This window comes from Aneurinibacillus tyrosinisolvens (genome assembly GCF_001015055.1).
Lineage (GTDB): Bacteria > Bacillota > Bacilli > Aneurinibacillales > Aneurinibacillaceae > Aneurinibacillus_A > Aneurinibacillus_A tyrosinisolvens.
Genome location: NZ_BBWZ01000004.1, coordinates 115,343 through 173,013, shown reverse-complemented (window position 1 = coordinate 173,013; position 57,671 = coordinate 115,343). Strand labels below are relative to the sequence as shown.

General features: G+C 45.4%; 54 protein-coding genes and 2 pseudogenes (2 of these 56 running past the window's edge). 18 read left to right on the top strand and 38 right to left on the bottom strand.

The annotated features are described in order from the left end of the window. Nucleotides 1-3,099, top strand: partial view of a WIAG-tail domain gene (locus tag MBEAL2_RS28930; protein WP_052947511.1) — the end only. 3,318 nt of this gene lie to the left of the window's left edge; the window shows 3,099 of its 6,417 coding nt (coding positions 3,319-6,417); the start codon falls outside the window, past its left edge; it ends in the stop codon at nucleotides 3,097-3,099. A 53-nt stretch (nucleotides 3,100-3,152) separates the two neighbouring features. On the opposite strand, the gene lpdA is transcribed toward MBEAL2_RS28930, so the two are convergent. The 4 genes from lpdA to pdhA are packed head-to-tail and all read right to left on the bottom strand — an operon-like array spanning nucleotide 3,153 to nucleotide 7,965. Then, nucleotides 3,153-4,565 (bottom strand): dihydrolipoyl dehydrogenase, encoded by a 1,413-nt coding sequence (gene lpdA, locus MBEAL2_RS05705; RefSeq protein WP_047151349.1) that lies wholly within the window; start codon nucleotides 4,563-4,565, stop codon nucleotides 3,153-3,155. Nucleotides 4,566-4,568: 3 nt separating this feature from the next. Beyond that, nucleotides 4,569-5,906, bottom strand: a complete 1,338-nt coding sequence (locus MBEAL2_RS05700; RefSeq protein ID WP_047151348.1) for a dihydrolipoamide acetyltransferase family protein — start codon at nucleotides 5,904-5,906, stop codon at nucleotides 4,569-4,571. Between the two features lie 28 nt (nucleotides 5,907-5,934). Beyond that, nucleotides 5,935-6,915 carry an alpha-ketoacid dehydrogenase subunit beta gene (locus tag MBEAL2_RS05695; RefSeq protein WP_047151347.1) on the bottom strand — a complete coding sequence of 327 codons (981 nt, stop codon included), beginning with the start codon at nucleotides 6,913-6,915 and terminating at the stop codon, nucleotides 5,935-5,937. A 3-nt stretch (nucleotides 6,916-6,918) separates the two neighbouring features. Continuing rightward, entirely contained in the window at nucleotides 6,919-7,965 is a 1,047-nt protein-coding gene (gene pdhA, locus MBEAL2_RS05690) for a pyruvate dehydrogenase (acetyl-transferring) E1 component subunit alpha (RefSeq protein ID WP_082129777.1), read from the bottom strand. Between the two features lie 195 nt (nucleotides 7,966-8,160). On the opposite strand from pdhA, the gene MBEAL2_RS05685 reads away from it, so the two are divergent. Both MBEAL2_RS05685 and MBEAL2_RS05680 read left to right on the top strand, forming a co-directional pair. Beyond that, on the top strand, nucleotides 8,161-8,874 hold the full coding sequence (locus MBEAL2_RS05685) for an alpha/beta hydrolase (RefSeq protein WP_047151346.1): 714 nt from the start codon (nucleotides 8,161-8,163) through the stop codon (nucleotides 8,872-8,874). A gap of 9 nt (nucleotides 8,875-8,883) precedes the next feature. Continuing rightward, nucleotides 8,884-9,480 carry a TVP38/TMEM64 family protein gene (locus tag MBEAL2_RS05680; protein WP_047151345.1) on the top strand — a complete coding sequence of 199 codons (597 nt, stop codon included), beginning with the start codon at nucleotides 8,884-8,886 and terminating at the stop codon, nucleotides 9,478-9,480. Nucleotides 9,481-9,627: 147 nt separating this feature from the next. On the opposite strand, the gene MBEAL2_RS05675 is transcribed toward MBEAL2_RS05680, so the two are convergent. Then, a complete protein-coding gene (locus MBEAL2_RS05675; RefSeq protein ID WP_047151344.1) occupies nucleotides 9,628-10,506 on the bottom strand; it encodes a diacylglycerol/lipid kinase family protein in 879 nt (292 codons plus the stop codon). Between the two features lie 137 nt (nucleotides 10,507-10,643). After that, nucleotides 10,644-11,156 carry a signal peptidase I gene (gene lepB / locus MBEAL2_RS05670; protein ID WP_047151343.1) on the bottom strand — a complete coding sequence of 171 codons (513 nt, stop codon included), beginning with the start codon at nucleotides 11,154-11,156 and terminating at the stop codon, nucleotides 10,644-10,646. Between the two features lie 185 nt (nucleotides 11,157-11,341). On the opposite strand from lepB, the gene MBEAL2_RS05665 reads away from it, so the two are divergent. From MBEAL2_RS05665 to MBEAL2_RS05655, 3 genes are all read left to right on the top strand, one after another. Next, complete coding sequence (locus tag MBEAL2_RS05665) at nucleotides 11,342-12,388, top strand: YkvI family membrane protein (RefSeq protein WP_052947510.1); 1,047 nt, start codon at nucleotides 11,342-11,344, stop codon at nucleotides 12,386-12,388. Nucleotides 12,389-12,442: 54 nt separating this feature from the next. Then, nucleotides 12,443-14,092 (top strand): M20/M25/M40 family metallo-hydrolase, encoded by a 1,650-nt coding sequence (locus tag MBEAL2_RS05660; protein WP_047151342.1) that lies wholly within the window; start codon nucleotides 12,443-12,445, stop codon nucleotides 14,090-14,092. A 170-nt stretch (nucleotides 14,093-14,262) separates the two neighbouring features. After that, complete coding sequence (locus MBEAL2_RS05655) at nucleotides 14,263-15,027, top strand: sulfite exporter TauE/SafE family protein (RefSeq protein ID WP_047151341.1); 765 nt, start codon at nucleotides 14,263-14,265, stop codon at nucleotides 15,025-15,027. Between the two features lie 8 nt (nucleotides 15,028-15,035). Here MBEAL2_RS05655 and MBEAL2_RS05650 read toward each other — a convergent pair whose 3' ends face one another. Then, the gene (locus tag MBEAL2_RS05650) at nucleotides 15,036-16,247 is read right to left on the bottom strand and encodes a M14 family zinc carboxypeptidase (protein WP_047151340.1); all 1,212 of its coding nucleotides are present in this window, start codon (nucleotides 16,245-16,247) and stop codon (nucleotides 15,036-15,038) included. Nucleotides 16,248-16,462: 215 nt separating this feature from the next. On the opposite strand from MBEAL2_RS05650, the gene MBEAL2_RS05645 reads away from it, so the two are divergent. From MBEAL2_RS05645 to hemY, 4 genes are all read left to right on the top strand, one after another. Beyond that, the gene (locus MBEAL2_RS05645; RefSeq protein ID WP_047151447.1) at nucleotides 16,463-17,218 is read left to right on the top strand and encodes a M15 family metallopeptidase; all 756 of its coding nucleotides are present in this window, start codon (nucleotides 16,463-16,465) and stop codon (nucleotides 17,216-17,218) included. A gap of 82 nt (nucleotides 17,219-17,300) precedes the next feature. Next, nucleotides 17,301-18,341, top strand: a complete 1,041-nt coding sequence (gene hemE, locus MBEAL2_RS05640; RefSeq protein ID WP_047151339.1) for a uroporphyrinogen decarboxylase — start codon at nucleotides 17,301-17,303, stop codon at nucleotides 18,339-18,341. A gap of 16 nt (nucleotides 18,342-18,357) precedes the next feature. Beyond that, nucleotides 18,358-19,293 (top strand): ferrochelatase, encoded by a 936-nt coding sequence (gene hemH, locus MBEAL2_RS05635; RefSeq protein ID WP_047151338.1) that lies wholly within the window; start codon nucleotides 18,358-18,360, stop codon nucleotides 19,291-19,293. Nucleotides 19,294-19,299: 6 nt separating this feature from the next. Next, complete coding sequence (gene hemY / locus MBEAL2_RS05630) at nucleotides 19,300-20,733, top strand: protoporphyrinogen oxidase (RefSeq protein ID WP_047151446.1); 1,434 nt, start codon at nucleotides 19,300-19,302, stop codon at nucleotides 20,731-20,733. A gap of 114 nt (nucleotides 20,734-20,847) precedes the next feature. Here the strand turns inward: hemY and MBEAL2_RS05625 are convergent, their stop codons facing one another. The 4 genes from MBEAL2_RS05625 to MBEAL2_RS05610 all read right to left on the bottom strand — a co-directional run bounded on the left by MBEAL2_RS05625 (nucleotide 20,848) and on the right by MBEAL2_RS05610 (nucleotide 23,775). After that, the gene (locus MBEAL2_RS05625) at nucleotides 20,848-21,048 is read right to left on the bottom strand and encodes an alpha/beta-type small acid-soluble spore protein (protein ID WP_047151337.1); all 201 of its coding nucleotides are present in this window, start codon (nucleotides 21,046-21,048) and stop codon (nucleotides 20,848-20,850) included. A gap of 90 nt (nucleotides 21,049-21,138) precedes the next feature. Beyond that, nucleotides 21,139-21,810, bottom strand: coding sequence for a hypothetical protein (locus tag MBEAL2_RS05620; RefSeq protein WP_047151336.1), 672 nt, complete (start codon nucleotides 21,808-21,810; stop codon nucleotides 21,139-21,141). Between the two features lie 173 nt (nucleotides 21,811-21,983). After that, nucleotides 21,984-23,411, bottom strand: coding sequence for an aspartate ammonia-lyase (gene aspA, locus MBEAL2_RS05615; protein ID WP_047151335.1), 1,428 nt, complete (start codon nucleotides 23,409-23,411; stop codon nucleotides 21,984-21,986). A 106-nt stretch (nucleotides 23,412-23,517) separates the two neighbouring features. Continuing rightward, entirely contained in the window at nucleotides 23,518-23,775 is a 258-nt protein-coding gene (locus tag MBEAL2_RS05610; RefSeq protein WP_047151334.1) for a hypothetical protein, read from the bottom strand. Between the two features lie 99 nt (nucleotides 23,776-23,874). On the opposite strand from MBEAL2_RS05610, the gene MBEAL2_RS05605 reads away from it, so the two are divergent. Beyond that, a complete protein-coding gene (locus MBEAL2_RS05605) occupies nucleotides 23,875-24,105 on the top strand; it encodes a hypothetical protein (protein WP_047151333.1) in 231 nt (76 codons plus the stop codon). 126 nt (nucleotides 24,106-24,231) lie between these two features. On the opposite strand, the gene MBEAL2_RS05600 is transcribed toward MBEAL2_RS05605, so the two are convergent. From MBEAL2_RS05600 to MBEAL2_RS05585, 4 genes and pseudogenes are all read right to left on the bottom strand, one after another. After that, nucleotides 24,232-24,651, bottom strand: coding sequence for a YidH family protein (locus MBEAL2_RS05600; protein ID WP_236692697.1), 420 nt, complete (start codon nucleotides 24,649-24,651; stop codon nucleotides 24,232-24,234). A gap of 64 nt (nucleotides 24,652-24,715) precedes the next feature. Continuing rightward, nucleotides 24,716-25,750 (bottom strand): S-layer homology domain-containing protein, encoded by a 1,035-nt coding sequence (locus tag MBEAL2_RS28925; protein WP_052947509.1) that lies wholly within the window; start codon nucleotides 25,748-25,750, stop codon nucleotides 24,716-24,718. Nucleotides 25,751-25,973: 223 nt separating this feature from the next. Then, nucleotides 25,974-26,285 (bottom strand): annotated as a pseudogene (locus MBEAL2_RS05590) (sigma-70 family RNA polymerase sigma factor); the annotation flags it as partial. Nucleotides 26,286-26,647: 362 nt separating this feature from the next. Beyond that, nucleotides 26,648-26,959 (bottom strand): helix-turn-helix domain-containing protein, encoded by a 312-nt coding sequence (locus MBEAL2_RS05585; RefSeq protein ID WP_052947508.1) that lies wholly within the window; start codon nucleotides 26,957-26,959, stop codon nucleotides 26,648-26,650. A 202-nt stretch (nucleotides 26,960-27,161) separates the two neighbouring features. On the opposite strand from MBEAL2_RS05585, the gene MBEAL2_RS32665 reads away from it, so the two are divergent. Both MBEAL2_RS32665 and MBEAL2_RS32660 read left to right on the top strand, forming a co-directional pair. Continuing rightward, on the top strand, nucleotides 27,162-27,722 hold the full coding sequence (locus tag MBEAL2_RS32665) for a recombinase family protein (protein ID WP_236692696.1): 561 nt from the start codon (nucleotides 27,162-27,164) through the stop codon (nucleotides 27,720-27,722). A 2-nt stretch (nucleotides 27,723-27,724) separates the two neighbouring features. Further along, entirely contained in the window at nucleotides 27,725-28,672 is a 948-nt protein-coding gene (locus tag MBEAL2_RS32660; RefSeq protein WP_236692695.1) for a recombinase family protein, read from the top strand. 14 nt (nucleotides 28,673-28,686) lie between these two features. Here the strand turns inward: MBEAL2_RS32660 and sigK are convergent. The 7 genes and pseudogenes from sigK to MBEAL2_RS05550 all read right to left on the bottom strand — a co-directional run. After that, a pseudogene (gene sigK, locus MBEAL2_RS05575) lies at nucleotides 28,687-29,112 on the bottom strand (RNA polymerase sporulation sigma factor SigK); the annotation flags it as partial. A gap of 238 nt (nucleotides 29,113-29,350) precedes the next feature. Beyond that, entirely contained in the window at nucleotides 29,351-32,458 is a 3,108-nt protein-coding gene (locus MBEAL2_RS05570; RefSeq protein WP_047151332.1) for a DEAD/DEAH box helicase, read from the bottom strand. Between the two features lie 232 nt (nucleotides 32,459-32,690). Then, entirely contained in the window at nucleotides 32,691-33,080 is a 390-nt protein-coding gene (locus MBEAL2_RS05565; RefSeq protein ID WP_047151331.1) for an aspartyl protease family protein, read from the bottom strand. Further along, entirely contained in the window at nucleotides 33,061-33,327 is a 267-nt protein-coding gene (locus MBEAL2_RS05560) for a hypothetical protein (protein ID WP_047151330.1), read from the bottom strand. Before MBEAL2_RS05560 ends, MBEAL2_RS05565 begins: the two co-directional genes overlap by 20 nt. Before the next feature lie 122 nt (nucleotides 33,328-33,449). Continuing rightward, nucleotides 33,450-33,662 (bottom strand): hypothetical protein, encoded by a 213-nt coding sequence (locus MBEAL2_RS31010; protein ID WP_152667716.1) that lies wholly within the window; start codon nucleotides 33,660-33,662, stop codon nucleotides 33,450-33,452. Nucleotides 33,663-33,704: 42 nt separating this feature from the next. Beyond that, on the bottom strand, nucleotides 33,705-34,967 hold the full coding sequence (fahA, locus tag MBEAL2_RS05555) for a fumarylacetoacetase (protein WP_047151329.1): 1,263 nt from the start codon (nucleotides 34,965-34,967) through the stop codon (nucleotides 33,705-33,707). Nucleotides 34,968-34,986: 19 nt separating this feature from the next. After that, a complete protein-coding gene (locus tag MBEAL2_RS05550; RefSeq protein ID WP_236692694.1) occupies nucleotides 34,987-35,979 on the bottom strand; it encodes a hypothetical protein in 993 nt (330 codons plus the stop codon). Between the two features lie 316 nt (nucleotides 35,980-36,295). On the opposite strand from MBEAL2_RS05550, the gene MBEAL2_RS31640 reads away from it, so the two are divergent. Beyond that, entirely contained in the window at nucleotides 36,296-36,472 is a 177-nt protein-coding gene (locus tag MBEAL2_RS31640) for a hypothetical protein (protein WP_161798174.1), read from the top strand. 73 nt (nucleotides 36,473-36,545) lie between these two features. On the opposite strand, the gene modA is transcribed toward MBEAL2_RS31640, so the two are convergent. The 4 genes from modA to MBEAL2_RS05525 all read right to left on the bottom strand — a co-directional run bounded on the left by modA (nucleotide 36,546) and on the right by MBEAL2_RS05525 (nucleotide 41,266). Then, nucleotides 36,546-37,928, bottom strand: a complete 1,383-nt coding sequence (modA, locus tag MBEAL2_RS28920) for a molybdate ABC transporter substrate-binding protein (RefSeq protein ID WP_152667715.1) — start codon at nucleotides 37,926-37,928, stop codon at nucleotides 36,546-36,548. A gap of 41 nt (nucleotides 37,929-37,969) precedes the next feature. Further along, nucleotides 37,970-38,410, bottom strand: a complete 441-nt coding sequence (locus MBEAL2_RS28915) for an ATP-binding cassette domain-containing protein (protein WP_052947506.1) — start codon at nucleotides 38,408-38,410, stop codon at nucleotides 37,970-37,972. A 16-nt stretch (nucleotides 38,411-38,426) separates the two neighbouring features. Next, nucleotides 38,427-39,230 (bottom strand): ABC transporter permease, encoded by an 804-nt coding sequence (locus tag MBEAL2_RS05535; protein ID WP_047151328.1) that lies wholly within the window; start codon nucleotides 39,228-39,230, stop codon nucleotides 38,427-38,429. 323 nt (nucleotides 39,231-39,553) lie between these two features. Then, nucleotides 39,554-41,266, bottom strand: coding sequence for a methyl-accepting chemotaxis protein (locus tag MBEAL2_RS05525; RefSeq protein WP_047151438.1), 1,713 nt, complete (start codon nucleotides 41,264-41,266; stop codon nucleotides 39,554-39,556). A gap of 322 nt (nucleotides 41,267-41,588) precedes the next feature. Here MBEAL2_RS05525 and MBEAL2_RS05520 point away from each other — a divergent pair, with 322 nt between their 5' ends. Next, complete coding sequence (locus MBEAL2_RS05520) at nucleotides 41,589-42,557, top strand: hypothetical protein (protein WP_052947504.1); 969 nt, start codon at nucleotides 41,589-41,591, stop codon at nucleotides 42,555-42,557. A gap of 44 nt (nucleotides 42,558-42,601) precedes the next feature. Here the strand turns inward: MBEAL2_RS05520 and MBEAL2_RS05515 are convergent, their stop codons facing one another. The 5 genes from MBEAL2_RS05515 to MBEAL2_RS05495 form a co-directional block, all read right to left on the bottom strand. Further along, nucleotides 42,602-44,821: a hypothetical protein gene (locus MBEAL2_RS05515; RefSeq protein WP_047151436.1), complete on the bottom strand. Its 2,220-nt coding sequence runs from the start codon at nucleotides 44,819-44,821 to the stop codon at nucleotides 42,602-42,604. Between the two features lie 14 nt (nucleotides 44,822-44,835). Then, nucleotides 44,836-45,630, bottom strand: coding sequence for a response regulator transcription factor (locus tag MBEAL2_RS05510; RefSeq protein ID WP_052947503.1), 795 nt, complete (start codon nucleotides 45,628-45,630; stop codon nucleotides 44,836-44,838). Nucleotides 45,631-45,664: 34 nt separating this feature from the next. Further along, nucleotides 45,665-47,074, bottom strand: coding sequence for a glycosyltransferase family 2 protein (locus tag MBEAL2_RS05505; protein ID WP_047151326.1), 1,410 nt, complete (start codon nucleotides 47,072-47,074; stop codon nucleotides 45,665-45,667). A 14-nt stretch (nucleotides 47,075-47,088) separates the two neighbouring features. Next, a complete protein-coding gene (locus MBEAL2_RS05500; RefSeq protein WP_047151325.1) occupies nucleotides 47,089-48,267 on the bottom strand; it encodes a HEAT repeat domain-containing protein in 1,179 nt (392 codons plus the stop codon). Nucleotides 48,268-48,383: 116 nt separating this feature from the next. Continuing rightward, nucleotides 48,384-49,283, bottom strand: coding sequence for a hypothetical protein (locus MBEAL2_RS05495; RefSeq protein WP_152667714.1), 900 nt, complete (start codon nucleotides 49,281-49,283; stop codon nucleotides 48,384-48,386). A 100-nt stretch (nucleotides 49,284-49,383) separates the two neighbouring features. Here MBEAL2_RS05495 and MBEAL2_RS05490 point away from each other — a divergent pair, with 100 nt between their 5' ends. After that, entirely contained in the window at nucleotides 49,384-50,307 is a 924-nt protein-coding gene (locus MBEAL2_RS05490) for a hypothetical protein (protein ID WP_082129773.1), read from the top strand. Nucleotides 50,308-50,385: 78 nt separating this feature from the next. On the opposite strand, the gene glmM is transcribed toward MBEAL2_RS05490, so the two are convergent. The 7 genes from glmM to MBEAL2_RS05455 form a co-directional block, all read right to left on the bottom strand. Continuing rightward, entirely contained in the window at nucleotides 50,386-51,750 is a 1,365-nt protein-coding gene (glmM, locus tag MBEAL2_RS05485; protein ID WP_047151323.1) for a phosphoglucosamine mutase, read from the bottom strand. A 169-nt stretch (nucleotides 51,751-51,919) separates the two neighbouring features. Continuing rightward, nucleotides 51,920-53,464: a hypothetical protein gene (locus tag MBEAL2_RS05480; RefSeq protein WP_047151322.1), complete on the bottom strand. Its 1,545-nt coding sequence runs from the start codon at nucleotides 53,462-53,464 to the stop codon at nucleotides 51,920-51,922. Nucleotides 53,465-53,514: 50 nt separating this feature from the next. After that, a complete protein-coding gene (locus tag MBEAL2_RS05475) occupies nucleotides 53,515-53,946 on the bottom strand; it encodes a divergent PAP2 family protein (RefSeq protein WP_047151321.1) in 432 nt (143 codons plus the stop codon). Beyond that, nucleotides 53,930-54,328, bottom strand: coding sequence for an SMR family transporter (locus MBEAL2_RS05470; protein ID WP_052947502.1), 399 nt, complete (start codon nucleotides 54,326-54,328; stop codon nucleotides 53,930-53,932). Before MBEAL2_RS05470 ends, MBEAL2_RS05475 begins: the two co-directional genes overlap by 17 nt. A gap of 23 nt (nucleotides 54,329-54,351) precedes the next feature. Further along, a complete protein-coding gene (locus tag MBEAL2_RS05465) occupies nucleotides 54,352-55,269 on the bottom strand; it encodes a decaprenyl-phosphate phosphoribosyltransferase (RefSeq protein ID WP_047151320.1) in 918 nt (305 codons plus the stop codon). A gap of 285 nt (nucleotides 55,270-55,554) precedes the next feature. Continuing rightward, the gene (locus MBEAL2_RS05460; RefSeq protein WP_047151319.1) at nucleotides 55,555-55,953 is read right to left on the bottom strand and encodes a hypothetical protein; all 399 of its coding nucleotides are present in this window, start codon (nucleotides 55,951-55,953) and stop codon (nucleotides 55,555-55,557) included. Nucleotides 55,954-56,033: 80 nt separating this feature from the next. Further along, nucleotides 56,034-56,264, bottom strand: a complete 231-nt coding sequence (locus tag MBEAL2_RS05455; RefSeq protein ID WP_052947501.1) for a hypothetical protein — start codon at nucleotides 56,262-56,264, stop codon at nucleotides 56,034-56,036. A gap of 329 nt (nucleotides 56,265-56,593) precedes the next feature. On the opposite strand from MBEAL2_RS05455, the gene MBEAL2_RS05450 reads away from it, so the two are divergent. Next, nucleotides 56,594-57,589, top strand: a complete 996-nt coding sequence (locus tag MBEAL2_RS05450) for an HD-GYP domain-containing protein (RefSeq protein WP_047151318.1) — start codon at nucleotides 56,594-56,596, stop codon at nucleotides 57,587-57,589. A gap of 20 nt (nucleotides 57,590-57,609) precedes the next feature. Beyond that, nucleotides 57,610-57,671, top strand: the 5' portion of a protein-coding gene (locus MBEAL2_RS05445) for a flagellar brake protein (RefSeq protein WP_047151317.1). 427 nt of this gene lie beyond the right edge of the window; only the first 62 of its 489 coding nucleotides appear in the window; its start codon is at nucleotides 57,610-57,612; its stop codon lies beyond the right edge, outside the window.

Sequence of the window (57,671 nt, the reverse complement as noted above, 5' to 3'; positions counted from 1 at the left end):
AAAATAGCAGTGGATAGCATAACCAGTGAACATATACAGGAAGAGAGCATCAATAGCCACCATCTAAAACAAGGTGCGATTGCTGCCCACCATATTCAACAGCAGACCATTTCGAATGCTTTGCTTGAGGATGCAGCCGTTACAAATGATAAACTGGCTTCCGGTTCCATTACCGGGGATAAAATAGCTATAGATAACATATCCACTGAGCATATTCAAAAAGAGGCGATTGAGGGGTCTCATCTCAAATTAGAGACGATTACTACAGATCATATTCAGGAACAAGCCATTTCTAATAAAAAATTAGCTTCCGCCTCCGTTACGAGCGATAAGATAGCTGCTGACAGTATAGCTGCGGTTCACATCCAAAAAGAGACGATTGAGGGAACCCATTTAAAACCGGGCACCATTACCGCCGAGCACATTCAAGAGCAAACGATCTCAAACTATCTGATTCAAGATGGTACCATTGCAAGCGACAAACTCGCGTCCGGATCTGTTACCGGTGATAAACTAGCTGCGGAGAGTATAGGTGCGGAGCATATCCAGAAAGAGACCATCGAGGGAACCCATCTAAAACCAGGCACGATCACCGCCGAGCATATTCAAGAGCAGACGATTTCAAACTCTCTGATTCAAGATGCTGCCATTGCAACTGAGAAGCTCGCTCCCGGCTCTGTCACCTGTGAAAAAATAGCAGTGGATAGCATAACCAGTGAACATATACAGGAAGAGAGCATCAATAGCCACCATCTAAAACAAGGTGCAATTGCTGCCCACCATATTCAACAGCAGACCATTTCAAATGCTTTGCTTAAGGATGGTTCTATTTCAAGTGAGAAACTTGCCTCCGGTTCTGTTACCGGTGATAAAATCGTCGCGGACAGTATATCCACTACTCACATTCAGAATGATACTGTTGAAAGCCATCATTTAAAACCAGGTATCATTGCCACAGATCATATTCAGGAACAATCCATTTCAAACTTCTTGCTTCAAGATGCGGCTGTTTCAAACGAAAAGTTAGCACCTGGTTCTGTTACCGAAGATAAATTAACGGCCGGAAGTATAGCTGCCAGTCATATTCAAAGCGACAGTATCGATAGCCATCACTTGAGAACGGATGCTATCACTACCCGCCATATTCAGGAACAGGCTATTATATCCGCTCTTATCGAGGATGGCTCTATTTCAAATACCAAACTCGCTCCCGGCTCCGTTACCGGGGATAAAATAGCTGTAGATAACATATCCACTGAGCATATCCAAAAAGAAGCCATCGAGGGAACCCATCTAAAACCAGGTACTATTACCACCCACCATATTCAAGAGCAGGCGATCTCAAATGATCTGATTCAGGATGGAGCCATTTCAAATGATAAGTTAGCTTCCGACTCTGTTACCAGCGATAAGATAGCTGCTGACAGTATAGCTGCGGTTCATATTCAGGAACAGGCCATTACAACTTTCCTTATTCACGACGGAGCCATTTCAAATACCAAACTGGCTACCGACTCTGTTACCGGCGACAAGATAGCTGTAGATAGCATATCCACCGAGCATATCCAAAAAGATGCCATCGAGGGAAGCAAACTAAAACCAGGTACGATCACCGCCGAGCACATTCAGGAGCAGACGCTCTCGAACGCTTTGATTCAGGATGGAGCCATTTCAAGCAGCAAACTTGCTCCTGGCTCTGTTACCTGTGAAAAAATAGCGATGGATAGCATAACCGGTGAACATGTACAGGAAGAGAGTATCAACAGCCGCCATTTAAAACCAGATACAATCGCTGCCCACCATATTCAAGAGCAAGCCATTTCTAGTTCCCTGCTTCAGGATGCAGCCGTTACAAACGATAAACTTGCTACCAATTCTGTTACCAGCGATAAAATAGCTGCTGATAGTGTAGCTGCGAAGCATATCCAAAAAGATGCCATCGAAGGAACCCATCTAAAACCAGGAGTTATCACCGCCCATCACATTCAAGAGCAAACGATCTCAAATGCTTTGCTTCAGGATGCAGCCGTTACAAATGATAAACTGGCTTTCGACTCTGTTACCAGTGACAAAATAGCTGCCGACAGTATAGCTGCGGCTCATATTCAGGAACAGGCCATTACAACTTTCCTTATTCAAGATGGATCTATTTCAAATCATAAGCTAGCTTTCGGTTCCGTTACCGGGGATAAAATTGCTGTTGACAGTATAACTACGGAGCATATTCAAAAAGAGGCAATTGAGGGAACCCATCTAAAACCAGGTACCATTACCGCTGAGCACATTCAGGAACAAGCCATTTCAAATGAAAAATTAGCTTCTACCTCCGTTACCGGGGACAAAATTGCTGCTGACAGTATAGCTACGGAGCATATTCAAAAACAGGCTATCGAGGGAACCCATCTAAAATCAGGCGCTATCACTGCTGAGCATATTCAAGAGCAGACGATCTCAAACACTTTGCTTCAAGATGCCGCCATTTCAAGCAACAAACTTGCTCCTGGCTCTGTTATCGGCGAAAAAATAGCACTGGATAGCATAACCGGTAAACATGTACAGAAAGAAAGCATCAATGGCCGTCACCTCAAATCAGGCACTATTGCTGAGCATCATATTAAACAGCAATCCATTTCGAATTCTCTGCTTCAGGATGGAGCCGTTACAAATGATAAGCTGGCTGATAAAGCAGTAAAAGAACACCATATAACCAATCACTCCGTAACTGAAGAAAAGCTGTCATTCAATCCGGTTCAAACCGTCAGTGGAAATTCAATCACGCTTCAACAATGCGGGATTGTGCCTTTCCAAATTGCCGCTAAAGAAAAAGTTATGGAAATTACAATTACTCTACAACAGCCTTACCATACTCCTGATTTCGTTATTGTAGCGATGACCAATCAGCAGACCTGCCAGACCGTGCTGAAAGAACAAACAAATAGCACAGCAACCATCTCTATCGCACGGGGAAGAACAGGTTCAGAGATAAACGGTGTTCTTCACTGGATAGCGATGGGTGAAAAACAAAAAGAAGCTTTACGCTATGTAAGCACAGAAGAAAAAGAAGCCTTACACTATGTAAGCACAGAAGAAGAAATATAAGCAGGCTAAAGAAGAAGCCGGTGAGACATCTCACCGGCTTCTTCCATGCTTATTTATTTCGTTAAAGAATGTACACCATGTCCGAGCGCTGCTTCTACTGCTTCCATTGTTACCTCAGCCAGCGTAGGATGCGCATGAATCGTTAGTGCAATATCTTCCAGCGTCGCTCCCATTTCGATAGCGAGCCCTGCTTCCGCAATCAGATCGGACGCTTCTGGCCCTACAATTTGAACCCCGAGTACACGTCCATCCTCTTCATCTGCCACCACTTTTACGAAACCATCCGTCTCATTGACACTGAGCGCACGGCCGTTCGCAGCGAAAGCGAACTTACCGGTTTTGACTTTATACCCTTGCTCCTTCGCCTGTGCTTCATCAAGGCCAACGGTTGCCATTTCCGGATCTGAGAAGACAACGGCCGGAATCGCAAGGTAATCAATCTCGCTCGGCTGCCCTGCAATGACTTCTGCCGCTACTTTTCCTTCATAGGACGCCTTGTGGGCAAGCGCAGGTCCGGCAACGATATCGCCAATCGCATATACATTCGGCACATTTGTTTTGCACTGCTTATCGATTTCAATCAATCCGCGCTCGGTCAGCTTCATGTTAATAGCGTCCAAACCAAGCTCGTCCGTATTCGGGCGGCGCCCCACTGTTACAAGGCAATAATTCCCTTCGAATACTTCCTCTTTATCCTTAATGGAAGCCGTTACTTTGACTCCATTTTCCGTTACCTCACTCTTGCTGGCGATTGCCTCTGTATGAATGTCTACATTCAGCTTCTTTAGCTTTTTCTTCACCATCTGAACCATCTGCTTTTCAAAGCCCGGCAGTATGTTTGGGCTGCCTTCAAGAATGGTTACTTTTGCGCCGAGCTTCGCGAATGTCGTTCCCAGCTCGATTCCAATGTATCCACCGCCGACAACAAGCAGCTTTTCCGGAATGTGATCGAGTGTCAAAGCTTCCGTTGATGAAAGAATGCGTTCGCTAAAAGGAAGCGCAGGAATTTCAATCGGGCGTGAACCGGTGGCAATGATGCAGTGATTGAAACGGTAGCGGTTCACGTCATAGCCATGGAACACGCGCACTTCATTTTCACTGACAAATAAGGCTTCACCCGAAATGATTTCGACGCCATTTCCCTTGAGGAGCGTTTTTACGCCGCCGGTCAGCTTGTTGACTACGCTTTGTTTCCACTCTTGGACCTTCTTCATATCGACGGTAACACCTTCAACGTTAACCCCGATGTCTGCGCCTTCTTTTGCCTGCTCATAGCGATGTGCCGCAGAAATCAAGGACTTAGAAGGGATACACCCGCGGTTCAAACATACGCCGCCTACTTCATCTCTATCCACAATCGCTACTTTTTTTCCCAGCTGTGCTGCGCGAATAGCGGCAACATAACCGCCGGGTCCGGCCCCGATAACGAGAACGTCAAGTTCGGTTGTAAATTCACCTACTACCATTTGTTACACCTCCATAACGAGCATTTCCGGGTTTTGCAGCAGCTGTTTAATGTAGTTCATATACAGCTGCGCCATTTCCCCGTCAATTAAGCGATGGTCAAAGCTGAGGGAAAGGGCCAATACCGGCGCTACTACAATTTCATCATTTTCATTGACAACAGGCTTCTTCGCAATCCGACCCACACCTAAGATAGCCACTTCAGGGTAGTTAATGACCGGTGTAAAGAACATTCCGCCCGCCGAACCAATGTTTGTAATCGAGAATGTGCTGCCTTTCAGTTCGTCCGCAGACGCTTTGCGTTCACGTGCTTTCGTCGCAAGCTCAGAGATTTCGCTGGCGATTTTCCAGAGCGGCTTGCGATCCGCTTCTTTAATAACCGGAACCATAAGTCCCTCGTCTGTTGCGGCCGCAATTCCGATATTATAGTATTTTTTCAATACGATTTCGTTCTTCTCGTCATCAATGCTTGCGTTCAGCTCAGGGAATTCACGCAGCCCGGCAATGACGGCTTTTACAACGAAAGGCAAATAGGTGAGCTTGACTTCTTTCTTCGCGGCAATCGGCTTGAATCGCTCGCGCATTTCGACCAGCTTCGTTACATCCACCTCGTCCATAATTGTTACGTGGGGAGCTGTATACATCGACTTGGTCATCGCTGTGGCAATGGCTTTGCGAATTCCTTTCAAAGGTATGCGTTCTTCAAGTCCACCTGGAACGGTCGCTGTCCCTGTAATCGCTGTTGCATTCGCGGCTGCTGCGGGAGCTGCATTCGCCTGCTGCGGTGCGGCTGCCTGGGCCGCAGGCTGTGCCTGTCCACCGACTTTGAACGTCTGTACATCTTCTTTCGTAATCCGTCCGTTCTTGCCTGTTCCCCGTACCTGACGGATATTGATTCCCTGCTCACGCGCAAATTTACGTACAGCTGGTGTGGCGTATACTTGCTTTGATTCATCCACCGCAACATTTCCATCTGTGCCAGGAACGTGAGCCGCATCTACTGGAGTATTCGCCACCTGCACTGCTTCTTCCACTCGTTGTGCCTGTGGTGCTGCCGCTTCGGCCTGAGGAGTTGTCTCCACAGCAGCCGGCTCATTGTCTGCGCCTTCTGCGTCAAACTCAACGAGCACATCACCGACGACAGACACGGTTCCTTCTTCTACTTTGATGGCAAGAACTTTTCCGTTTACAGGAGAAGGGATTTCCACCACTGCCTTGTCGTTCTGCACTTCCATGATAATCTGGTCTTCTTCTACCTGGTCGCCTTCTTTAATGTGCCACTTAACAATTTCACCTTCATGAATTCCTTCACCGATATCCGGCATTTTAAACTGGTATGCCATCGTTTTCCCTCCTTTTATGTTTCCATTGTTAGAAATCAAGCACTTTATTCAGTCCGTCGATTACTCTTGCCGGATCAGGCAGCCAAATATCTTCTGCCATAGCAAATGGAAATACAGTATCCGGTGATGTCACGCGCAGCACAGGCGCTTCAAGCGAAAGAATTGCGCGCTCATTAATCTGTGCGACAATTTCAGCCGCTGCACCCGCTTGTCTTTGTGCCTCCTGTACCACAATGGCACGGTTTGTTTTTTCAACAGAAGCAACAATCGTTTCAATATCAATCGGGCTGATTGTACGAAGATCAATAACTTCAACGGTAACGCCACGGTCTTTTTCGATTTGCTCCGCTGCTTTTAATGAAGTCTGTACCATCGCACCGTATGTAACGATAGTGACATCCTTTCCTTCCTTCACAACGTTCGCTTTTCCGAGCGGAACGGTATATGATCCTTCCGGAACTTCTCCGCGGAATGAGCGGTACAGCTTCATATGCTCAAGGAAAATAACCGGGTCATTGTCGCGAATTGCGGAAATAAGCAGTCCTTTCGCATCATATGGATTGGATGGGATGACAACCTTTAAGCCTGGTGTTTGCATCATTAATCCTTCTAAGCTATCGGCGTGAAGCTCAGGCGTTTTTACGCCGCCACCAAACGGAGAACGGAATACGATCGGAGCGTTGTATTTTCCGCCGGAACGGTAGCGCATGCGCGCCGCCTGGGCGGCAATCTCGTCAAACACTTCGAAAACGAACCCGAAGAATTGAATTTCCGGAACCGGGCGGAATCCCTGGAGCGCAAGACCGACGGCCATGCCGCCGATTGCAGATTCGGCGAGCGGTGTATCAAATACGCGCTCTTCTCCGAATTCCTTCTGCAATCCTTCTGTCGCACGGAATACCCCGCCGTTTACCCCCACGTCTTCCCCAAAGACAAGGACGTTTGGGTCATCTTTCATTTCAGTACGCAAAGCGTCTGTAATCGCCTGGATCATTGTCATTTGTGCCATGGCTTACTTCATCTCCTTCTGCTTGTACTCATCGTATTGCTCCTGCAGCCTTGCCGTTTTCTCTTCAAACATAGTATCGATTAAATCCGTTACCTTCTGTTTCGGATATGCGTCTGCTTTTTTGATGGCTTCTGCAATCTCGGCTTTTGCCTGTTCGATTGCTTTATCCTCATCCTCTTTTGTCCAAATCTTTTTCTCTTCTAAATAGGTGCGCAGACGAATAAGGGGATCTTTTTGTTCCCACTCTGTCATTTCTTCCTGCTGGCGGTAACGTGTCGGGTCATCACCGGCCATTGTATGCGGGCCATAGCGGAATGTGAGCGCTTCAATAAGCGTTGGACCTTCGCCCGCTAATGCGCGCTCTCTTGCTTCACGAACGGTTTCATAAACAGCAAGCGCATCCATGCCGTCGATTTGTATGCCTTTAATGCCTGCTGCCTGTGCCTTCACCGCAATTGATTCCGCGGCTGTCTGCTTCGAGAACGGAGTAGAGATTGCATACCGGTTATTCTGAACGAAGAAAATCGCCGGCACTTTATATACGCCCGCAAAGTTAAGGCCTTCGTAGAAGTCACCCTGTGACGTACCGCCATCTCCTATGTACGTAATCGCGACCCGTTTTTCTTTTTTTAGTTTAAATGCCATAGCTACACCCATTGCCTGGACAATTTGCGCGGCAATAATAATCTGCGGCATGAGAACATTTACGCCTTCCGGAATTTGTCCACCGTGCATGTGCCCGCGGGAATAAAGGAAAGCTTGATATAAAGGCAGGCCATGCCACACGATTTGCGGGATATCACGATAGCTTGGGAGGATAAAATCTTCCTTCGAAAGTGCACTCTGGCTGCCAACCATCGTTGCTTCCTGTCCGGCAACCGGAGCATAGAAACCGAGGCGTCCCTGGCGGTTTAAGCTGATGGCACGCTGATCCCACATGCGGGTATACACCATTTTTCTCATTAATTCGTAAAGCTGTTCATTCGAAAGTTCAGGCGTTTGTTTTTTGTCATTGACCTTGCCTTCAGGAGAAAGAATTTGTAACATCATGACAACTCCTTTTTTTGATAAAATGTGTGAAATGAATATTAGCACTACTGTAATAGAACAAACTTGGAGTATAACACCAAGTGTTGCACAACAAGTACAGTTTTAGATTTTCTTATCCGCGAAGAGTATAGCACCTCGTATTTATCATGTCCAATTTTTTTACACATACATATATAATTTGGAGGGAATTTCTCAATGGATGAACGCCTGCGCAAACGAACAATACTACGCCGTGAACTTAATAGTACTTACCTTGCAGAGACACGCTCCTATAAAGTCTACCTGCCGCCCGATTATGACCCCAAGCGCCGCTACCCGATCCTGTACGCCCAGGACGGTGAGCAATTTCTCAACTTCGGACGCGGGGCCACAATTGCGCAGCAGATGATTCTCGAAGATAAACTGTTACCCTTTATCATCGCTGCTGTTACAGTTTCCAAGGAAAATCGTACCGAAGAATACGGGACAAACAGAACCCGCAATGCAGCTTACAAGTCTTTCTTTATTGAGGAACTGGTTCCGGCTGTTGAGAATGAATTTCCTGTTGGTGAGCGCGTCCTTGTGGGCGATTCACTGGGGGGAACGGTAAGCCTTGATTTAGCCCTCGAACGCCCGGAGCTTTTCTCCCGCGTCATTTCTCTATCCGGAGCATTTTATCCTGAAGCAATGAAAGAGGTGCTGCGAAAAGAAACTCTTTCCGGCCTTCAGATTTATATGCTCATCGGATTGGATGAAACACAAGTGCCCGTAGGAACCAAAACCGCCGACTTTCTTTCATACAATCGGGAAATGAAACAGCTGCTCAAGCAAAGAGGCGCTTCCGTCACATATTTGGAGAAACAGGGCGGGCACGATTGGGGGTTCTGGCAAAAAGAACTCCCGGATGCTTTTTCCTTTTTTCTAAGGTAAAATAGCAGTATGGAATGGACAACACTACTCTCGTATCTTTCAACTAAAAATCTTATGGCGCTGCTGGATAAATATGAATCGCTTGGACCATTGCCGGGGATCCTTTCTACGTTTGTGGAAGCTTTCCTTCCGATGCTGCCTCTCATTGCCATTGTGGCAGGCAATGCCGCTGCGTATGGGTTATGGTTAGGATTTCTCTATTCCTGGCTCGGTGCCAGTGCCGGAGCGATCCTTGTATTCCTGCTATGCCGCAAACTTGCCCGGCATCGATTTATGAGCTTTCTTACGCAGCATCCGAAAGTCAATTATTCTATGGATTGGATGAACCGGCACGGATTCAGCGCGATCTTTTTGCTGTGCTGCTTTCCGTTTTCTCCCTCTTCCTTAATCAACGTCGTGGCTGCGCTCTCTAAAGTTTCAACAGTCCAGTTTGCGGCGGCGATTCTAGCAAGCAAAGCGATTATGATTTTCATGATTTCATTTATCGGGCATGACCTTGCTTCATTCATTCGGGAACCATGGAGGCTTCTCCTTGTCTTCGCTGCCGTGCTTGGGCTATGGTATGCTGGGAAAAAGGTGGAGAGCCGCTTCGCAGTGAAACAATGAAATAGCGTCAATCAGAAAACAGGGGAGTGGTAAGCCGGAATACCTGGCTTACCGCTCTTTTTTACTTTAAAGTTGTTTATCATGTATCCTTTTCCACAGTGCGCCAGTGTGAAACAATAATGGGAAAATCGATTCATTCTGCTGCCGCTACAGATGCCCAATTACCCTCATTTTTTCCCGCAGAAGTTCGATACTCACGGGAGTCTGTCCCTCTTTTTCTCCATCCGTGTCAATCAATTGGGGAGGGTCACAATGAATCGAAAGTGAATCCGCTTTGAAGAGATAGAAGGCTTCATGCTCGATTGGCTCACTCTTTATGTAGGAGGAGGCCACGCTAATGATTTCTGACAGACCCACATTGCGGACAATGGCAACTTCGAACTGCCCGGTATTCATTTCGTTATCCGTGAACAATTCAAGCCCGGCAAGTGATTGTCCATTCGCCACATACACCATGACCGCGTCCGCCTCGATTTTCCGTTTCTCTGTTTCAATGGTCACATGAAACAGCTGATTGTTTTGCATGTGCTGCAGTGACTTTATGTAGTAGGTAAAATGGCGGAGGTACGTTTTCGTCTCATTCTTTATATCCTTAGACACCGTGGAAATAAGCCCAAGCCCTAAAAAGTTCATAAAATATCGCTCACCGTATTTACCGATATCAATAAACTTTGGCTCTTCCGTTTTCATAAATTCACACGCTTCAAGAAGAGTTAAGGGAATTTGCAGCGTGCGGGCGATATCGTTAGCCGTTCCACCGGGGAGAATGCCAAGGACAGGCTGCTGCCGGGCCCTCATCATTCCGTTCACTACTTCATGTATGGTTCCGTCTCCTCCTGCAGCGACCATTACGTCATACCTGCCGCCTTCTTCAGCCGCCATCTGTTCTGCATGCCCCTTGCTGGCTGTCGGCCGGATCGTAACGTCCCATTTCTCCTGCAGGGAAAGAACGATATCACCGAGCTGGCCACCTACGAGTTGTTGGCCGGAAACCGGGTTATAAATGAGAAGCAATTTCTCTTTCATACAGCCACAGCCTTTCTATCCAGTCCTTTACATTTTCTTCTATTTTAATTATTCCCCTAACCGAACCGCTTGTAACACGTTTCTCGTTCCTTAACAATAAAAAATCCCTTCCGCCGGGGAGCGGAAGGGATCGTATGCTACATTTCCTGCATTTGTGTGAACGGGTAAAATCTGAAAATCGCCTTACCGGCAATTGCTTTCGCATCAACGAACGGCGTTGGCCACAGATGGGAGTCATAGCTTTCATTGCGGTTATCACCGAGGAAAAAGAACTTCCCTTTCGGCACAGTCACAGGGCCATATTCGTACGTCATTGCCTCTCTAATATATGGTTCATTCACCTTTTTACCGTTACGGTAGAGGGCGCCGTCCTTGATTTGGATCGTGTCACCGCCGACACCAATCAACCGCTTAATGAAACGCTCATCCTTCTTATCCTTGAGAGGCGGGTAAAATACGACGATATCACCGAACTTCAAATCGCTTACGTTCGTAAACTTCTCTACAGCAAGCCGATCATTAATATGAATTGTAGGAATCATAGAGCCGGACGGAACGACGACCGCCTCTCCAACATACGTACGGATGGTTACGCTCAGGATGATCGCCAGCAAAATCACAGGCACCCATTCTTTTAACCATTTTGCCATTCTGCAGTTTCCTCCAGTTTATCCAGGTTAAGCATATGCCCTAGTTTATTTCTCTAGTCTATTGTAAAACAAGTTGCAAGTAAAGTAACGAATTTTTTTGAGCGTCTACTGAACAGGACAATCTCATAGTATAAAAGAGCGGATAATCCGCAACCTGGTTTTCCTGCCAATGGAGGGAATCAATTGTGATAAAAAGAGGGAAGACGATGCTTCAGATTGGCTTCACGTATATCGGCACGGTCGTTGGCGCCGGCTTCGCCAGCGGCCAGGAAATCTTTCAATTCATTACCCGGTTTGGTGATAAGAGCCTGTTTATTATCGCGATTTGCACCGTGCTGTTCATTGCTGCAGGCAACAAGATTATGCTTATCTCCGCACAAATCAATGCACCATCCTACCACCAGTTTAATAATCATATGTTCGGCCATACCATTGGACGCTGGATTAATTGGGCGACGCTCGCCATGCTCATTTGCATTACGGGTGTGATGCTCGCGGGAACAGGTGCTCTATTCGAACAACAATTCGGGGGATACTACCAGGCCGGCATATTTTGCACCATGCTGCTTATTTATGTGGTTACGCTGCGGGGGATGGAAGCGATCATAGCAGTCAACAGTGTTGTCGTCCCTCTCATGATTGCGTTTAATCTACTCATTGCGATTAAAACCTTTACCATCCACGGCATCGCATCTGCTCCTTCGCTTCCTGCTGCAGGAGGCTGGCTGTACTCCCCCTTTCTCTATGTTTCCTTCAACGTCATTCTTGGTCTGGCTGTGCTCGTCCCTTTAGGAAATGAAATAAGAGATAAATATTCGATTATCGGCGGAGGGATAATTGGGGGGCTGGGGCTTGGCCTTCTGCTCTTCTTAAGCAATTACGCATTGTCAGCTCATTTTGAGCAAATCAGAGGGGCAGAAATCCCGATGGCGCAAATCGTTTCGATGTTTAGCCCGGTTGTGCACTGGCTGTTTAGCCTGATTATTCTTGGGGAGATCTTTACTACACTTGTCGGAAATGTATTTGGCTTAACCAGGCAGCTTGAACTGTTCCTGCCGCCCTCTTTTCAAAAACAATTCATCATCCTCTCTCTTCTGCTCGTTTGTTATGTCATCAGCCAATTTGGATTTTCTACGCTTGTACACCACCTGTATCCCCTGTTCGGTTACATTAGCGCAGGGACGCTCATTCTTATCTTCTCTAAGAAAAAAAGACAGCCATCTCTATTTTGATTAGAAAAAAAATTTTGTATAATCGCTTTATAACGAATCATTGGAGGAGAAACTATGCTCAATTGCCGTGACGAAGTACGCGCAATAACGGAACAACTTGTAAAAATAGAAAGCATCGTAAATACAGACGGAGAAAAAAATATCGCACACGCCCTCTATGAGATGGTTTCTTCCCTTCCATACTTTGCAAGCCACCCTGAACAGGTGATTCTTATGCCAACGATGCATGATGAATGGGAACGTTATAACGTGTTAGCCTGTGTAAAAGGAACGAAAAATACGAGCAGCCGGACGGTTATCTTAATGGGGCATATCGATACCGTCGGCATTGATGACTACAATCATCTGAAGGGCGTGGCCTACCACCCTTCAGAATTAATGAAAGCGTTACACCAGGAGGAGCTGCCCGAAGATGTGGAAAAACAGCTTGCCTCGGGCGATTGGCTTTTCGGAAGAGGGATGCTCGATATGAAAAGCGGGGTAGCCAGCAATCTGTACCTGTTAAAATATTATGCCGAAAACCCGGAGCTGCTGGATGGAAACCTTGTATTCGTTGCAGAATGTGATGAGGAAGACAGCTCGCACGGCATTCTTTCTGCCTTGAAGCCGCTAAAAAGCTGGAAGGAAAAATACGACTTTCACTATATTGCGGCCGTGAACGCTGATTTTGTCTCCCCCAGGCACGAAAAAGACGAAAACCGCTACATATACAAAGGGACGGTCGGCAAGCTTCTCCCTTCCTTTTTCATTACAGGGGCGGAAACACACGTAGGCTCCTGCTTTGAAGGGCTTGATCCGAACTTTGTTGCCGCCGAACTCACAAGGCAAATTGACTACAACCCAGAGCTGTGCAATGAGGCGTACGGAGAAGTAACCGTTCCTCCCGTATCACTAAAGCAGACAGACCTGAAGCCTTCCTATACGGTGCAGACGGCCCTCTCCGCTTATGTATATTACAACTTCCTCGTTCACTCCTGGTCACCCAGAGAGGTTCTGGAGAAATTGAAGCAGCAAGCGGAAATCGCCTTTACGAACGCCTTATCCTTATTTAGCGAGCGATATAAAGCTTACTGCCAGAAAAGCGGGGAGCCGTACAAGGGGATCTCATGGAAGCCAAGAGTTTTTACTTATGAAGAAATGACTGAACAGCTTCGTAATGAACATGGGGAGGCTTATGAGACCCACATAGAAAAGTTCAAGGATGGCCTTCTTGCCGACCGGTCGCTTGATAGCCGTATGTATGCCGCCCGTGTTGTAGAAGAAGCATGGGGATGGATGAAAGACCGGAGCCCTGCCATCATTGTTTTCTATTCCTCCATTTATTCCCCCCGCATTGAATTAACAGGGGAAACAGAGAATGAGAAGCTGCTTATTCAAGCGCTGGAGAAAGCCGTAGATGATATTCAGCCTCATTATGAACACCCTATTGTGATAAGAAACTTCTTCCCTTACATTTCTGACATGAGCTTTGTCGGGTTAAGTGACGATGAACAGGGAATCCGGGCCGAATCCGCCAACAATCCTTCCTTCGGGAAAAAATATCACGTTGATTACCAGGATATTCGGGATATAAATGTTCCTGTCATTAATATTGGTCCATACGGGCTTGACGCGCATAAAAAGTATGAGCGCATGGAAGCCAGGTATTCTCTCCAAATGGTACCGAACCTAACCCACCGGGTCATCGAGGTATTGCTCGGATAACGAAAAAAGCAGGCGAGGTCAGGAGGCCACTGAAAACGTAAGTTTTTCAGTGGCCTCGATATCAGGCCTGCTTTTTTGTTGCCCTCTTGTATTTTCCCATTGCCATCTCCTGAACTTCGTTTATTCTTAAGTAAGTGCCCTTATTTTTTAGAAATGCGCAGGAGGTAACAATGGAACACGTCGACATGAATATGCTTATGTTTTTGCTTGCGGCCGGATTTATCGCTTCTTTTATCGATTCCGTTGTAGGAGGCGGGGGCTTAATTTCAGTACCCGCACTGCTATTTACCGGTTTGCCTTCCCATGTTGTGCTCGGAACAAACAAACTGGCGAGCACGATGTCTTCTCTGACGAGCACCATTTCTTTTATGCGCTCGGGAAAAGTGAACGTCCGGCTTGTTAAATACTTGTTTCCGCTCTCACTCATCGGCTCCGCTATCGGCGCCTATACTGTGACAAAAATCCCGCCTGAGTTTCTAAAGCCGCTCGTCATCACGCTTCTTACTCTCGTTGCGGTATACACCCTGTTCAAAAAAGACTGGGGCAGCCAATCGACATACAAGGGAATGACCAGAAAAATTGCCTATCTTTCCGCCACCATTGCTCTCATTATCGGATTTTATGACGGTTTTTTTGGTCCGGGGACCGGCTCTTTTCTCCTCTTTTCCTTCCTGATGCTTGGCTTTGATTTTGTCGGCGCTGCTGGAAATTCTAAGGTACTCAATTTCGGGAGCAATATTGCAGGGATGGTCACGTTCATGGCGCTCGGTTCGGTTAATTATGCGTATGGAATTCCGATGGGCCTTGCGATGATCGCCGGGGCGATTTTCGGCTCACGTCTTGCCATTCGCAAGGGATCTACTTATGTTCGTCCGCTTTTTATCGGTGTAACCGCCCTTCTTATTGGAAAACAGCTGTGGGATGTTCTTCATTAAACGCGCTTTCATCCTTTATATTTTTCAACAAGCAGCGGGGTCTCAAGCAGGATAGGAAGGTTCTGGTTATAAATCGTATCGAATTGTTCGACAGGTAGCGGATTGACGCCGACCCCAACTTCAATCGTATAGCCCGGCCTGCGGTATTCCTGGATAAACCAATCCTTGTACCCCGCCGAGCTATCTGCCGTATGAACAGGTGTGTACGTGCTCAGCACCTGCATGCGGGTGACGATTTTTTCGCTTGCTTCGGGATTTGCTGCGCCAAAGCCCCAGTAGATCACCTGCCCCTGGGAATGGTAAGCGAGAACCGTGAGAAAATCATGCCGCTTCGTGAACTCATATACAGCCTTCGTCTCCGGTTCGGATAAAGGAAAAGCCCCCCCATAATGCCGGGGTGCATACGTTTCCGGGCTCGTCTGCGCTTCTTCCTCCCACAGAGCCGGCCACTGGTGATTCAAATCAACCCCTCTAACATTCGCTGTCCATTGTCTAAAGAATGGGGAGCCGTTGTTAATTTTCATTACTCTTTCGTAAAGCGGGTGGCAGGGCGTAATTCCTTCTACAACGAGTTCGATTCCATCCGGATTGACCATCGGCACGAGCCAAATGGAAAACGCATGAAATAAAGAAGTGACATCATATCCGCGCAGCGAGTTCCCTTTAGAAAAAGCATCTGCAAAATCTTCGATAAACTTCATCAAAACCGGGCTTGTAATCCATTCATTTGCGTGCCAGGCCGCGCTGTAAAAAACCTCCTTGCTTCCCTTTCCTAACCGCACTGCATAGATGCTTTTTCCAAGAACCGTTTTTCCAATAACCTCAAGGTGAATGAATGGGTACCGCCCGGCGAGCGTTATAAGATCCTCTACAAGGTTGTCATACGTGTACTCCTGATTCGTTTGGACGATCCCTTCTCTTCTTTTTCTCGGTATACAGAACACCTGGCCGGGCTTTATTGATATCTCATCTTCAGACAACACGTTCGCCCGTTGAATTTCTTCTATCGTAACGCCGAATTTTTCCGAAATCGTACGAAGGGTATCTCCTTCCTGCGCCGCGTATTTTACGGAAGCTTCCGGTATTTCAATAATTTGCCCCGGTATTAAATATTCCGGTGCGATAATATCCGGGTTTACCGCGAGGATGCCGGTAACCCCCACACCGAACCGGCTCGCAATCTTAAGCGGTGTATCACCTTTCTGTACGATATACTCCATGCACGTCCCCCCCCCCTTTTACTTAACTGTATGCAGGGCAGGGACAGCCCATGAAGAAAAAAACGAAAATTGAACGCGCTTTGCCGTATGTGATAAGATTGTATACGTTATGCCAACTAATGCCGGGGCATATACTACACTGTTTTATGTTCGTTTTGTATGCCCCTGTCTGATAGAAAAAGAAGTGATGGAGAGAGGGTAAAATCGTGGGGAAAATGAGAAGCATAGCAGCATTCGTCCTGCTGTCAGCAGCAATAACGGGAGGCTGCTCTTCCGAACCGGTGAGTGAGCACAGTAACACAAAGCAACAAGAAGCAAAACAGCAGAATAACTCACCGAAAACAGCGGCCGCACTGGCTGCAACCGTTACAACGCGGGGGAACGGCACGAAGGAAGTAACCAACATGCTGGATACGCTCGTTGTCGTAAACAAACAGCGAAACATGGGCGCAGATTATGAACCACCGGATCTGGTAGAGCCTAACATTCCTTTCTCAATCGAAAAAAAGGATCCGAAGAAATTAATGCGCAAGGAAGCGGCCGCTGCCCTTGAGCAATTGTTTGCCCAGGCCAAGGAAGAGCATATCGATCTTGTCGGCCAATCAGCCTATCGCTCCTATGCGACACAGCAAGCAGTTTTTAAAAGGCTGACGAAAAAATACGGCGGAGAACAAGAAGCAAACAAAGTGAGTTCTCACCCTGGACAGAGTGAGCATCAGACCGGCCTTGCCATCGATATTACGAGCCATCGCATGGGCTTTACGCTAGAAGAGAAGTTCGGGGAAACACCTGAGGGAATCTGGCTGAAGGAACATGCGCCGAAGTACGGTTTCATCATCCGCTATCCGAAAGGCAAAGAAGAAATTACCGGATATTCCTATGAACCGTGGCATATCCGTTATGTCGGCAAGGAAGCGGCGCAGGAAATCGCCTCTAAAAATAGTACGCTTGAAGAATACTTGTCACAATAATTCCTTATATTTTACATATAAAATATGCTATCGTACAATAGGAATAGATCTTTGGGTTTACGGAATAGAAAGGTGTGGAAGAATGAGCGCGAAGCCGTTTAACGATAATTTTTTAAAGGCATGCCGGGGAGAAGAGCACTCTCACGTTCCTGTATGGTACATGAGACAGGCCGGCCGCTACCAGGCTGAATATAGAAAAATCAGGGAGAAATACTCCCTTTTTGAAATTACACACCGGCCTGAGGTTTGCGCGGAAGTAACCATGCTGCCCATTCATCAGCTGGATGTAGATGCGGCTATCCTTTTCGCGGACATTATGACACCCATGCCTGCTATGGGCATCGACGTTGAGATTAAATCCAGCATCGGCCCGGTCATTGCGAACCCGATAACAGGGAAAGGCGACGTAGAAAAGCTTCGCAAGCTGGAGCCTTCCGAGCACGTTCCTTATATTCTGGATACGATTAAATTGCTGCGCGAAGAACTGCGCGTGCCCCTTATCGGCTTTGCCGGAGCTCCCTTCACCCTTGCCAGTTATTTAATCGAAGGCGGACCTTCCCGCAACTATTACAAAACAAAAGCGTTCATGCACTCCGACCCTGAAGCCTGGCATCTGCTGATGGACCGACTTGGCGAAATGACGGTAACGTATCTGAAGGCGCAAATGGCTGCCGGGGCGCAGGCTGTCCAGGTTTTCGATTCCTGGGTTGGCGCGCTCAATGCACAGGATTACGCCCAGTTCGTAGCCCCTATTATGAACCGTATTTTTTCCGAACTTGAAGAAGAATCTGCCCCGAAAATTATGTTCGGTGTGGGGGCAGGCCACCTGCTGCACGAATGGGATAGGCTGCCGCTTGATGTAATCGGGCTCGACTGGAGAACCCCGATTTCTTTCGCGCGCGGACAAGGCGTTACGAAAACCGTGCAGGGCAACCTGGATCCGGGGCTTCTGCTTGCTTCCTGGCCGGAAATCGAGAAGAAAACAAGGGGAATCCTTGATGAAGGAATGCAGACTCCTGGTTTTATCTTTAACCTGGGGCACGGCGTTTATCCGCAGGTGCAAGTGGAAACACTTCAGCGCTTGACCGCTTTTATTCACGAGTATTCAGCAAAAAACAACTAAAGGCAGGGCATCTTTTATGACGAAAAAGAAAATGGGCCTTCTAGTGATGGCTTATGGCACTCCAAGGAGCATAGAAGAAATCGAGCCGTATTATACACATATTCGCCGCGGGCGAAAGCCGACCCCCGAGCTTCTGCAGGAGTTAACGGACAGGTACGAAGCGATCGGGGGAATTTCCCCCCTCTCCCGTATTACGGAGGAACAGGCTGCTGCACTGGAAAACAAACTGAACAGCATGCAGGATGAAATTGTTTTTCAGGCCTATCTCGGCCTGAAACATATCGATCCTTTCATTGAGGACGGCGTACGCCGCATGAAGGAAGACGGGATCGAGGAGGCTGTGAGCCTTGTCCTTGCCCCTCACTATTCCACATTCAGCGCGAAATCTTATAACAGCCGGGCACACGAAGAAAGCGAGAAAGCCGGCAGCCCTCTCATCCACTCGATTGACAGCTGGCATGAGGAACCCGCTTTTATTCGCTACTGGGCTGAGCAGCTGAAAGAAAAGGTTGCCATGATTCCAGAGGGTGAGCTTGGCAGCACGATGGTCATTTTCTCTGCGCACAGCCTGCCGGAGAAAATCATCCAGATGAATGATCCGTATCCGGAACAGATTGCAGACAATGCACGCGCAATCGCTGAAATGGCGGGTGTACCCCATTACACGACGGCCTGGCAGAGCGCGGGCCGCACGCCGGACCCGTGGCTCGGCCCAGATGTGCTGGATAAGATGCGCACTCTTTATGACGAAGGGTATACAACGATGGTGTTATGTCCGATTGGCTTTGTTTCCGATCACCTTGAGGTATTGTACGATAACGACCATGAGTGTAAAAATCTCGCGGATGAGTTGGGCATCCGCTACTTGCGCACGCCGATGCCCAACACAGATGAACAGTTTATGAGTGCACTTGCATCGGCCGTACTGAAGAAGTTAGAAGAAAGAAAGTGATGAATGATGAGCACGCAGGCTCTTACAGTGGCTATAGTCGGAGGAGGCATTACCGGCTTGACGACTGCCTATTACTTGCAAAAAGAGATTCAGGAACAGAAGCTCCCCATAAACTACGTATTGCTGGAAGCGGACGATCGGCTGGGGGGCCAGGTCCAAACAGATTATACGAATGGATTTGTGATCGAGCGGGGGCCCGATTCGTTCCTTGCGCGCAAAACGAGTGCATCCCGGCTTGCAAAGGAAGTAAGGCTTGAGGGTGATCTTGTACGCAATCAGACTGGCCAGGCCTATATACTGAACAACGACCGATTATACCCGATTCCTGGCGGATCAATTATGGGTATTCCTACCAAGCTGGCACCATTTGTAACGACTTCGCTCTTCTCACCCGCCGGAAAAGCGCGTGCGGCACTCGATCTCGTTCTCCCGCGTGGAAGCCATAAAGACGGAGATCGCTCCCTGGGCGAATTTTTCCGCCACCGTCTCGGCAATGAGGTCGTTGAAAACCTGATTGAACCGCTTCTATCCGGTGTATATGCCGGGAACATCGATGATTTGAGCCTGATGTCCACCTTCCCGCAATTCTATCAGGTAGAGCAGAAATACCGGAGCTTAATTCTCGGCATGCGGTCTACAACACCAAAGCAGCCAAAATCAGCCGCAAATAAGAAAACAACAAGCGCATTCCTCACGTTTAAACGCGGTCTTCAGTCATTGGTGGACGCGATTGAACAGAGGCTGGATCCCGTTCATGTACGAAAGAATACGGCCGTCAAGAAAATCACGAAAACCGGGGAAGGATATGAACTGCACTTATCCGATGGCACGGCCATTTCAGCCGACAGTGTTGTCATGACGACGCCGGCGAAGGTGACGCGTGAGATACTTGCCGATTATTCATTCATTAACCTTCTACAAGATATGCCGACGACATCGGTGGCAACGGTCGGGCTTGCTTTTTCCGAGGCAGACATAAAGCAGGACATTAACGGAACCGGGTTTATTGTTTCCCGCAATGCCAGCTATAATATTACCGCATGCACGTGGGTACACAAAAAATGGCCCCACACAACGCCGGAAGGCAAGGTTTTGCTGCGCTGCTTCGTCGGACGCGCAGGGCAGGAAGGCATTGTGTATGAATCGGATGAAACGATTATCAATGCGGTGCTTACCGATTTAAATAAAATCATGAAGATTGAACGAAAGCCCGAATTTCACCATATCACCCGCTGGAAGCAAATCCGCCCGCAGTATATCGTTGGCCACCAGCGCCGGATGGATAAGCTGGAGGCTGAGCTTGGCAGCAGCCTGCCCGGTATTTTCCTTGCAGGTGCTCCGTACCACGGGGCAGGACTGCCGGATTGCATTGACCAGGGCGAGGCCGCTGTAAGTGCGGTGCTGAAATTTTTGCGGACACCGGAGGCTGTCGTGCGATAAGCGAAGCGATACGATTGTTATAATAAAAAAGCGGCGGAGTGCAGAATCCGGCCGCTTTTTTGCATTTATGTAACCGAGACGCCGGAGGGCGCCCCTTATCCACAATGATTTATGTTATTTTCTGGTTACCAACTGCTCTTGTGACATCTTGACAAGACGCTTCACCATTTCTCCGCCAACCGAGCCATTGGCTCTTGAAACCGTACCTGCACCAAGCTGTACACCAAACTCGGATGCAATCTCATATTTGTACTGATCCAGCAATTGTGCCGCCTGGGGAACAAGCAATTTGTTTCTGCTTCCACCCTGTGCCATGCTATTCACCTCCTGCTTGGAACGTACACTTATTGTTTGTCATCCGCCTTTGTTTTATTGAGCTAACATATTGCCAGCAAAGGATGAATTTTAATCATCATCATGTTCATCTGTTTCATTTCCTTTCTTTTTATGTTTTTCCTTACCATCCCCGTGCTTTTCTTTATAATGGCCTTTTTTCTTTCCTCCCCCTTGCTTAAGAATATCCGCAACCTCGCCTTCCCCTTTCTCATTCAGCGCGCTAATGAGCCTGTCAGCGGGCATGCCGGATGCAAGAAGGCGCTCCATCTTATCAATTTGCGCTTTATTTAACCCTCTGGCCTTCAGTAAATTTGTTACTTCCTCGCTTATATACTGTGTTTCTTTATTGACGGATGTAGTTGTATTTTGTGCAGTGGTTGTGCTGTTCTTCGGCTTGTTTTGAACAGGAGCTGCCGGGCCCGGGTTTGTTTGCTTGGAATTCGTTTGTACCGCCTTGTTTTTGGACTGTTCCGCTAAGAACTGATCCAGCGTTTTATCTAACGGTACTTTTGTAACCGCGGATTCTGCCGTCTGCGCGGTTCCCCCCGCTGCCGGACTTATCGGCGTAGCTGTGATTTGGCCCACACTCTGTGCGCTCGCCGTGGCCGTGGCCTGTGCAGTAACCGTCTTGTTTGCTTTGGTGTCCGTACCCGCCACGTTAGACGCAAGAACCGGTGTTCCTAGAGCAAATAAAATCACAGATCCGAAAATGAGATTATTCTTTGTTGCGTATTTTTTCATTCCGGTACTTCCTTTCCTCTCCGTTTTTCTCTATACGATTCGTAACCGACTGATTTTTTATGGGGTAAAAACGTGATTTCCTTCCCTTCTTCTTTCATAATACACGCTTCTTGGAAACAATAAACAAAAAAAGGGAAAACAGAATGTCTGCCTTCCCTTTTTCTATGTATGAATTAGTCCTTCTGCAGGAGGGACGCCCCGGAAATTCCCGGATCGGTCATTTCGTACGGATCAAGAATTAAATCGAGCTCTTCTTCGGTCAATACATTGTAATACAAACAAAGTTCACGAACGGATTTTCCGGTTAGTATCGCCTCGCGGGCAATGCGCGCCGCCGTTTCATAACCAAGGTGCGGATTAACAGCTGTGATAACCCCCACGCTCTTCTCCACATATTCCTTCAGTACCTCTTCGTTTGCCTCTATGCCCTCCACACAATATTCCCTAAACACACGGAATCCGTTGTCCATAATACTGATGGACTGCAGAAGGTTAAATACAAGCACAGGCTCCATAACGTTCAATTCAAGCTGGCCGGCCTCCGAAGCAAGACAAATGGTGTTGTCATTTCCGATAACCTGGAAGGCAATCTGGTTGATTACTTCTGCCATAACCGGGTTTACCTTGCCCGGCATAATGGAGGAACCGGGCTGGCGGGCAGGAAGAGAAATTTCCCGCAGCCCGACACGGGGACCCGAAGCCATTAGGCGTAAATCATTGGCGATTTTAGACATGTTCATCATGCATACTTTAAGTGCAGCCGATACTTCCGTATAGGCGTCCGTATTCTGTGTAGCATCGACCAAATGCTCCGCGCCCACAATCGGAAAACCGCTGATGTCTGCCAGGTGTTTTACAACGCTCTCGATGTAGCGGGGGTCTGCATTTAACCCTGTCCCTACTGCTGTAGCACCCATATTGACTTCATACAAATGCTGGCGTGATTGCTGGATTCGGCGAATATCACGGGCAAGCACACGACGATACGCTTCAAATTCCTGGCCAAGGCGAATCGGCACCGCATCCTGCAAGTGTGTTCGGCCCATTTTGATAATCGAGTCAAATTGTTTCGCCTTTGCGGCGAAGGCTTCATGCAAATTGTCCATCGTTTTTAATAACTTCTCAAGCAGGGTAAGCGTTGCAATGTGAATGGCCGTGGGGAACGCATCATTGGTGGATTGGGCCATATTTACATGCGTATTTGGGCTTAGCTGAAAGTAATTTCCCTTCACTTCATCGAGCAGCTCAAGCCCACGATTGGCGATGACCTCATTTGTATTCATATTAATCGAGGTCCCGGCTCCCCCCTGGATGGGGTCGACAATGAACTGCTCATGCCATTTCCCGGCGATAATTTCTTCGGCTGCCGCTACAATAGCCTGGCCAATGCGCGGATTTAGAAGCCCTGTCTCCATGTTGGCGAGTGCTGCCGCCTTTTTCACAATGGCCATGGCCACAATGAGAGCACCATGGAGACGATAGCCGGTAATCGGGAAGTTTTCCACGGCTCTTAACGTTTGAACACCGTAATACGCATCTACAGGCACTTCTTTCTCGCCAAGAAAATCTTTCTCAATGCGATAGTTCTTCATTTCTTCCATTTCGATTAACATCTCCCGCTATGTAAATAATTGCTTCGAGCCATATCTTTGCCTATCGTACCACACATGAACCAGAAAAAGGAAGCAGACCTCCGGAGAGGGCATGCTATTGCTGGCCGGATTTTTTGATTATGCCGGAATCAGCCGGTTTCCCGCTAATTTTGTTTTGTTTCAGCAGAAACGTTTGCTCATTTTTCACAGCCCCTAAAATAAAGACGCCAAAGAAAACGCCTGATAATAAAATCGCAACGATACCATGTACAAGCTTTCCTTTCTTCGTAAAAACAGAAAGAATGGAGACAAGCGAGAAACCGAGAAATACAACAGCACAGAAAAAACCAATAAGACTGATAAATCCCCACATAAATAGGTTCTTCCTTTCTACAAATACCACATACGCAATCGTGAAATTTGAGGTAATATAAAAGAATAAATACAGCAAACAATAAAGGAGCAAGACAATATGGAACTCGCACAATGCATACTGGATGTACATGCTCGTTCAGCGGATGAATCTACTGCTTTTCCGGCTTCTCCTGTTTTATTTAAGAACGGTTATGTTTACCCCGTTTTCAAGGATGAGGCGGATAATTGGCTGACTACAGATGAGGAAGGTTTCCAGCATATTATCGCCTCGGACGTAGATACGATTACGGATGACGGGTGGTTTGTCGTCCATTTCCGCCTTTTATAAGAATCACCCATTACATCCACCCAGACTCATGTCCTGCTTCTCACTAACTATAAAATTCTCTTTTTATAGAATTTTACCTTTTTTATAGGATAAAAGAAATACATATAAGGAATTAATCACATAATGTTAAAATAGCAAAAGCAGCACAACGAGAATAAGCAGGAATACATTGACGAACGTCAAAGTAGCAAAGAAGAAAAAAATCATTTTCTTTGGGGAGCGGAACGTTTCGGTGTTAATCCCCTCCTGCTTTGTAAAGTAGTCTCTTGTTGCAAACATAATAATAAAACATCCGAGCAGAACGGAACCGATGCCCACAATGAATGCAATCGTATGGCTCAATAGGGAGTAAGGAGCGGCCTTGAATACAACCCCCGCTGCTAAAAACCCGAGGCCAATCATCGCGATTCCGGTCCGTATCCACGCCAGAAACGTTCGTTCGTTTGCCAGGTGCTGCTGAATGTATTTGGAATCCGTCGTTTTTTCCGTACGCCTATCCGTCATTTCCATCAGCTCCGTATTATTATTATCGTTATTATACTCCACAAAAACGTTTCCTTAACAAACCAAAAAAGAGAGGCTTTTGACCTCTCCCTACTGGGTACTTCCATTATAAATATCGTTTTATGCCCACAACCCGGTAATGGGATAAATACCAATCGATATCATTAATAACCACTTTCCCTTGCCCGCTTGCAGCATGAGCCATTTTACCATTTCCCATAAAAATTCCCACGTGGGAAATAGAACCGCTGCCCGTATCAAAAAACACTAAATCTCCGGGCTCCATGGCGTTTGCAGATACTGCACTTCCTTTCGCGAACTGGCTTGCGGCTGTGCGTGGAAGTTCCATCCCAACCGAACGATACACATAACTCGTAAACCCGCTGCAGTCAAACCCGCCTGTCGTTGTTCCACCCCAGCGGTAGGGAACGCCCAGCAGCGGATTCACTGCCCGGTACAGCAGCTCCCCCAATCTGTCTCCCGAGCGGGAAGCCACTGTCCGTGAAGGTGCAGGCGCGGCAGGCGCTTTGCCGTACAGAGCTTTATAAATCACAGCTGCTGCCTCTGCACGCGTCAGTGCTTTTCTCGGATGAAAATATCCGCCCGTCCCGACAAAAATCTTCTTCTGTGTCACAGCCTGTACACTGCTTACCGCCCACCGGCCAATGTTACCGGCATCCCGATACGGCAATGCACTACTGGTATGAGGATAATTAAACGTGTGAGAAAGAATGGCCGCGGCTTCCTCGCGGGTAATCGGCCGATCCGGCTGGAACCGATTGTAGCTCACACCTTTAACAATTCCCATAGAATATGCTTTTTTTACTGATGAATAGTACCACTTGCTTTTTGGAACGTCCTGAAATGGAAAGCTGGTAATGGTTGCAGGCCTATTGACGGCTCTAGATAAAATGGCGGCAAATTCGGCCCGTGTAATGGGTGCCTTCGGTGCAAACTGCGTGCTCGTTATCCCGCGCATTATGTTTTTGTTATAGAGACCTACAATGCTGGGCTCCGCCCACTGAGCTTTATATGTATCGCTAAAGACGCGTCCGGATGAGGCCGGGACAGGGTTGAAAGTGCCGACAAGTAACGAAATGGAGAGAACTCCTGAAACTATATACTTTTTTATGTTCTTCATGATGTCCTTTCTGTTTGTTTATTTACATAACATTAACCATGTTATCAAAAAATGAGGGCGGAGCCATCCTCCAAACTTACCAAGCTTCCCCCTTTGCTTCCATAGTTTGGCCTAAGGCTATCTAGTCAACTGCCACTCGTTTGTTTCCCTAAAAAATAAAAACCCCTCCTTTTCCTCTATATTAAAGGGAAAAGGAAGGGCATCGTATGTGCGAGAGCCATCGTCAACTCTTGACCGCGTTTTCATTTTTTCGGTAAAATTCATGGAACAGTTTAAGCAGTGCCCGTTTCTCGATTCGTGATACATAAGACCGGGAGATTCCAAGTTCTCTTGCAATTTCACGCTGTGTCCGTTCTTCTTCATTATCAAGGCCAAACCGCCCGATAATGACTTCTTTTTCCCGGTCATCCAGCACATGAATATGTTTGTATATTTTTGTCTTCTCAATTTTCAACTGGACATGCTCTTCGATTTCATTCGCTTCCGTACCGAGAATGTCTATGAGGCTTATTTCATTTGCCCTCCGGCCATATCCGTTTTGTGATGCTCCCCGTTTTCCGCCAATTCGCGCATAATGCACCACCCTGCCCTATGAAACGCTCGGAGCACTCTATTCGTCTCCTCTTTGCTCAACGGAGGGGGAGACTGAACATGTATTGTTGATTTCTCTATCCGGTAGGTCGCGTCGTATTCCTTCTTCTCCATCGCACATCACCTCTCGCTATACTATATGAAGAAGAATTTCCGGACGGCCCTTGTTTTTTACTTCGTGCGCAGCGCACGCTGGATGATTCCTTCCCACAGCCTCCATGGAACCGTATTTTTCAGGAAAAGAGACAGTTTTACACCACGCCCGACGGTACCCCTGTTACGAGTGCAACGGGCTTTGTATTCATATCAAGCCCTTCCGGAAAAAACCATCTGCTTCTCGTGCCTCGTATTCTCAATCGGCAAAAGCCTATAACAATTTTTGTTCTGGTACTTATAAATTTCGATAATGCCCTTTTCCTCCATGCTTTTCAGCTTCTTCTCTACGGTGTTTTTGTTCATATTGCATACTGCCGCAATCTTTCTAATGGAAGGAAAGAGTTCCACGCCATTCTCATTCACTAGTCGCAGCAGAAAGCTATAAATAACAAATTCAAATGGATCAAGGCCCAACAGGAAAATATCATTTGGCGATTTGAAAAGTTCATTTAATAAATCCATAGCTTCTCCTCTCTTACGATTTCGTTCTGTCTATATGCTATTGTTTCTATTATACCGGACAATGGGCTGAAAAAAAACCATCTATCGGCCCGGCAAGGGGTTTTCCTGTATAGACAGTATGTTAATGCATCGTTCGTGCCCGCAAACTTGATTCATGTGCAAGCTATGAGCCTCATACATTAACGGTGAGGTGATGATGCAGATGAAGCGTGTGTGTATGTATCTTCGTAAGTCACGGGCGGATTTAGAAGCCGAGGCGCGGGGGGAAGGGGAAACGCTTGCCCGCCACAGGCGAACATTGCTTCACTACGCGCAGGAAAACAAGCTGGAAATTTGCAGCGTCAGGGAAGAGATCGCTTCCGGAGAAAGTCTGGTGAAGCGGCCGCAAATGCTGCTTTTGCTGGAAGAAGTAAGCAGCCGCCTGTACGATGCTGTACTCTGTATGGATATTGATCGGCTCGGACGCGGCAATATGAGGGAGCAGGGATTTATTTTCGAAACGTTCAAAACGGCCGAAACAAAAATTATTACACCCCGCAAGGTTTATGATTTAAACGATGAATGGGACGAGGAATACAGTGAATTTGAAGCTTTCATGGCACGTAAAGAGCTAAAAATTATTACCCGCCGCATGCAGGGAGGGCGCATCCGCTCCGCCCAGGAAGGGAATTATATTGCCTCCCGCCCCCTTATGGGTATTCGATCCATAAAGAAGCCCGCTCCCGCTACCTCGTTCCCCACCCGGAGCAGCATGAAGTTGTAAAAATGGTTTTCGCATGGTATACATGTGACGTCCCGGCTGATCGCCGGGGCGCTACCGACATTGCCCGAGAGCTGAACCGCATGGGGTACCAGACTTCCACAGGAAAGGAATGGACAGCGGATTCCGTACTGGCCATCGTAAAAAATCCCGTGTACGCCGGGCGGATCCGCTGGAACCAGGTGGACGTTCCCGGAAAGCACGAGCCTCTCGTTTCAATGGGAATATACAAGAAAGCATTAGGCATTTTACAATCAAAATCCCACGCTCCCCACCCGCTCAAGCATCGCCTCTCCAACCCGCTGGCCGGATTGATTAAGTGCGCCGTATGTAAGAAACCGATGGTGCTGCGGCCTTATGCTCAGCAAAAACCACACCTTATGTGCCCGAACCGCAAATCGTGCGGAAACAAAAGCAGCCGGTTCGAGTACGTTGAGTCGCGCCTTTTGGATAGTTTAAAAAGATGGCTTCAGCATTACAGTAGGAAAGATGGCTTTCACTCGCTTTTTCCATGCCCCGAGGAGGGTATTTCCTCTATAAAGGAAATAGCTATGAAACGGTTTGAAAAGGAACGAGGGCAAATCAAAACGCAAAGGGAGCGGCTGCATGATTTTCTTGAACGCGGTGTTTATGACCTGTTTACTTATACGCAGCGAATGGAAAAGCTTGCAGAGCGATTGGAACAAATGGATAAGGCGATCGAGGATTACAAAGCGGATTTGCAAAAGCAAGAGGGACTGGAGAATTTGCCAAGAATAGAGTTGCAAGGGGCCGGTGATATGCTGGATTTATACAATAGGACGGAGAGCGCCGAGCTCCGCAATAACCTGATTAGGTCTATTCTTGAAAAAGCGGAGTATAGAAAAGAGACATGGCAGCGCAATGATGAGTTCACTCTGGTTGTTTATCCGAAAGTACCGGAAAGGAAAGCACCCTCGGTCAGCGACGGATAACATGAGGGTGTATATTCATTTCCCTCCTTATCCGTTCCAATCGGGTCGTGGAGGGAGACGTCTTTTTTTGTTTTCTTGAGCGAGCGAAGATGCATAAGGATTTCATTTTCTATGCACCGCGCTGCATATGTAGCCAGTTTAGTTCCTTTGTTTTTTTGGTAGCTCTCGATTGCTTTGATAAGGCCAATGGTGCCGATGGAGATTAAGTCTTCGCTGTCTTCTCCCGTGTTTTCAAACTTCTTTACGATGTGGGCTACCAAACGTAAATTGTGCTCAATCAGCATGTTCCGCGCATGCTTATCCCCCTGCGCCATTTTCTCAAGGTACGTGTTTTCTTCCTTATCACTGAGCGGCTGGGGAAACGCGTTATTCTTAATATAGGAAACAAAAAACATGAGGTCCTTCACAAACATGGTGATCGCAGCAAACAGTCCGGTCATTGGGCACCTCCTGTTGATTTTACGCCTTACCCTATCGTATGGATAAAACGCCCACGATGTGCCTGTACGTGAATTAAGATCAGTCTATTTTTAAAATTTTATCAACTCACTATCGTTCCACAAAGATTTCCTAATGGCGTTACACTCGATTGCATACTGCCTTCTGGATAATTAGAAAACGGAAGGTCATCACCAATTCTCTTTATAAGAAAACCAACCATTGTTCGGGAAATTTATGTTAATCTTTACATAGCGTTTTATATGCAAAAGCAAAATGGGGAATTTTCCTCCACAATTTGCTATCGCCAATAATTGCAACCCGGTATTTCGCTCTTGTCACAGCAACATTGAGTACATTAGGTTTTTTCCCGGCCCATTGCGCAGCTCCTGCACCACTTTTTTCATCACAGCCAAGCATCAATATGACCTCATTGGCTTCCTTTCCCTGAAAAGTGTGGACAGTCCCGCAAGACTTATCTACCCACTTATCGATATCATCTTTATTATAGTCTCTACAATGTTTGTAGAGGGTTTTCTTTAATATACTCCTCATATTATTGGCGACAGATTTAAAAGGGCTAATAATATAGATATCAGGAAATCCCTTTTGTAATGCAAAAGATTCTAGCACCAATTCAATTACCCTATCCCCTTGCTCTGGTACATAATGATCTTTGTTCCCATGCTCTCTTCCAGTTATGTCTATCCATACAGACTCACTTAATAAAAGTACTGCATTAACGTCGGCTTCCTTAGACTCTTTAAACATTCGATTATTGTATGCTACTTCATTAGAGATCGAAAACATAGGGTCTAAGCATCTCCTATGTACCACTAGCGGACATCCAAGCCATATGCTCCCCTTTGTATATTCTCGGTATCCTCCGTATGGATTTATAGTGTCAGCTAACACTTGAACAGAAAGCTCCTGCGGCTTATATAAATCTTCTATTCTAAATTGTTCGGCAAATCTCTTGGATAGCTCCTTAGGAATCGTTACAACGGGTTCTACCTGCAAAGGATCTCCAACAATAAGTGCTTTGTTAGTGCGCCATAATGCTCCTATTGCAGAATGAGGAGTAGCTTGTCCTGCTTCATCAATGACTAAAGTTCCTAATTCATTTTTGCCCACGTATTGTAAAAATGTTGAGACTGATGCAAATGTGGTGGATACTACCGGTACAACCAAGAATAGTGTATTAAGCAAGGGGGAGAATCCTAACACTTTATCCTGCTCCGAAAACTTATTGCTCCACATATTCACCAGACAATTCATATTTTGCTTTATGCTTTTTGAGTTAAGGATAAATGCCTTTTGTAACATTAATGCATAATAAAACAGTTCTTCTCTAAGTGTGTCATATTTTTTATCAGTCCACGGGCAGGCTATTTGTGAGTTGTGGTTGTTCTCAATCCCCGTCCAGAATCCCTCGCCAGCAAAGTTTTTTCCAAATTGTGTTTTATAGCTGTCCAGTTGTTTATTAGAATTGAGAAATAGCTCTTCTTTGCCAGCAAAATAACTTTGGGTACTTACATAATTATCGTTAACTTCTTCTAGCCGTGTTTTCAAGTTATCGACTTCAGAGTTAATCCTTGCGAGGTTAATTGTCACTTGATCCAATGCTTGTTTCGCCTCTTTTATCTCCACAATAATTGGATCTTTTTTGAAGCAAAATGAGAACCACCTTTTAAACCATGGAAGCCTACTTTGGAGTAGGCCGACGTTTTCTTGTGCTATATCCAGTTTCTGCTGTAAACGATTTTGCTTCTTAACTCGTTCATCAAGTAGATTTTGCTGTTCCTCCAACTTGCTTTTTGCAACTGACATTCTATCAAAAGCATCATGACGTTCCTGGACAATTTGTTTGTGTTTATTAACCTTATCGACTGCTTCTTCGATTAACTTACGGTATTTTATTACTTCAGCGTGCTTATTTCTAAAAACTTGCTTAGCTTGCTCCCAGTCAGGTAACTCATCTTTATACAACTCCTGTAAATTAACACCTTCTTTGTTAAACCAAAGGGCTTGTTTTAACTCATTAATATTCGACTTTTTCCCAAGGCGGGCAGAGATAAGCCCCCAGCATTCTTCAGCATTGCCCGTAAGTGTTTTAGCTATATCAGAAAAATAAGTCTCGTCGGTTTCATCAATATTAAAAAGTTTTGTATTAGCCTTTTTCACATCTTTGGCAATCGGTAACTCTTTAGAAATGTTTTCAACCGCTGAATTGTTATTTGATGCAACAATAACCCCAAATTTATTGAGTTTAGCATCGGGTTGATAATAGCTTTTTAGATATTCATTTTCGGGTGCCGTAAACTGACACCGCTTAAAAGCTTCGTCCGGTTTTTTGTATTCGCTCAACAGTAATGCTCTTTCTACCACATTAGAAGCTATGACCTCTTTTAAAAGAGTGGTTTTCCCAGTTCCTGGCGGTCCATTTACCGAAAAAATACCTCCTGTATATCCATTTTCTGATATGGCTATATTGATAGCAATTTGTTGCATCAGACTAGGGCTATGCTCTGAAGGCCATTTACCAAGAGGATATTTTTGAGGCGATAACCATTTTTCCATTTGGCAGATATCCGTATCGATTTCTGTTCGATTGACTGCCGGCTTTTTTAAAGCTTCTATATATTGTACGATTCTATCACCGGTTTGAATATTCCGCTTGACCATATCAATATCAGAAACATAGAAGCTTGACATCATATCAGTACTGGTATCAATGTCACTATCTTCATTAACTTGCTCATCTTGATTTATACTACTTTCTTTTCTCTTGTTATTTTCCTTTTTAGCAAACTTCCGATTGATAACAGCACAGAAAGCACTGTCGTTTAACTTAAGGAATATTTTCCCCGTAACAATAGAAAAAATATTTTCCAAATCCTTATGTTGAAGCGGGGTGCTTATGGAGATTAAAATATCATTTATCTCGCTATTCAATTTGTCAATTTCTGACGTTTTAAAGTCCGTCCTTAGGTTTTTCTCTGCAATTATTTTAGCAACTGCCCACACAAAGGTAGAAATTGAAAAAGAATTTCCAACATATCTTCCATCACTCGCTACTCTAAAAGCACAAACACATGACGATGATATGTCTTGTTCTATAGCGTTATCTTCCTCATTAATAGACTCCAACAATCTAACAATCAAGTCTTGTGACTTAATTTTACCCAGATAAACATCATATGTATATTTAGAATCAGTGTTTGTTATCCATATTAACCTCGTACTTTGTCTGTTTACATGGATGGTGTCTTTTGTTACATCCGGCCAGAATGGTGAGAAAAACTCTAAGTTGTACCAGTAGTTTAAAAGATTTTGTACGCTATTCATTTTACTCTCCCACCTCTATTTCGGTTTTCTTTAGTTTCGCATGAAAAACTTAGAACAGTGAAACCGAATTACACAAATACCTAAAAACTCAACTTATAATTTCAGCCGAGTTTCCTAAGCAGCATCCTATTAATCAGTAATATTTTACCATACTAAGACACTTCGAAAAATCAAATAAGTAGACTATTAAAAAAGCCCCTTTTCTCAAAATGCCAGAAAAGGGGAAACTATATTATTCCTTATCCTTTTGATGAATGACCATATTCTCTAAATCAATGACAAATTTCCCTGCTAACAAAACATCCAGTCCAATGATACCGTTGATTCCGAATGCTTCATCTAAATCACCGAAATCAATAGGAAAGTCACTAATCTTAAATGGTGCAAACTCAATTTCATCTACAACTTTGCGGAATGAGTAATCTTCTCCACCGATCCCGTACATAACATTAATCTCATCATCTGCCGCAGCAAAAATTCCCAGGTCAAATACAGCATCAGCGGAAATAATTGTACGGGCAGCTCCTGTGTCTATAATTACATGCTCAAGTGCTATCGTCTTCTCTTGATATGTAATAATAAAAGACACATGCAGCAAACCATCAATGTACTCCATTTTCATTCGGAGTCTTCCCCCTGATATTCGGTTTACGAATAATCTCCATTATGATAGAAGGCTTCGATGTATGATAAACAAAACGGTCTCCTTTTGCTCTCAATAATTCCTTTGTCGCTTCCCGTTCATCCTCCAGCGGACGAACAATTGCTACCTCTTCTACATATTTCTTATCCGCTTCAACATGCGATTTTAGGCATTGAAGTAAGACGAATTGGTTTGGATAAATTTCCTGAACCTTTTCCCATTGCATACTTGAACCTCCCTATCCATGATTTTATCTTTATTTTACCTTATGGACTGTTGGTATCCAAGGAGGCCTAATTTTTATAATAATTACCTAACCGCAAGTATGCGGAGATTTATTATCTAGAGCTATACGCCCATACTGTATAGTTGGGGTTTGGGTAGCGGATGTAATCGTTCGATTTCCTGATCGTGCAAGGGCAGAAAGGCATCAAAATCGACAAGGCATCCGGTTCGGTCGAAGGCGTTCAGGCTGGGGGTGGTATGCCCCTCATTAAAAGAAGGGGCGTTCTCGCACTCGATCGTAAATAAAACGATTACATTTGTATAAGGTAAGGACAAACGAATTTGCCCTTTTACCTTTTATTTAAAATCACTTTCTGTTCATTCAAATGCTGGAAGGACTCGTCCTGTTACTTCCCCAAATCCGATCCGGTACCCTTCTCCCTGGCACCAGCCTGTCATTGTTACTTGATCACCATCCTCTAACCATACCCGCTGTTCTCCATTCTCCAAGTGAAGCGGTTCGGCTCCACGCCAAGCTAACTCCATTAGGCTGCCTCGTGTCTCTTTCTCCGATCCACTGATCGTTCCTGAAGCAAGCAGGTCACCCGGCCGCAGGTTACAGCCCCCCACGGTATGATGGGCAATCTGCTGAGCCATGCTCCAGTATAGATAGCGAAAGTTACTAGCAGAAATACGCTGTGCCATCTCCATTCCCTCCCCTTGCAAATATACCTCTAAATGGATATCAAACGTACCTGCGCCAGGCATACGTAAATAGGGCAGCGGTTCAGGGTCCTGCTTCGGGCCGTCTGTGCGGAAGGGCTCTAAGGCTTCAAGCGGTATTACCCAAGGTGACATTGAGGTAGTGAAATTCTTAGCCAGAAAAGGGCCGAGTGGTTGATACTCCCATGCTTGAATATCCCGTGCACTCCAGTCGTTGACCAATACAAGGCCGAAAATGTGTTCCTCAGCGTGCTCGACCGATATCGGCTGCCCTAATTTGTTCCCAGGGCCAATAAGCCAGCCCATCTCCAGCTCAAAGTCGAGTTGCCGGCAGGGTCCGAACAGGGGGGCAGTGGCATCAGCTGGCTTCATCTGTCCTTGGGGGCGACGCACGTCAGTACCGCTAAGAACAATCGAACTGGCCCGTCCGTGGTAACCTACGGGTAAGTGTGTCCAGTTTGGCATTAATGCGTTTTCTTTGCCACGGAACATAATACCCACATTCGTTGCGTGTTCTTTCGAGGCATAGAAGTCGGTGTAGTCACCGATTTGCACAGGTAAAAGCAGTTCCACATCGCTTTGATGCAGTAATGCAGCATTACGAAGGGTGGTGATGTCCCGAAGGGTCGGTTCATCCTCACTTAGCAAGTGTTGGATTTGCGCCCGTACGTCGCGCCAGATCGTACGCCCCAGGGCCATAAACGCATTAAGTGAAGACTGGTGGAATACTCCCTTGCCGGCCACAGCAGTCCCGCTAAAGTGCCCGGCATCATCTACCACTGCAAGATCCAAGACAAAATCACCGATGGCAACACCAATACGCGGAGTACCGCCACTCCGGGGACGGAATACTCCGTAAGGTAAATTCTGAATAGGAAAGTGGGATTCGGATCCCACCTCGATAAATGAACGTTTCATAATCAATACCTCCATTATGTTATAAAATTTGTAATGACCGTAAATCGTCACGAGGCTCATCAAAACTGCAGCTGCCGTAAGAACATAACGCCGCTTCACGCAACCGCGTAATTTCAGACATGGAGACCGTCCATTCACGCCATGCCAAGCTCTTCGCGGTAAAGGAAAAATGGGCTGGTGCCTCGTCAGCAAGGATTTCCGTAACCGTCGCTATATCCAGGTTATTGGCGTAAGCTAGCATCTCCGCGGCAAACACATTGACAAAGCCGTGCACCCATGTATTTACCTCATCACGGTACATTCGAATGGGATGGTGCAGTCCGGCTGTAAACTTCATCGTGATACCGCGATCACGGCAGCCCAGGAGTATAGCAGCCACCTGCTTAGGTGTTGGAAATGCATCAGCTGTAACGCCGCCGGTGCGCAATTTAAAACCGAGTATCTCTCCACCCGAAGCATTGTGGGCGGCGATTGCATCAAGCGTTGCAAGTCCATAGCGCTGCCAGTCCGTGTTTACTGGCACTGTTGCCTCGCAGAAGATATTCAGACTGTGCTTAGATGTTTCTAATGCGATAGTTTTTACTAACTCGCGCATAGGTGGAATCGGTGGCAACGGCATTTCGAGCACTCCTATCTCCACGGCATCTCCATGTCGCTCACGAAAGGCTGTAATTTGTGCAAGGTCGGCCTGCAGCCCCTTGAGGCAATCTGCCGCATTGTCATTCTTGCTGCCGAGAACCGAAATGTTTAGCGCCATCTCGTTTGAAAATAGCGGCACATACGGGTCAAGCTCATCTAATCGTGACGCGGGTATAATGAAACGCCCCAGCATCCAGGCGTCTTTATCGGCCCGGTACGCAGCATAGTTGCGAATTGCGGCCTCTAGCGAAAGGCTTGCAGGCGGGAACAATCCCGCGTAGTCAATGAGGTGCTCCATAAAGGCACGCACAGCCATTTTTGGCACCGTATTTTCTGTTTCCGCGCTGTTCTTCGACTCTTTCCCCGTTTTCATGACCTTCCCCTCCCCTGTGAATCATCTTTCAATAATCAAAAAGATTTTTTCAATAAAAAAACCAGTCCATTTTTACTTCTCCTACAAAAAGGGTCAAATCAATAACATTTGACTTCCATTGCTCTTAGAAGGAAAAGAAACGGACTGGTTATTCGTCTACTACATTCGAGAAACTCTTTTTAAGGAGATATCCTCAGAGACCGCCAGTAAAGTTTGTTTTTATATTAATGTATCCCTTATCATTTTTCAATATATTTATTGTATTTATAATATTTTATAATTACTGGTTTTTTATTTAAAAGCAGGTCGCTGCTAGATGCTATATGCACAAGAAACCGAAAAGACAGGCCCGCCTTACGCCGAGCGCCTGCAAAAATGGAAAGCGAGCTACCAGCGTATATTAAAACGCGGAGAAGTAGAACTTCGCCGTTTATTCCGGGAACCTCTATTTGTGTTGTCTGGCAGTAAGCTAAGTAGTTACAGTGTTTTTTAACCATCGGCAACACGTGTAGGTGATAGGTTCAGAAAAAAGTTTCCTAGTGGCAGCAACTATCACCTTTTCCAATTTACTTTAATGGATCATACCCATATTTCAAAAAAGCCCCTTGACCCTTATCAGATAGGATGAGCTCCAGAAATTGCCGAGACAATTCTGGGTTCGGAGATTTTTTAACCACCGCAATATAATTAGTAGACATGACATTTAATTCTTTCGGAATCTCAATGATATCCACCCTTTTCTCAAATTCAGGTGTTACATCCGTTCGGTAAACTACCCCTGCTTCTGCTTCACCCAATGTAACCTTTTGCAAAACCGCCTTGGTACTTGATTCAAGAGAAACAACATGGGACATGACTTGTTTGGAAAAATCACTCCCATAAGTCACATTTGCCTTTTCAAATATTTGCCGTGTATATCTACCAATAGGTACACTATCAATACCGATGACCAGCTTAACCGGTTTTTGGCCAAGGTCTTCAAGGGAATGAATGCCAGCAGAATTGCTTTTTGGAATGGCGATCACTTCATGATTTTTCGATACCTCTTTAAATTTCTCAATGAGACCTTCTTTTTCGACAGCTTTAATATGCTTCAAGTCGGCGGATAAAAAGAGATCGGCTTTCGCTCCCTGCTCCAGTTGAGTCCGCAGGACTTGTGTGCCGGCAAATGTAGACTCCAGATTGACACCCGGGTGACTCGTTTCAAACTCTTTCGTCAAATCGGAAAAGGGATCCGTGGCATTAGCTGCTACCAGGGCAAACATAGATACACGCGCCACTGAATGGGTAGGTTTTGAAGTAAGCCCTCCTACTGCGATGGCCGCAATCCCAAGGAACATAACAGCCGAAATCACCCATTTCCATCCCTTTCCAGACGTTTTACTGGATGCTTTGCTGGTTCCTATCTCTAATGCCTGATCGGCTTGGATTCTCTGAAAAGGAGCGGATACAGTTACCAAACGAACATCTTCGGAAGCAATCCGGGCATAAACGTGGTCACCTACTTTAAATCCTTCCTTTTCAACTGTTTCAACGGGAACATCCGCGTAAAAATGAACTAAAGTATCCAGTTGGATTCGAACAAATCCCCCCATCCAGGCCATATCCCGAATTTTCCCCTGCCATTCATATTGTACAGCCCTTGGTTCGTAACCAACTTCCACTTTCCACGGGTCAAAGGCAACTGCAAAGGTCCCTTCCTGCCTATCCCCTGGAATTGGAGTAAGATTGGTTCCTGTAAACTCAGCAACAAAGTCATTTGCCGGATACTGTGCAATTTCCTTAGGTGTGCCCGATTGAATAATCAAACCACGGTCCATAACAGCTACGCGATCCGCCAGTACGCGGGCATCCTCATAATCATGGGTAACAATAATGGTAGGAATGGCCAGTTTATGGAGTAATTCTTTAAGTTCCGCCCTTACATAAGAACGGGTAGATACGTCCAAGGCAGAAAGGGGTTCATCCAACAATAAAAGTTTGGGGCGAGTCACCAGGCCCGAGCCAATGCCACACGCTGCTGTTCTCCCCCGGAAAGCATCGCCGGCTTTGATTGGGTTAAAGCCTGTATACCCAACAAGACAATTGCTTCCTCTATACGGGCAGACCTCTCCCCTGGGCTCAGATGCATAATTCCGTAAGCAATATTTTCGGCAACCGTTAAATGGGGGAATAAAGCATAGTTTTGAAATAGAAATCCGATATTCCTTTCTTCTGGGGGAATATCAGTTCCTTGCTCATTGTTCCAGAGGAATCGCTTCCCTAATTCAATGCTCCCATCATCCGGCTTGATAAGACCTGCTAGCATTTTTAGTGTAGTGCTTTTTCCACAACCAGAGTGACCAATCAAAACGAGCGTTTCTGCTCCAATTTGTTGGGAAACATCGACTGTAAAGTCTCGCAATTGCTTTTTCAGTTGAAAGGTTAACAATGGGAGCCCTCCTCTCCTATCTGGATATTGTTTTATGCATTATTTTATCTATGAAACTAACCAGCAAAAGCAGTAAAAACGATACGGTTAAGAGCAAAGCGGATATGGCCACCGCTACGTCAGCATCTGATTCCATCGCTGTATAAATCGCTAGCGGTAGTGTTTGCGTCTTGCCCGGTAAGTTTCCTGCAAACATCATTGTTGCCCCAAATTCGCCTAAGGCTAGCGCCCAGCTAAGCGCTACCCCCGATAACAATCCAGGTAGTGCTAATGGAATGGTCACCCGCCAGAACGTATGCCAGGGCGTTACACCTAATGTCCGTGACACAGCAAGTAACTGATTATCTACTGCCTCAAAAGCTTGTCTTGCTGTTGTCACGAAAAATGGGGTGGCCATAAATACTTGAGCGAATACCACAGCAATCCAGGTAAAAGGAATCTCAATCCCCAAAAAGGACAGCATATTCCCTAACATTCCCCGCTGCCCAAACACCAACAGCAACCCGACCCCAACGACTGCCGTTGGAGCAACAATTGGCATTTTCAAAGCGACTTCCAACCATTCTTTGCCAACAAAATCACTTTTAGCTAACCAATAGGCCAGCGGGGTTCCAAATAGAATAATAATGACCAAGGAAATACCTGTCGTTTGCAAACTTAACAGCAGCGCACTATATGTAATATCACTGTTTAATTTCTCAAACAGTAAAGATGGACTTTTGCTCACAAATACAGAAAACAATGGCAAGAATAAATAAGAGACAATGCCAAAAATCAATATAAACAGCAAAATCCGTCCAAATTGCCTCCATTTAAACATTAAACATACCACCCTCCTTATTCGGTTTAAACTAATTTACAATTTCTTATTATAGTTATAAATTTTTGTTTTGAATACAATTGATTGTACAATTTGTTAAAAAATCTCGTTTTTTTTCGAATAATTTAAACGAGGTATCTAACACATTAAAAACACCAAATCGGGTACTTACCTCTTCAATGAGCAGATATTTTTCATATAAGAATAACATAAATTTGTACTTTACCATAAAAAAGGCATATACCCTCATCCTGTGTAAAAATAGAAGTGTGACCAACCACTTCTATACAAAGGAAAAGAATATATGCTTCTTACGTATAGGGTTACACTTTAAACTTTCCAAGAAGATTACTCAGTTCTTCCGCCATTTTGGAAAGGGCCGCAGCGGAAGATGTGATTTCCTCCATTGGAGCCAACTGTTTCTCCGCAAAAACTGCAGCGTTTTGACTGCTTGCAGATGTTCCTCTAGAAACCTGGGCAATGTGAGAGATAGAAGCTGAAACCTGCTCGGTACCGGCTGACATTTGCTGAGCTATGGCAGACATGTCTTGAATTTGATCAGCAACACGTTTCATCGAGTGTAAAATCTCCGTAAAGTTACGTTCAGTTTCATAAGCCACATCAATCCCTGATCCAACTTCTTTCTTTACTTGATCCATTACATCCACTGAAATCTTCGTATCACTCTGTATTTTTGTTATGATGTTCGTAATTTGGCCGGCAGAAACTGAAGATTGTTCAGCCAGCTTCCTTACTTCATCAGCCACAACGGCAAATCCGCGTCCATACTCTCCTGCCCGGGCTGCTTCAATTGCCGCGTTCAACGCTAATAAATTAGTCTGATCAGCAATCCCGGTGATTACGCCCAAAATCTTTTCAATTTCTTGGGAGTGATCAAATAACTGGTTGATTGTCGCATCGGAATCATTAACAGATTTCTGGATTGAATTCATTTGACGCACTACCTTTTGTATCGATTGTCCGCCTGTCTCCGCCAGCTCCGCTGTTCCATTAGAGGCTTCTGACACTACAAAACAATTTTCGGCAATACGTTGAATTCCTTTAGACATCTCTTCCATAGCTCTGGCACTCTGTTCAGTGTTTTCGGTTTGAGTCTCTGTGCCACTGGCCACTTGTTCGATGGATGTCGCAATCAGTTCAGTAGCTTTGACACTTTGTTCGGCGCTTGCAGTTAATTCTTCAGACGAGGCAGCAACCTGAACAGACGTATCGTTCACTTTGCGTATTAGATCCGATAAGTTATCAAGTGCCTGGTTGAAGTGATGTGCCAGCGTCCCGTATTCATCCCGCCGCTTCGTAAATTCCAATCGGTTCTTCAAGTTACCCTGTCCCAACTGTTCCATAAGGGTTCCAATTGAAACCAGCGGGTTGGTCAGGCGGTTACCCATGAACCAGGCAAGAATGAAGCCTACAATAAATTCGATAGCCAGTGTAATATACATATGGATTTTGATATCGTTAGCCGCGCTGTAAAATTCCTCGTCATAAGAACCGACAGCAATAATCCAATCCCATGGTTCAAAATACTTTAAGACAACAATTTTATCACGGGCGTGGTCCTCTCCCGGATTTTTCCATGCATAGTGAACGATTCCGTTCTTTTTTTCTGCGATCAACTTACCTACACCGCCCTGGGTGTCCCAGATACTTTTGCCTTCCGATTTAGGGTGCATCGTAAGCACACCATTTGAATTTTGAGCAAAAATATAACCGGTTGTTCCTACTTTAACTGTACTTTTCGATAGATCACGTGTTCCGTCTGAATTCCTCGGTCCAACTAGCAGGAGCTGCATCTCTGATTGGGCCTCTTCTTTCGTTATTTTCCCTTTTTTTACCTGGTCGTTCAAAGCAACGGCTGAATTGTAGCTGTTATTGGTAATGTTCCAAAGATCAGTCATTCCAGATTCTATAAGAGCATTCCTTGTTGATGAGTAACTAAGTAGGCCTAAAATCAATGTAGGAAACATGATGGATACTAAAATGATGGATATTAACTTGCTTTTTACACTACTCATTGTCAAAATTCTCCCCTCCTTTAGTCCTAATAAATATTCGCAAAAGAGTTCTTTTTCCCTGCTTCTATTTAGAATATTTGAAAATTTGTTTCTACTCCACTTCTCAAGTATTGTGGCTTTTCCTTGAAATATGATTTGTCCTTGGCAGGTTCAAGATACAAAAAAGTAATTTTTTTAAAAAAGTATAAAAGATACAAATATATCCTCCGATATAAAAAAATGAAAGAATAAATGACTACAAGTATAAAGTAAGTGATTCGATTTACCAATAAAAAACTCCTTTAGAATCAGGATAATTTATACAGTCACCGGAGGTAATGAGATGTTCAAGAAGTTTTTTGTTATTTTTTCTTTGTTTGTTTTTTCTTTACTCGGTCCAAACGTAATCCACGCAGCAGGGGGATACAAGGGAACATTTGTCACAAAAAAAATATTGCCCGGGGTAAACATGACAACACCTGTGGTAAATAAAACAATGGCGACTGAAACAAAGACAATGGCGACCTGGATATGGGATGCTTCGATAATTGAAACACACCCGAACGAAGCTTTAACGTTTTTGGAAAGCAAAGGGGTAAATAAACTTTATCTTCAAATCTCCTATACGATTAGTTCTGCTTCCTATCACGATTTCATAATAAAAGCAAATCAAAAAAACATTGATGTATACGCATTGAATGGCAGCCCAGCCTGGGCTGCTGCCGGTAATGAAGGCGAATACCAGAAGTTTATAGATTGGGTGGGGAAATTTAAAACACAATATCCTGGTTCCGGGACATTCAAAGGCATTCATTTGGATGTAGAACCCTATTTATCAGATGAATGGAATACGAATAGAGAAGCCCTAATAAAAAGATTCCAGGATATGATGATGATCTTTAAGGCCTCTGCAGCTTCCAACCAGCTTACTTTGGAATGTGATATTCCTTTTTGGTATGACACCGTCACCTATACGAACAGCGTTTATTTGAGCGGAAATTTAGCGGAGTGGATTATCAAGAATGTCGATGGTGTATCCGTCATGGCGTACCGAGATCAGGCAGATGGTGATAATGGCATTGTTACGCTGTCTGCTACAGAAGTGGATTACGCTGGAAAATACGGGAAAAAGGCAGTCATAGCAGTCGAAACAATGAACATATTGGAGACGCCGTATATCACGTTTTATGAAGAAGGGGAAGCTTATATGAGAAGTGAGCTGGCGAAAGTATCATCCAGCTTTGCGTCTAAAACAGGCTTTGGAGGGACTGCGGTACATTATTATGATAGCTGGAGAAACATGAAACCATAATAATAAAGAGGGTTCCTGATAAGACAGGAACCCTCTTTTTGTTTTTATTGGTTCGTAGTTTCAGGTATCTCCCGGAAAGCTTTCTGCATAATCGCGTAGCTTTTCTTCAATCTTTCCTGAAAATGGGCTTCGTCCCACGGCTCCCATGTGTACATAGGCATTTTCGAAACATCCGCGGCAGCTTTACCATCTCCAAGACCTTTAACCTGGTTTGTTTGTCCGTCAACCATCCACGGAACCAAATGAATGCCATCAACGTTCTCCGTTTGCAATTTCTTGCCGTCGTTAGCATAATTGATAACATTTAAGGAGCTTGGGTCCGAAAAACCGAGCAGCATCCAGGGAATTCGCATCTCAACTACGTTCCCTTTGGCCTGCCACATAGCAAGAGAATTGTAGTTTGGATCCGCCGGATCCGTCGTTCCGCGTCGCAATTCACCCATTTGTATATCCTTATACGGACGATCTCTTACTTCCTGCGGCGGCTTGCTCTTCTTATCAATAATTAATTTCCACGGTGTAAAGACGCCGGAATCATCCTTCATCTCCATCGGATTTACAGGGAAATTCCCTTTCATTTCACCCCACAGCCGGGTGTGAAAATTGTAATTCGACGCCATGCTTACCTGGCTCTGTTTGCCAATTGAAATGAGTGTCTCTATTCCTTCACTTAGCTTCCGGTTCCCCATCTCCCTGGCATGCCGGTTTCCACCTTTAACCGTATCCATTCCAACATACAGCATTTCTTTGTCCGAATCGAAATTGTGGTCCAGTTCACCGGCAATGTAAAGGTAAGCTTCATCGTGCGCCACCTGCATTTTCTTCCAGCCAGGCACACCGGGGTTCCATTCTTTTTTATCCTCTATTTGTTTCCAGTCATTCATATTTCCATCGATTTTCAGCGGGCCATCCTTGCTCGAGAAATATCCGTCAATTCCGAATAACTGCTCATTCGTTAAAACGTTCAGCCAGTACTTCCGCCGATCGGCCGGCATTTCATAATCCATTGTGTTCCACGTTCGCTTAAACCATTCGTCCTGCCACTCGAATAGAATCGCCCCGGCATAGTTCTCCTGAACAATTTCGTGGAGCAGGTCCGCGTTAATATTTCCCTGTTCTTCCTCCGTGTTGCCGCCCTGATTCCTGTCCAGGCCGGTCAGGTGCCCCACTCCAAGCGAGGAAGGAACGCCAAACTCGGTAATCATAACGGGCATCCCCTTAAAGTGCTTCTTCAACTGGCGAAGATACGCTTTGTAGGTGTCCACTTCACCCTTATCATTTTTAACGTTCGTGAGCGTCTGATCAAACCGGAAGAAATCCGGGTAGTACGGATAAGCATGGAAAGAAGCAAAATACCCGGCCTGCCAGTTTGCTGGCTGGATATGTGCAGCGTCCACACTTACCAAATCCTCATTGCGTTCAACTTCTCCCGGATGTTTCAATGGATCCGTTGTTACCCAGTTGGTAAAGGTATATGGATGTTGCCAGCCTTCCTTGCTTTCAAACGTCGCAAGTGTGTTGAGCATTTCCGCCAGCATGCTTTCAAACGGTGTCGCATTTTCTTTCGCTTTAAAATAATCGCCCTGGAACGGCGGTGTTCCTTTATGTACCTGATCCGTGTTATCAACCAATTCAGGATCCCACTCCGTCCCGACACTCCAGCCTAGCAAATAAGGACCGGCGTTTGCCCTGTATTTGCCGCTCGCTTTCCCGCTCTCTGCTGGAATATCGATGTCCCCGTAGACAGCTCCCACGGCGTAAATGATTTCTTTCTTGAAAGCTTTCAGCGAAGAACCACTAAGCGCGTCATAATCTTTTAACATCTGTTCCTCGGGCGACCACACCCCCTGAATAAAATAAAGGGGGTTATCCTTATGTGCCTGGTTGTACTCAACCAGAGTTTTATAAAAAATCGGGTTATGGATCGTGTATACCCGGATGACGTTTGCCCCCATATTTTGAATCTGAGCAAACCAGCGCAAAAGCGTTTTTTGATCGGTCGCCAATTCACCAGGATCATGGCCAGGGTAGGTTGCTCCGACGTTCACTCCTTTGGAAAAGAAAGGCTGCCATTTCTTATCCTTATAAATTTCGATTTTTTCGCCCTCTGTCCGAAATTTCACGTTCATTCCATTAGCTAGTTTTACGTTCTCCACAGATGTCGTTTCCGCCCCGGCAGTTTGAAACTGGTGCCAGCTAAAATAACTGGCCACCAGAACGGCCACAAGCCCGATACTCATACGTAACCTTATGTTTCTCTTCATATTTTTCAAAGCACCTACTCCAGAATACGGCGAATTCGTGCCTCGACTTCCACCGGGGAATACGGCTTCGTTATATAATCGGATACACCCATCTCAAAGCATGTGCTAATGTCCCGTTCTAAACGGTTGTTTGATAGCACCATAATGTCGCAGTCCTCATATGCTTTATTGCGGATCGTGCGAATGACCTCATATCCGTCGTAAACGGGCAGTGACAATTCTGTGATGACCAAATCCGGTGATACGGCATCAAACAGGCGCATCCCTTCTAGGCCGCTATTCGCTTTATATACTTCATAGCCTTTCATCATCAATCTGGAATCAAGCAGTTCTCCAACCGCTTCGTCATCATCGATAATGAGGATCGTAGATTTTTCTTTTTTTGCTTCTGACGGGTTATACATTAGAATCGTGTTTTCATAGTCTGCTTCTTCCTGCAGCGTATGAAGCATTTGCTGTACATCTGTTTCATTTGACAAGCGGTTGAAGTCCGCTATGAGGATGTTCCCGCCGGGCAGGTTCTCTTCCTGCAGAAACTGCTGTACGGATAAAGAAAGAAAATGCGTGTAGCTCAGATCTTTGTCTGGCAGCAAAATGGCCAGCACAGCATTTTTGTATAATAAGTTCACAGCCATATCGGGTTCGTGGCCTGCCACTACTTCTTTCAACCGCTCTCGCTGGCTTGTATCTAACACATATTTCCCAAGAATTACACCGCAAGTCTTCCGGTCCAATTCTACCAATGCCTGATTAATCCCATTCATAATAAGGTCTGTTTCCCTCACCGTTTCCAGCACTCGTGTCGACATCTCTTATCACTCCTATTGATTATTGTATCTTGTATCAAGCGGCTTCCTTTTTCCAGCTTGTTCGGACCATGGTTCCCCACGAATCGTCTTTACGTATAAAGTCAATATGGCCGAGAATGGTCCAGAACACATTAATCTGGTTATAACCAAGTGTCATTAGAATGCAATAAAACATCATTTTCACAAGATCCTTAAATTGCGGGTACCGCCTAAACGCGATTTCCTCAATGAGCAAGGCACCGCAGCTGAATAAAATCTCGACAAGCAAGCTTATCCCCAGAATAAATAGCATCACCTTGTAATTAGCCATATTTTCTAAAATCAGTCCGATAAGCGCCAGATAACCGGTCACCTTTAAATAAGGCCCGAGTGTTTCAAAAATCAGCGTATACGGCATCGATAGAAGCCCCACCGCTCTGTACTTAGGAACGAACATCATACTGCTGTATTTAAAAATATTTTTAATGTTGCCACGTGCCCACCGTTTACGCTGGCTCTTTAGAATACGCAGCGATTCCGGTGCCTGTGTCCAGCATACCGCGTCCGGACAGTACGCAATCCGGTATGGAAGATCGTTATCCATCATATGTTTGTGCAGCTTAATAATAATGTTCATATCCTCGCCAGGAAAGCCGTCCCGGTAGCCGTCAACCTTGACTAAGTAATCTTTCCGGAAAAGGCCGAATGCGCCCGATACAATGAGGAGCCCGTTAATGGCACTCCAACCGATCCTTCCTGCAAGGAAGGACTTCAAGTATTCAATGTTCTGGAACATCGGCAATAATTTATCGGGGAGGCGCACTTTCGTCACGATCCCGTTTTCAATATCACATCCATTCGCCACACGTACATTGCCCCCGATCGCAACGGTTTCCTCAGGATTTTCCATGTATACGCTGGCGAGCCGGATTAAGGCGTCTTTTTCCAGTAATGAATCCGCATCAATCGTTGCGACGAGCGGATAGTGGGACACGTTAACACCTGCGTTCAGAGCATCTGCCTTCCCGCCGTTTTCCTTATCCACAACATAAAGCTTAGGATAGCGGGGATTGTGATACACTCCCCTGAGCGGCATCGCTTCAAGTGCTTGTCCAACCGAGTATGTGGTCTTGGGTATCAGGTTGAATTCGTCAATTAACAGCTTGAGTGTATCATCCCTCGATCCATCGTTAATGACGATAACTTCATACCTGGGATAGTTGAGATTCAAAAGAGACCGCACGCTCTCAATAATGGTCAGTTCCTCATTATAGGAAGGAACCAGGATGGAGACGGGCGGAACGTACTCGGAGCCCGACAACTCGTCGTATTTGGAGTATTTCGATCCTTTAATAATACGAATAATCCGTTTATACGAAACGAGCATAATAACCAAATAAAACAGGTACACGACGATAACAGAAAAAAAAGCAAAGAGAGCGTAGCCCAGAAGTAAACCTTTCACGATCCCCCTCCTTTCTAAGAACTTAACCGGGCACTGCCCGCCTGCATAAAAAACTGCCGGTAAATACGAAGCCGGTTATTGTGGCGAATGGTTTGCTCCAGGTCTTTGGAGTAAAACGATCCTTTAGACAGTTCTTCCTCAATCATATCGGCTGCCAGGGACGCCTGAAGAGTCTCCTCCTCGTATACCGCCACCTCGCATAAAGCCCGAAAGCCGGCATCACCAAGCCGAATTAAGCTTTTGGCGCTGTTGTACCTTACACGCCAGTCGAAATCTTTCATCCCTTCCTTTAAAAGAGAAATAACAGATACCATTCCGAGATGGCCAAACGCATCGGCGGCTTCGGCGCGAACGGTTGCATCCTCATGCTGCATAAGCTCTCTCATCTGCTCCCGTTTCATTTTTGTTCCCTGACGGACAATGGCTTGAACGGCCAATATTCTCAGTTCCGGGTCGTTTGACCAAACGAAAGACCATAAAAGATCGTGTACGCCAGGAATGAATTGATTATGGAGTGCAGTCATGGCAATTCTCACAAACTTCTCGTCCCTCTCTGTCAAATAACGGTAAAGCATAGAGGTGCAGTCGATTCGAGATTGGGCAAGCACATCAACTACGAGCAGATGCGAATGTGACTGTTTACGGTGTTTCACCAAAATACGGACCATCTTGTCGAGCTCTTCTTCATTTTGCACGCATTTGGCAATGGCTCTGGCAATGACAAAAGCGGGTGGACCATACTTTTCCTCCTCAAGCAGCTGCAGAAGTGCCGGCACCGCTTCTTTCGCCTGGATAACACCCAGGTTGTGGACTGCGTCCAGCCTGGTTCCGTGAATTTCGCTGCGCAGCCTTTGCATATTGAGCTCCACCAGACCAAGTTCGCGGCATAGATTTGTTAGTTTATCGCGTTCAGCACCAACGATTTTCCCCATCCAGTCAAACAGCTTTTTTTGAATAACCCCAAGCTCTCTCTTCGTCAGCGGACCATTCGGTTTTTGGAGCGGTGCCCTGTCATGGAGGTGTACTTTAACATAGTCAAAATAGCTTTGATATTTCTGCAGATAATACCTCGTTTGGCGTTCCTGCCAGATCGCCCTGCTTCTTAAACTAAAAAGAACGACTAAAACAATGACAATGAGGGTAAACAAGATGTATGTGGAATAAATAAGATTTTCCAAGACCCTCTCGTCCATATGGAACACCTCCTTCTTAATACCTGTCCTCGCCTGCCTTCTCTACTATACAAATATAATTTGATCATTTTATTATCATTTATGAACCATTTTTAACCGCATTGTAAAGTTTGTTCTTATTCACCTTCATAGGAACGTTTCCACGCGGAATAATCATGAACAGCAAATCCAAGGAATCCTGAAGAAAAATACAATTCATTCTCCACTTTTTTTAACTCCTGCTTCATTTTATGTGTCCCTTTCTTGTTAAACGTTGTATCGCCGCTCTCCTGAACCGGATTCATTTCAACATCAATAATTACGCTTTTATTTAATTGACCGGCTTCCTGGATGATAGGAGCAGACAGTTCATAGATGCTATTGGATCCAACTCCCGCATCCCGGTAAGCCATAATGGAAATGCGGTCAAATTTTTTCATCATCCAGATACTTACATTTTCATTTGAAGCAGGGACTTTCAAAGAATTAACCCAAAAAGGCAAATCAACTGTCCTGGTCAAGCCTGGCAGGCTTTCTTTTGTTACCCGGGAAACCGTATCCATATTCAACACCCATTCTTTCACCACTTTCTCCCGATTCGTGTTCCAATCCGGCAGTAAATAAGGTTCAATGTCCAGATGAATACCTGAAAAACGATACGGCGGGCTTACGGATTGGTTGTAATTTTTAACCCACGTAATAAATTGCGTGATATTTTTTTGTCCCTCCAGGGTTGCCCAGGCCGGATCACCAGCAAGCGCTTCTACTTTGATGTGGTTCCTGTTCGCTGCCTGGATAAATTTTTGATACGTTTCTTTTTTAGCGTTGGCGGGATTTACCCAAACATAGAGATGGGTAATATGATTTTGCAAGGCAAAATGCAAAATACTTTGCTGCTGTTTCTCAAGTATCGAAGCGTTCCATATCCAGGTCCCCATGTACATCTCCGGTGTCGTCAATTTCCACACCGCTGTAATAATCATGCTTGTAGTCAGGAGGGTTATAACTATCCTCCTGCTCATTTTGTTTTTAAACAAATAAAAACCCTCCTCCAGAAAACAACTAAGTGCCTATTTTCTAATTAAGGAACCAATACTATTATCAACATGAAAACAATTTTTGATAGGGAGGTAACGAGTGAAAAGAAAAAAGATCTCATCCGGCTTTATTGCAAAAGTAATGGTTGTATGTCTGACTGTAGCCGTATCGTCTCTCTTCATTCCATTGCAAGGCGGTCTTTCGAATAAGGTTTATGCCGCAGAACAGCCTGAGAAAGCGACCTGGCTATGGAATACATATTCGATTTGGAAGGAAAAAGATAAGACCCTTGATTTTCTTTCGCATAACAGCGTTACCCTCTTGTATTTGCAAATAGATGCAGACATACCGGGTGACGTCTACCGTACCTTCATAAGCGAGGCCTCAGATCGCGGCATTGAAGTTCATGCATTGGGAGGAGCCCCGGACTGGGTGCTTCCGGAACACCAGGACAGGCTTTATCAGTTCGTCCACTGGGTAAATGCCTACAATAACAGCGTTCGGCCTGTTGAACGGTTTAATGGCATTCATCTCGACGTGGAAGCCCATGTCCTTTCACAATTTAAGAGCGACCAGGATAAGGTGCTCGGCCTATGGATGGATACGGTCAGCGGCTTTGTTGATGAGGTGAAATCCGAGAACCCTCATTTAACCACGGGCGCTGATTTGCCGGTATGGCTGCATCGGTTCGATGTGCGTGACGGGCACGGCGGCAGAACAACCCTTTCGAATTGGATGTTTGGCAAACTGGATCAAGTCACCTTAATGGCCTACATCGACAATGCCCAGGGCATTATCCAGGCCTGTTCCACTCCGCTGGATGAAGCCGCAAAGAATGGAAAGCCCGTGATCGTTGCGGTAGAAACGATGAACAATGACGAAGAGAACAGCAGCTTCTATGCAAAAGGAAAAGCGAGCATGATGAGGGAGTTAGATACAGTAAACAGAACACTCTCAAGCAGCCTTTCTTTTTCCGGAGAGGCAATTCATAATTATGAAAGTTGGTCTGCTTTAAAAGAGTAGATGCTAAATAAGCAAAAGCCCTACCTTATCTATCCTAAGTGTAGGGCTTTACTACTTTCATTTTGTTTCTGGTTTCTTCTAATTCGTAACGAGAACTGAACCTAATTCCCGCTCGACTGTTCTGGCAATGGCTTGTACCAGTGATTCCAGCTGCTCCTTATCCGGCCCCTCTGCCATGACGCGAACCAATGGCTCTGTCCCGGATGGGCGAACCAATACCCGTCCGTTACCCGCAAGTTCTGTCTCCGCTTCCTCAATTGCCTGTAGAACCGCTTTATTACCGGCCAGCCTTGTTTTATCAACGACCGGAACATTAACCAACAGCTGCGGATAATGGGTCATCACCTGTTTTAATTCAGACAGCGGCTGGCCTGATTCCTTCACAATCGTAAGCAGCTGCAGTCCGGTTAACAGTCCGTCACCGGTCGTATTATGATCGAGGAAAATAATATGCCCCGACTGTTCGCCGCCAAGATTGTAGCCGCCGCGAATCATCTCTTCTACGACGTAGCGATCGCCGACCGCGGTTTTGGTCGTATTGATGCCCTGCTCTCCCATTGCTTTAAAGAAGCCAAGATTCGCCATAACGGTCGTAACGATCGCGTTGTTGTGCAGCCTTCCCTTTGTTTTTAAGGCGCGGGCACAAATGGCCATAATGGCATCACCGTCAACCATCAGGCCGTTTTCATCCACAGCGAGGCAGCGGTCAGCATCCCCATCAAAGCACAATCCGATATCTGCTTTATGCTTCAACACTTCCGCCTGCAATTGTTCCGGGTGTGTAGAGCCTACCTGCTCATTAATATTGGAACCGTTCGGCTCGTCTCCAATGGTGACGACCTCCGCCCCCATATTAGCGAATAATAAAGGAGCAAGCGATGAGGCAGCTCCATTGGCGCAGTCCAACACCACTTTTAGACCTTCGAAGCGTTGCGCCACCGTGCTCTTCAGATGGGAAAGATATTGTTGGCCGCCTGCCAAATGCTCAGCTGCGAAACCAACGCTTGTACCGGTAGGCCTTGGAAGCGTGTCTTCCGCCGCCTCAAGAGCGTGCTCGATTTGTAATTCTGTTTTGTCACTTAACTTAAACCCATTGCTGCCGAAGAATTTGATGCCATTATCCGGAAACGGGTTGTGCGAAGCGGAAATCATCACACCAGCGTCCGCTTCCATTGCACGTGTCAAGAAAGCAACGCCTGATGTAGGAATCACACCCAGACGAACCACTTCAGCTCCGACCGACAACAATCCCGCAACTAACGCACTCTCAAGCATCTGGCCGGATATACGTGTATCTCTTCCGATAACTACCTTCGGCCTTTCAGCTTGCTTCTGTCCGGTCAGCACACTGCCGCCTACGCGGCCAATTCTAAAAGCGAGTTCAGGCGTAAGCTGTGCATTCGCAATTCCACGTACGCCATCTGTTCCAAAATACTTTCCCATTTTTATCCCTCATTTCTTTGTTTTTAGATGAACCGCCCGTCAGTACTTCCCTACAGTTGTCCCTCCGGTGCTCACCATCGTTCCGGAATGATCCAGCTCGAATACTGAACTGCCTTTGGGCTCGTCTTTCACTTCTTTAAACGCGATACCATTTTCCTTGAACCTGTTTTTATTGGAAAACGCATAAGAGAAGTACGCGGTAACCGGCTGCGGAGATTGCTTGAGTGCTTTCAGCTGGCTTTTTTAGATTTTCGTTCCACTGAGACTGCAGACTAAAGTAGGAAAAGGAAACGAGGGAGACATTAACGAATAGTACTGCGACCATTAACCAGCTTAACCCCCGAATCACCTTGCGTTCTTTAAAACTGAAGCCCAGCAGCGCAATCACAAACGGAACCATCCAGAGCTGCGGAACGTACCGTGCCCACCAGGCGGCATAGTTGATAAAAGCAGAGACAATTAGAATACAAAGCATGCCAAGCACAACGAATGTTCGCGGAATATTAAACAAAAACGCCATGGCCAGGATAAGCAGAGACAGTATAATCACACCGCTGAACAAGGGCCCAAATCCACCAATCGCGGTATCCGGTGTTCCGAATGTTTCCAGTTCCGCTGAGCTGAATGTAAAAGGTGTTTTTAGCTTTGTGACATCCCGATCCGTGGTGTTTGGCTCCGTCACTGCGAAATAAGAGTGGATGGCCTGATCGAGCCGGCTCATGGTCAAAAAGCTAGTCGGTGTAAAAGCGGCGACAACGTCTTTCGAACCGTTCCCGGCCAGCGGATAAAAGGGATTCCCGAACTTCATCGTATTTGTAACGTACGGATTTAACCCAAGGATAACCGTTCCAACAATGGCACTTGCCGCCATTACAATGATTAATTTTTTCAGCAAATCATATTTTTGTGTAATGTACAGCGCCAGAACAAGCCCGATACATAGAACACCGGCATACCCTATCGCCGTAAATTTATTGTTGACCGTTACGATGATGCAAAGCGAAATGGTGGCAATCAGGTATTTATTAGCCTGTAAGTAAAGTAAAACACCGAGCGCGACCAGACAGACAAGGAGCGAACTGAGCTGTCCATCGACGTAGAAACTTAGGGATTGATAGATGCTTATCGGGTTGCAGGCAACAAGCAGGGCGAGAATCGCACATCTGCCCCATTTTTTCGGCAGAACTGCAGCAAGTGCGGCGAAGGAGAGAAAGAACGAGCTTAGCATAAGAACAAAATTAAACACTTTGCTCATTTCAATTTTTCCAGTCACCGCATACAGGACAGTAGCGACAATTTCGTTGCCTCTCGCATAGTGGTCGATCCAGATTGCATAAGGAGCTCCCTGATCACCGAGCGATTTATCATAGACCGGATTCCAGCCGGCTGCCAGGCGAAGAATTCCTTCCTGGTGATACGCCTGTCCATCGTAGCTTAAATCATAGAAGTGACCGCTGACCATAAGAAAAATACCAAACAATACGGCTGACGCAAGAAAACTAATCCCAAAATAAAACGGGTATCTCTCCGGGAAATAAGCTTTCGCCATAAACCATATGAACACCGCCGTCGCGGCAAGCGCAATAAACAAATGGACGGCTGTAATCGGAACGCCCACGAGAAACAGCAGCGAGGCAACGACAAAGGCCGCAGCTGTAAAGACAAGCATGGTAATACCTATTAGCAGGCTTGTATTCTTGATTCGGTCGTTCATCTCTTTCTCTCCTTACTTTTTACTTTGGTTACTTGTTCTTGCAGATATGGTTATACCCAGAAAGAAGCGATCCATGCTACCAGCGTACCGACGCAAAGGCCGCCAACAATTTCTGTTTTCGTGTGGCCCTGCTTTTCTCTCAGGTTGGCCTGTTCACTGCCGGGATCCCGCTGGACCAGTATGTTAATAAAACGGGAATTTTCACCCACGGCCCTGCGCACGCCTGTCGCATCAATAATAACGATGAACACAACGGCAACACTTAATCCGAATAAGGGTGTATCCCACCCTTCTGTAAATCCAATGAGCATGGCCACAGAGGAGATAACCGATGTGTGGGTGCTTGGGAACCCGCCGTTCCCGACATGCTGCCTCGCTTCCCTGCCATGTTTGTACGAATTAATGGCAAATTTCATGCAGCCTGATGCAACCCAGGCGATAAAAGGAAGTAATGCAAATACATAACTATGAAATTCTTTCATATACCTTTCCTCCGTCATACTTCTCCACCGCTACGACCTTGAGATAAAAAAAAACGCCCAGCATAATGAAAACCATTCCTGCCCATTTCATGCCCGAAATCGATTCATTGAACAGATAATATCCGGCCAGGACAACGACTACATACCCAAGGCTGACCATGGGATATGCGACGCTAATATTCATTTGCTTCAATGTAACCAGCCAGAATAAAGAACTTACTGCGTAGGAAAAGAGCCCGGCCAGAACTGGCCAGGAACTCAACATTTTAAGAACGGCGGGCCCCTGACTCCAGAGCGGCTTTGGACTTGTGAGCCCCCATTTCATTAATAGCTGTCCGATGACGCCGAGCAGGACAGACGCCAGCAGCCACACGTATTTCATTTCGTTTCCCCCATGTTTTTCTATTATTCAAAATAGACAAGAATAAGCACAACCGAGAATGCGTACAGCATGACCGTTACCAGAATGTGCCGGTCTTCGAACAGCACTTTCTCCGGCTTCCCGCCTTTATCCTCCATATGAATTAAATACAAATAGCGGAAAATGCCGTAAAGCACAAACACAAGCGTCCACATCAGATAAATGGTATGGCCGGATGTGAAGGTAAACAGTGCATAGCTCATAATCGTTGCCGTTGTTACAATACTGTTGAACTGATTTAGCAAATCAAACGAGTAGGAATCGAGCACTTTTCTATGCGCACCCTTATTTCCCTCAAGCAAATGCAGCTCATGCCTTCTTTTACTAATCGCAAGGAACAGGGAAAGCAGAAGCGTACAAATGAGGAACCATGGAGTAAGCTGTACGCCAATTACCAGCCCGCCGCCGATGGCACGAAAGAGAAAGCCGGAAGCAATAATTAATATGTCGAGAATGACAACATGCTTTAACTTAAACGAATAGGCCACATTTAGCAGAAAATAAACCACTAGCAAAACAGCGAACAGCGGACTAAAAGAAAAGGCCGTTGTCAGGGAAAAGACAAGCAAGATGGCTCCCAGGAACAGCGCTCCATAAGGGTTAATCGCACCGGATGCCATGGGACGATGGCGCTTTTCCGGGTGCTGCCGATCTGCTTCGCGGTCCACAAAGTCATTCAGTATATACACACAACTCGACACGAAGCAGAAAAGAAAAAACCCGATGATCGAATGCAACAGCATGTCCACATTCGATTTTTTAATAGAAAAAATAAGTGCGGCAAAAACCAATAGATTCTTGGTCCACTGTCTGGGACGGAGCTGTACGAAATACATAAGGGCCTGCGAAAACGGAAGGGCTCTCTTCCTTCTGATTTCTACACTTTCATTAGGTATGCTCATTATCAACCATCCTTTTCACTCAGTTATGTACTCAGAAGTCATCCTGCGGCAGTCGAACAATGCACCATTCCTTGCTTTACTCCACCTAATATACCGTTAGTTTTTGATCATTCTATTATCATATATGAACCATTTTTGACCGCATTGTAAAAATTAAATGTTGATAAATTAAACATTTACTAAATATTTTTAATCTATAATGCAGATCTTTCCTGGAATGAAGAAAGACAGCACAATCAATTTTCTTGATTGTGCTGTCTTTCTCTTTTTTTACATTATGTAATTTCACATACTTACATATTCATGTGTTACCTGCGCCATTAATGAAATCATCGCATCCCACTCTTCTTCATTCATATGGAATTGATACATAAAACCTTCTGAGTAGAAGATGACCTTAAAGTCATTCTCTTCGCCCGTTCTAATATCAACTTTGCTAAAGAGGGTTTGAAGGACTTTCTTTTGGCCGTTTGCCTTTGTTTGTTGGCTCGAATTAATTAAGTGATGACGTTGCTTAGCTAAGAATTCTTTTATCTCGTCTACTGAGTAGAGGGCACACAGGGAAAGAGCGATATCATCTCGATAATAAGAAATTGTCATGCCATTCGTTGTTTCATCGTTGATACTAAGTAACTCGCACCCATTAGAGATTTGAAGAATATTACCTTCATTTAAAGTGACCATGTATCAATCAACTCCATTTCTAAATTTAATATAACCAATACTAGTTACCCAATATGAGAAGACAAAAAACTGGTAATGATTTACATCCAGATTGAACCCCGCCTCATCATATTCAACCCTGCAGCCAAACAAATCATAAATATAAATAATACGTGAATGGTTTTCACACAACGCCCCGTGATGTCTGCAATTTCACGCTGGGGATATCCCTTGAGGGAAAGATAGACGGATTGAAAACGTTCATAGGATCTTCGATCCTTAGCTTCTTTCATCGCTGTTTGTATTTTTAGGATTTCTTCTTGATTCGTCATCTTGGATGCATCCTCTCGTGTGGGTTTTATAAGATAATACCTACCACGATAGGATGAAACCACTTAGTTCAACTTATATAAAAAGAAATTTTACCTTCTATCAGATTCCGACAAACTTTTTATTTTTGTTTTGTTATCATAGTGTTTACAGGACAACATGCACAGGTCTTATATGCCATTTTAGGGAAATTTCACGAAAATCATCCTACTAAAGGAGGTTTATAATTTAGAAAGACTTTTTTGATTTACAGCAATGTTACAGCACAACGGCACCATTAAACATAAATTTATCAAAAAATTCTAATTACGAAGTAAAAAGGGGGGATAGAATGGCTTTACAACAAACCTTCATCGGTAAGAAATTGAAGCGGGATATTCTATCAAAGGATGGAAGATTTCTACTTACTAAGGGTATTTTACTCCAGCAGATACATATTACACTTCTGGTTAAAAATCGAATCTTCCTGGAAAAAGAGGATATAGTAAATCCAGAAGAAGCAATAATACAAGAGACTGCTCAACAAATAAAGGAGATTTTTCATTTTACAAAAGAAAAAAACCAAATTCCTCTACTAGAAATTGAAAGGGTAATCATCCCTACCGTTTACGAACTATCAGACAACCAAGATGTTTTTTCCGTTCTCTCCCATTTGCAATCAAAGGATGATTATACCTACAGACATAATATCGCTGTTGCTGTACTCTCTACCTTAATTGGTAAATGGATAAACCTAAATACTGAACAATTGTCTCAACTTGTCACTGCCGCTCTTCTTCATGATATAGGGAAGGTAAAAATCCCCGATGATATTTTGAACAAGCCAGGAAAATTAACTGATACAGAGTACAAAATAATGAAAAGGCATACCATTTGCGGATACGATATCATCCAAAACACAAAGAATTGTCCCAGTCTTTATGCTTCTGTCGCTATACAGCATCATGAGCGGGAAGACAGCAGTGGCTATCCCTATAAGTTAAAGGCGAATCAAATACACCTGTTTAGTAAAATTGTAGCCATTGCTGATATTTTTCATGCGATGACTTCCAAAAGAGTTTACCGAAATCCACTTTCATTCTATGAGGTTATTAACCAAATGCACACGGAGCGGTTTGGTAAATTGAATCCAGAAATTCTTCATACATTTATTAACCAAATTATGACCTCTGTTGTCGGAAAATCGGTTCTTTTATCTGATGGGAGGGAAGGGAAAATAAAATTTATTCACCCGTTTCATCCCACTACTCCCTTAATTGAAACAACGGGAGGGTTTGTTGATTTATATACTCATCCCTCTGTGCATATCAAAATGGTTTTTTCCTAAAATTAACGAAAGAATCCCGGATGGAAAAAGAGTTATACAAATTCAATACGATAGTCATCAAAAAAATAACGGGGCATATTCC

Bases quoted from the DNA above. Each gene is read 5' to 3' on its own strand.
- lpdA (WP_047151349.1), bottom strand. From the start codon at position 4,565: ATGGTAGTAGGTGAATTTACAACCGAACTTGACGTTCTCGTTATCGGG.
- MBEAL2_RS05700 (WP_047151348.1), bottom strand. From the start codon at position 5,906: ATGGCATACCAGTTTAAAATGCCGGATATCGGTGAAGGAATTCATGAA.
- MBEAL2_RS05695 (WP_047151347.1), bottom strand. From the start codon at position 6,915: ATGGCACAAATGACAATGATCCAGGCGATTACAGACGCTTTGCGTACT.
- pdhA (WP_082129777.1), bottom strand. From the start codon at position 7,965: ATGATGTTACAAATTCTTTCTCCTGAAGGCAAGGTCAATGACAAAAAA.
- MBEAL2_RS05685 (WP_047151346.1), top strand. From the start codon at position 8,161: ATGGATGAACGCCTGCGCAAACGAACAATACTACGCCGTGAACTTAAT.
- MBEAL2_RS05680 (WP_047151345.1), top strand. From the start codon at position 8,884: ATGGAATGGACAACACTACTCTCGTATCTTTCAACTAAAAATCTTATG.
- MBEAL2_RS05675 (WP_047151344.1), bottom strand. From the start codon at position 10,506: ATGAAAGAGAAATTGCTTCTCATTTATAACCCGGTTTCCGGCCAACAA.
- lepB (WP_047151343.1), bottom strand. From the start codon at position 11,156: ATGGCAAAATGGTTAAAAGAATGGGTGCCTGTGATTTTGCTGGCGATC.
- MBEAL2_RS05660 (WP_047151342.1), top strand. From the start codon at position 12,443: ATGCTCAATTGCCGTGACGAAGTACGCGCAATAACGGAACAACTTGTA.
- MBEAL2_RS05655 (WP_047151341.1), top strand. From the start codon at position 14,263: ATGGAACACGTCGACATGAATATGCTTATGTTTTTGCTTGCGGCCGGA.
- MBEAL2_RS05650 (WP_047151340.1), bottom strand. From the start codon at position 16,247: ATGGAGTATATCGTACAGAAAGGTGATACACCGCTTAAGATTGCGAGC.
- MBEAL2_RS05645 (WP_047151447.1), top strand. From the start codon at position 16,463: ATGAGAAGCATAGCAGCATTCGTCCTGCTGTCAGCAGCAATAACGGGA.
- hemE (WP_047151339.1), top strand. From the start codon at position 17,301: ATGAGCGCGAAGCCGTTTAACGATAATTTTTTAAAGGCATGCCGGGGA.
- hemH (WP_047151338.1), top strand. From the start codon at position 18,358: ATGACGAAAAAGAAAATGGGCCTTCTAGTGATGGCTTATGGCACTCCA.
- hemY (WP_047151446.1), top strand. From the start codon at position 19,300: ATGAGCACGCAGGCTCTTACAGTGGCTATAGTCGGAGGAGGCATTACC.
- MBEAL2_RS05625 (WP_047151337.1), bottom strand. From the start codon at position 21,048: ATGGCACAGGGTGGAAGCAGAAACAAATTGCTTGTTCCCCAGGCGGCA.
- MBEAL2_RS05620 (WP_047151336.1), bottom strand. From the start codon at position 21,810: ATGAAAAAATACGCAACAAAGAATAATCTCATTTTCGGATCTGTGATT.
- aspA (WP_047151335.1), bottom strand. From the start codon at position 23,411: ATGGAAGAAATGAAGAACTATCGCATTGAGAAAGATTTTCTTGGCGAG.
- MBEAL2_RS05610 (WP_047151334.1), bottom strand. From the start codon at position 23,775: ATGTGGGGATTTATCAGTCTTATTGGTTTTTTCTGTGCTGTTGTATTT.
- MBEAL2_RS05605 (WP_047151333.1), top strand. From the start codon at position 23,875: ATGGAACTCGCACAATGCATACTGGATGTACATGCTCGTTCAGCGGAT.
- MBEAL2_RS28925 (WP_052947509.1), bottom strand. From the start codon at position 25,750: ATGAAGAACATAAAAAAGTATATAGTTTCAGGAGTTCTCTCCATTTCG.
- MBEAL2_RS05585 (WP_052947508.1), bottom strand. From the start codon at position 26,959: ATGGATTTATTAAATGAACTTTTCAAATCGCCAAATGATATTTTCCTG.
- MBEAL2_RS32665 (WP_236692696.1), top strand. From the start codon at position 27,162: ATGAAGCGTGTGTGTATGTATCTTCGTAAGTCACGGGCGGATTTAGAA.
- MBEAL2_RS32660 (WP_236692695.1), top strand. From the start codon at position 27,725: ATGGTTTTCGCATGGTATACATGTGACGTCCCGGCTGATCGCCGGGGC.
- MBEAL2_RS05570 (WP_047151332.1), bottom strand. From the start codon at position 32,458: ATGAATAGCGTACAAAATCTTTTAAACTACTGGTACAACTTAGAGTTT.
- MBEAL2_RS05565 (WP_047151331.1), bottom strand. From the start codon at position 33,080: ATGAAAATGGAGTACATTGATGGTTTGCTGCATGTGTCTTTTATTATT.
- MBEAL2_RS05560 (WP_047151330.1), bottom strand. From the start codon at position 33,327: ATGCAATGGGAAAAGGTTCAGGAAATTTATCCAAACCAATTCGTCTTA.
- fahA (WP_047151329.1), bottom strand. From the start codon at position 34,967: ATGAAACGTTCATTTATCGAGGTGGGATCCGAATCCCACTTTCCTATT.
- MBEAL2_RS05550 (WP_236692694.1), bottom strand. From the start codon at position 35,979: ATGAAAACGGGGAAAGAGTCGAAGAACAGCGCGGAAACAGAAAATACG.
- MBEAL2_RS31640 (WP_161798174.1), top strand. From the start codon at position 36,296: ATGCTATATGCACAAGAAACCGAAAAGACAGGCCCGCCTTACGCCGAG.
- MBEAL2_RS05535 (WP_047151328.1), bottom strand. From the start codon at position 39,230: ATGTTTAAATGGAGGCAATTTGGACGGATTTTGCTGTTTATATTGATT.
- MBEAL2_RS05525 (WP_047151438.1), bottom strand. From the start codon at position 41,266: ATGAGTAGTGTAAAAAGCAAGTTAATATCCATCATTTTAGTATCCATC.
- MBEAL2_RS05520 (WP_052947504.1), top strand. From the start codon at position 41,589: ATGTTCAAGAAGTTTTTTGTTATTTTTTCTTTGTTTGTTTTTTCTTTA.
- MBEAL2_RS05515 (WP_047151436.1), bottom strand. From the start codon at position 44,821: ATGAAGAGAAACATAAGGTTACGTATGAGTATCGGGCTTGTGGCCGTT.
- MBEAL2_RS05510 (WP_052947503.1), bottom strand. From the start codon at position 45,630: ATGTCGACACGAGTGCTGGAAACGGTGAGGGAAACAGACCTTATTATG.
- MBEAL2_RS05500 (WP_047151325.1), bottom strand. From the start codon at position 48,267: ATGGACGAGAGGGTCTTGGAAAATCTTATTTATTCCACATACATCTTG.
- glmM (WP_047151323.1), bottom strand. From the start codon at position 51,750: ATGGGAAAGTATTTTGGAACAGATGGCGTACGTGGAATTGCGAATGCA.
- MBEAL2_RS05480 (WP_047151322.1), bottom strand. From the start codon at position 53,464: ATGAACGACCGAATCAAGAATACAAGCCTGCTAATAGGTATTACCATG.
- MBEAL2_RS05475 (WP_047151321.1), bottom strand. From the start codon at position 53,946: ATGAAAGAATTTCATAGTTATGTATTTGCATTACTTCCTTTTATCGCC.
- MBEAL2_RS05470 (WP_052947502.1), bottom strand. From the start codon at position 54,328: ATGAAATACGTGTGGCTGCTGGCGTCTGTCCTGCTCGGCGTCATCGGA.
- MBEAL2_RS05465 (WP_047151320.1), bottom strand. From the start codon at position 55,269: ATGAGCATACCTAATGAAAGTGTAGAAATCAGAAGGAAGAGAGCCCTT.
- MBEAL2_RS05460 (WP_047151319.1), bottom strand. From the start codon at position 55,953: ATGGTCACTTTAAATGAAGGTAATATTCTTCAAATCTCTAATGGGTGC.
- MBEAL2_RS05455 (WP_052947501.1), bottom strand. From the start codon at position 56,264: ATGACGAATCAAGAAGAAATCCTAAAAATACAAACAGCGATGAAAGAA.
- MBEAL2_RS05450 (WP_047151318.1), top strand. From the start codon at position 56,594: ATGGCTTTACAACAAACCTTCATCGGTAAGAAATTGAAGCGGGATATT.